The sequence below is a fragment of the Aphanizomenon flos-aquae FACHB-1287 genome (assembly GCF_014698755.1).
GTDB classification, from domain to species: Bacteria; Cyanobacteriota; Cyanobacteriia; order Cyanobacteriales; family Nostocaceae; genus Dolichospermum; species Dolichospermum flosaquae.
On the sequence record NZ_JACJTO010000034.1, the window covers coordinates 1 to 47,185 of the forward strand.

At 38.2% G+C, this 47,185-nt stretch carries 38 protein-coding genes, 2 tRNA genes and 1 pseudogene; 23 read left to right on the forward strand and 18 right to left on the reverse strand.

Annotation, left to right across the window (positions count from 1 at the left end; all coding sequences use genetic code 11):
- Positions 1 to 354: 354 nt before the first annotated feature.
- Together H6G44_RS15190 and H6G44_RS15195 are read left to right on the forward strand one after the other, a co-directional pair.
- Positions 355 to 1,488, forward strand: a complete 1,134-nt coding sequence (locus H6G44_RS15190; protein ID WP_190387414.1) for a hypothetical protein — start codon at positions 355 to 357, stop codon at positions 1,486 to 1,488.
- A 50-nt stretch (positions 1,489 to 1,538) separates the two neighbouring features.
- Positions 1,539 to 1,609: transfer RNA gene (locus tag H6G44_RS15195), tRNA-Gly, on the forward strand.
- 204 nt (positions 1,610 to 1,813) lie between these two features.
- Here the strand turns inward: H6G44_RS15195 and atpC are convergent.
- Both atpC and atpD read right to left on the reverse strand, forming a co-directional pair.
- Entirely contained in the window at positions 1,814 to 2,227 is a 414-nt protein-coding gene (atpC, locus tag H6G44_RS15200; protein ID WP_190387413.1) for an ATP synthase F1 subunit epsilon, read from the reverse strand.
- Between the two features lie 96 nt (positions 2,228 to 2,323).
- Positions 2,324 to 3,772, reverse strand: coding sequence for a F0F1 ATP synthase subunit beta (gene atpD / locus H6G44_RS15205; RefSeq protein WP_190387412.1), 1,449 nt, complete (start codon positions 3,770 to 3,772; stop codon positions 2,324 to 2,326).
- A 335-nt stretch (positions 3,773 to 4,107) separates the two neighbouring features.
- Here atpD and queG point away from each other — a divergent pair, with 335 nt between their 5' ends.
- Both queG and H6G44_RS15215 read left to right on the forward strand, forming a co-directional pair.
- Complete coding sequence (gene queG, locus H6G44_RS15210; protein WP_190387411.1) at positions 4,108 to 5,082, forward strand: tRNA epoxyqueuosine(34) reductase QueG; 975 nt, start codon at positions 4,108 to 4,110, stop codon at positions 5,080 to 5,082.
- Positions 5,057 to 5,692, forward strand: a complete 636-nt coding sequence (locus H6G44_RS15215) for an HAD-IA family hydrolase (protein WP_190387410.1) — start codon at positions 5,057 to 5,059, stop codon at positions 5,690 to 5,692. Before queG ends, H6G44_RS15215 begins: the two co-directional genes overlap by 26 nt.
- A 52-nt stretch (positions 5,693 to 5,744) precedes the next feature.
- Here H6G44_RS15215 and recA read toward each other — a convergent pair whose 3' ends face one another.
- The gene (gene recA / locus H6G44_RS15220; protein ID WP_190387409.1) at positions 5,745 to 6,821 is read right to left on the reverse strand and encodes a recombinase RecA; all 1,077 of its coding nucleotides are present in this window, start codon (positions 6,819 to 6,821) and stop codon (positions 5,745 to 5,747) included.
- A 195-nt stretch (positions 6,822 to 7,016) separates the two neighbouring features.
- Between recA and H6G44_RS15225 the strand changes: the two genes are divergently transcribed.
- Together H6G44_RS15225 and H6G44_RS15230 are read left to right on the forward strand one after the other, a co-directional pair.
- The gene (locus H6G44_RS15225) at positions 7,017 to 7,382 is read left to right on the forward strand and encodes a DUF1818 family protein (protein WP_190387408.1); all 366 of its coding nucleotides are present in this window, start codon (positions 7,017 to 7,019) and stop codon (positions 7,380 to 7,382) included.
- Between the two features lie 122 nt (positions 7,383 to 7,504).
- Positions 7,505 to 7,578, forward strand: a tRNA-Pro gene (locus tag H6G44_RS15230).
- Positions 7,579 to 7,948: 370 nt separating this feature from the next.
- On the opposite strand, the gene H6G44_RS15235 is transcribed toward H6G44_RS15230, so the two are convergent.
- Positions 7,949 to 9,517 carry an NAD(P)H-quinone oxidoreductase subunit 4 gene (locus H6G44_RS15235; protein WP_190387418.1) on the reverse strand — a complete coding sequence of 523 codons (1,569 nt, stop codon included), beginning with the start codon at positions 9,515 to 9,517 and terminating at the stop codon, positions 7,949 to 7,951.
- A gap of 238 nt (positions 9,518 to 9,755) precedes the next feature.
- Here H6G44_RS15235 and moaA point away from each other — a divergent pair, with 238 nt between their 5' ends.
- The gene (moaA, locus tag H6G44_RS15240; protein ID WP_190387417.1) at positions 9,756 to 10,742 is read left to right on the forward strand and encodes a GTP 3',8-cyclase MoaA; all 987 of its coding nucleotides are present in this window, start codon (positions 9,756 to 9,758) and stop codon (positions 10,740 to 10,742) included.
- Positions 10,743 to 10,837: 95 nt separating this feature from the next.
- On the opposite strand, the gene rpsD is transcribed toward moaA, so the two are convergent.
- Positions 10,838 to 11,446: a 30S ribosomal protein S4 gene (rpsD, locus tag H6G44_RS15245; protein ID WP_190387407.1), complete on the reverse strand. Its 609-nt coding sequence runs from the start codon at positions 11,444 to 11,446 to the stop codon at positions 10,838 to 10,840.
- 261 nt (positions 11,447 to 11,707) lie between these two features.
- Here rpsD and H6G44_RS15250 point away from each other — a divergent pair, with 261 nt between their 5' ends.
- Complete coding sequence (locus H6G44_RS15250) at positions 11,708 to 12,292, forward strand: hypothetical protein (protein ID WP_190387406.1); 585 nt, start codon at positions 11,708 to 11,710, stop codon at positions 12,290 to 12,292.
- 62 nt (positions 12,293 to 12,354) lie between these two features.
- On the opposite strand, the gene hetR is transcribed toward H6G44_RS15250, so the two are convergent.
- The 5 genes from hetR to H6G44_RS15270 form a co-directional block, all read right to left on the reverse strand.
- Positions 12,355 to 13,254, reverse strand: coding sequence for a heterocyst differentiation master regulator HetR (hetR, locus tag H6G44_RS15255; protein ID WP_190387405.1), 900 nt, complete (start codon positions 13,252 to 13,254; stop codon positions 12,355 to 12,357).
- Between the two features lie 413 nt (positions 13,255 to 13,667).
- Entirely contained in the window at positions 13,668 to 15,827 is a 2,160-nt protein-coding gene (locus H6G44_RS15260; protein ID WP_190387404.1) for a DMT family transporter, read from the reverse strand.
- 347 nt (positions 15,828 to 16,174) lie between these two features.
- Positions 16,175 to 17,416 carry an inorganic phosphate transporter gene (locus H6G44_RS15265; RefSeq protein ID WP_190387403.1) on the reverse strand — a complete coding sequence of 414 codons (1,242 nt, stop codon included), beginning with the start codon at positions 17,414 to 17,416 and terminating at the stop codon, positions 16,175 to 16,177.
- Between the two features lie 745 nt (positions 17,417 to 18,161).
- On the reverse strand, positions 18,162 to 18,395 hold the full coding sequence (gene patX / locus H6G44_RS20380) for a heterocyst-inhibiting protein PatX (protein ID WP_242031761.1): 234 nt from the start codon (positions 18,393 to 18,395) through the stop codon (positions 18,162 to 18,164).
- 105 nt (positions 18,396 to 18,500) lie between these two features.
- Positions 18,501 to 20,246 (reverse strand): FAD-dependent oxidoreductase, encoded by a 1,746-nt coding sequence (locus H6G44_RS15270; RefSeq protein ID WP_190387416.1) that lies wholly within the window; start codon positions 20,244 to 20,246, stop codon positions 18,501 to 18,503.
- 69 nt (positions 20,247 to 20,315) lie between these two features.
- On the opposite strand from H6G44_RS15270, the gene H6G44_RS15275 reads away from it, so the two are divergent.
- The 3 genes from H6G44_RS15275 (at position 20,316) to H6G44_RS15285 (ending at position 25,727) form a co-directional block, all read left to right on the forward strand.
- The gene (locus H6G44_RS15275) at positions 20,316 to 21,503 is read left to right on the forward strand and encodes a class I SAM-dependent methyltransferase (protein ID WP_190387402.1); all 1,188 of its coding nucleotides are present in this window, start codon (positions 20,316 to 20,318) and stop codon (positions 21,501 to 21,503) included.
- A gap of 337 nt (positions 21,504 to 21,840) precedes the next feature.
- Positions 21,841 to 22,719, forward strand: coding sequence for an NAD(P)-dependent oxidoreductase (locus H6G44_RS15280; RefSeq protein WP_190484373.1), 879 nt, complete (start codon positions 21,841 to 21,843; stop codon positions 22,717 to 22,719).
- Between the two features lie 524 nt (positions 22,720 to 23,243).
- Positions 23,244 to 25,727, forward strand: coding sequence for a beta strand repeat-containing protein (locus tag H6G44_RS15285; protein ID WP_190387400.1), 2,484 nt, complete (start codon positions 23,244 to 23,246; stop codon positions 25,725 to 25,727).
- A 170-nt stretch (positions 25,728 to 25,897) separates the two neighbouring features.
- Here H6G44_RS15285 and H6G44_RS15290 read toward each other — a convergent pair whose 3' ends face one another.
- A complete protein-coding gene (locus H6G44_RS15290; protein ID WP_190387399.1) occupies positions 25,898 to 29,104 on the reverse strand; it encodes a glycoside hydrolase family 15 protein in 3,207 nt (1,068 codons plus the stop codon).
- Positions 29,105 to 29,547: 443 nt separating this feature from the next.
- On the reverse strand, positions 29,548 to 31,173 hold the full coding sequence (locus H6G44_RS15295; protein WP_190387398.1) for a peptide ligase PGM1-related protein: 1,626 nt from the start codon (positions 31,171 to 31,173) through the stop codon (positions 29,548 to 29,550).
- 294 nt (positions 31,174 to 31,467) lie between these two features.
- Between H6G44_RS15295 and H6G44_RS15300 the strand changes: the two genes are divergently transcribed.
- The 6 genes from H6G44_RS15300 to H6G44_RS15325 all read left to right on the forward strand — a co-directional run bounded on the left by H6G44_RS15300 (position 31,468) and on the right by H6G44_RS15325 (position 34,889).
- Positions 31,468 to 31,725 carry a hypothetical protein gene (locus H6G44_RS15300; RefSeq protein WP_190387397.1) on the forward strand — a complete coding sequence of 86 codons (258 nt, stop codon included), beginning with the start codon at positions 31,468 to 31,470 and terminating at the stop codon, positions 31,723 to 31,725.
- A gap of 334 nt (positions 31,726 to 32,059) precedes the next feature.
- Positions 32,060 to 33,544, forward strand: a complete 1,485-nt coding sequence (locus H6G44_RS15305; RefSeq protein ID WP_190387396.1) for a site-2 protease family protein — start codon at positions 32,060 to 32,062, stop codon at positions 33,542 to 33,544.
- Positions 33,545 to 33,591: 47 nt separating this feature from the next.
- On the forward strand, positions 33,592 to 33,741 hold the full coding sequence (locus tag H6G44_RS15310; RefSeq protein ID WP_190387395.1) for a hypothetical protein: 150 nt from the start codon (positions 33,592 to 33,594) through the stop codon (positions 33,739 to 33,741).
- A gap of 18 nt (positions 33,742 to 33,759) precedes the next feature.
- Entirely contained in the window at positions 33,760 to 33,990 is a 231-nt protein-coding gene (locus H6G44_RS15315) for a type II toxin-antitoxin system HicA family toxin (RefSeq protein ID WP_190387394.1), read from the forward strand.
- Entirely contained in the window at positions 33,987 to 34,211 is a 225-nt protein-coding gene (locus H6G44_RS15320; RefSeq protein ID WP_190387393.1) for a type II toxin-antitoxin system HicB family antitoxin, read from the forward strand. The genes H6G44_RS15315 and H6G44_RS15320 overlap by 4 nt, the downstream gene beginning before the upstream one ends.
- 225 nt (positions 34,212 to 34,436) lie before the next feature.
- Positions 34,437 to 34,889: a hypothetical protein gene (locus H6G44_RS15325; RefSeq protein ID WP_242031760.1), complete on the forward strand. Its 453-nt coding sequence runs from the start codon at positions 34,437 to 34,439 to the stop codon at positions 34,887 to 34,889.
- A gap of 68 nt (positions 34,890 to 34,957) precedes the next feature.
- Here H6G44_RS15325 and H6G44_RS15330 read toward each other — a convergent pair whose 3' ends face one another.
- The 4 genes from H6G44_RS15330 to H6G44_RS15345 form a co-directional block, all read right to left on the reverse strand.
- Positions 34,958 to 35,656, reverse strand: coding sequence for a hypothetical protein (locus H6G44_RS15330; protein WP_190387392.1), 699 nt, complete (start codon positions 35,654 to 35,656; stop codon positions 34,958 to 34,960).
- 50 nt (positions 35,657 to 35,706) lie between these two features.
- Complete coding sequence (gene coaBC / locus H6G44_RS15335) at positions 35,707 to 36,924, reverse strand: bifunctional phosphopantothenoylcysteine decarboxylase/phosphopantothenate--cysteine ligase CoaBC (protein ID WP_190387391.1); 1,218 nt, start codon at positions 36,922 to 36,924, stop codon at positions 35,707 to 35,709.
- Positions 36,925 to 37,003: 79 nt separating this feature from the next.
- Complete coding sequence (gene isiD / locus H6G44_RS15340) at positions 37,004 to 37,216, reverse strand: protein IsiD (RefSeq protein ID WP_148761297.1); 213 nt, start codon at positions 37,214 to 37,216, stop codon at positions 37,004 to 37,006.
- Positions 37,217 to 37,362: 146 nt separating this feature from the next.
- On the reverse strand, positions 37,363 to 37,989 hold the full coding sequence (locus H6G44_RS15345) for an alpha/beta hydrolase (protein WP_190387390.1): 627 nt from the start codon (positions 37,987 to 37,989) through the stop codon (positions 37,363 to 37,365).
- Between the two features lie 366 nt (positions 37,990 to 38,355).
- Between H6G44_RS15345 and purH the strand changes: the two genes are divergently transcribed.
- Positions 38,356 to 39,879, forward strand: coding sequence for a bifunctional phosphoribosylaminoimidazolecarboxamide formyltransferase/IMP cyclohydrolase (gene purH / locus H6G44_RS15350; RefSeq protein WP_190387389.1), 1,524 nt, complete (start codon positions 38,356 to 38,358; stop codon positions 39,877 to 39,879).
- Between the two features lie 634 nt (positions 39,880 to 40,513).
- Here purH and H6G44_RS15355 read toward each other — a convergent pair.
- Positions 40,514 to 40,894 (reverse strand): hypothetical protein, encoded by a 381-nt coding sequence (locus H6G44_RS15355; RefSeq protein ID WP_190387388.1) that lies wholly within the window; start codon positions 40,892 to 40,894, stop codon positions 40,514 to 40,516.
- A gap of 763 nt (positions 40,895 to 41,657) precedes the next feature.
- Between H6G44_RS15355 and H6G44_RS15360 the strand changes: the two genes are divergently transcribed.
- On the forward strand, positions 41,658 to 42,134 hold the full coding sequence (locus H6G44_RS15360; protein WP_190387387.1) for a YbjN domain-containing protein: 477 nt from the start codon (positions 41,658 to 41,660) through the stop codon (positions 42,132 to 42,134).
- Positions 42,135 to 42,243: 109 nt separating this feature from the next.
- A complete protein-coding gene (locus tag H6G44_RS15365; RefSeq protein ID WP_190387386.1) occupies positions 42,244 to 42,969 on the forward strand; it encodes a lipoate--protein ligase family protein in 726 nt (241 codons plus the stop codon).
- A 78-nt stretch (positions 42,970 to 43,047) separates the two neighbouring features.
- On the opposite strand, the gene H6G44_RS15370 is transcribed toward H6G44_RS15365, so the two are convergent.
- Entirely contained in the window at positions 43,048 to 43,311 is a 264-nt protein-coding gene (locus tag H6G44_RS15370) for a hypothetical protein (protein WP_190387385.1), read from the reverse strand.
- A gap of 276 nt (positions 43,312 to 43,587) precedes the next feature.
- On the opposite strand from H6G44_RS15370, the gene H6G44_RS15375 reads away from it, so the two are divergent.
- From H6G44_RS15375 to H6G44_RS15385, 3 genes and pseudogenes are all read left to right on the forward strand, one after another.
- Positions 43,588 to 44,427, forward strand: coding sequence for a transcription factor RcaD (locus H6G44_RS15375; protein WP_190387384.1), 840 nt, complete (start codon positions 43,588 to 43,590; stop codon positions 44,425 to 44,427).
- A gap of 58 nt (positions 44,428 to 44,485) precedes the next feature.
- Positions 44,486 to 46,498: an ATP-binding protein gene (locus H6G44_RS15380; protein ID WP_190387383.1), complete on the forward strand. Its 2,013-nt coding sequence runs from the start codon at positions 44,486 to 44,488 to the stop codon at positions 46,496 to 46,498.
- Positions 46,499 to 46,529: 31 nt separating this feature from the next.
- A pseudogene (locus H6G44_RS15385) lies at positions 46,530 to 47,075 on the forward strand (ribonuclease D); the annotation flags it as partial.
- Positions 47,076 to 47,185: the final 110 nt, after the last annotated feature.

Genomic DNA, 47,185 nt, shown 5'->3' on the forward strand with positions numbered 1-47,185 from the left:
TTTGTCTTATATCAGTCGAATATGCTGCTGCCATATATATCTCAATTATTTTCTTTTTTTTCCATCTTTAAAGTTTACCATCTTTGTACCGCTTTTGATCTCAAACTGCTGTAAATGGTATCCTAATAAAATAGTAAAACAACTGCCTTGGACTCAGGGTGTTGAACAAAGAATACAGGAGTATGAGCAAATCTGCGCTATTAGCAGAAAGAAAAAAGCATAAAGAAAGAAATAAATAAAGAAATAAAGAAGAAAGAATCAGGAAATCCTTCTCTTGTTTCCTGTTCCCAGTTCCCAGTTCCCAGTTCCCAGTTCCCAGTTCCCAGTTCCCAGTTCTCTGTTACCTAATATAACATGATATCGACTATTACGAATAACCACTTACATGATAGGTTAATTATATCTCACAATTCTAGAAGACATATTGATCCTCCTGGTTTATGGATCATGGTATCTATTGGTTCACTGTCTCTTCATTTGTTAGTATTTTGGTTAGTAGGTTCATCTAATAATTTTAAACCTTGGTTTCCGCAATCTAACCAAAGTTCTGTTCCCATTGACCTGATTGAAATTCCTTCTCAACCAAAATCTAAAATTAAACCTCAACCAACAACTACAAAGATTAAAACACAATCTTATTTTTCTCCTTTACCAAAATCATTACCTGTTAAACTCGAGAATCAGGATGATGATCAGATAACTTCTGATACTAATTTACCACAGCAGGATAAAGTTCAAAAACCTGAAGTTCAAAAACCTCAAGTCCAACAACCTCAAGTCCAACAACCTCAAGTTCAAAAACCTCAAGTTCAAAAACCTCAAGTCCAAAAACCTCAAGTCCAAAAACCTGAAGTTCAAAAACCTCAAGTCCAAAAATCACCAGTTAGACAGCAATTCTATCCCACAAAACCAATAGCAGAAGTAACACCTATAATTCCAGAAAGTGAACTTCCCTGGAATAGTCGTCAAGAAATTAAACTAGGTAAGGAAAAACCCCTACCCCAAGATATTCCTACTGATTTCCCGACTCCCACAGCAAAACCCTCCACAAATCCCAACCTAGAACCATCTCCAACCGTCACTGGAGAGGGTGCTATAGCTACCATCAATCCTATACACAGAGAACAAGTTAGTGAATTAATACAACAAAGAACTCTGTCACCGGATGGTTTACCAGATGTTCTCGCTGAATACAAAGGAAGTCCAGAAAAGGAATTAGAGATTAGTGTACTTCCGACTGACAAGGATCTCAAACCAGCAAATATACTAGCTAGTTTAATAATTGATGACAATGGAAAGTTTCAACAAGCGAAAATCATAAATATTGAACCAATCGTACTCCCTAGTCAAAAAAATATTTATGAGCAAGCACTTAACCAGATATTTGCAGAAGAGAGTTTTCTTGCTGCTTACAATCAAGACGGTTCAAAACCCCAGTTGAGTAACTTATATATTCGTCTACAAATTAAAACAATAAATTCTCCATAACTACTTGCAATTTAATAAAAGGTATGTTATCTTGATTAAATCACAAACACGCGGGTGTAGTTTAGTGGTAAAACTCCAGCCTTCCAAGCTGATCATGCGGGTTCGATTCCCGCCACCCGCTTATAATCTATGGTTTTATGATTCATGATGTCTAGTTTGAATATTATCAATATTATGGCAAAATATTATCTCTTTGACTGGTAATTTACCATAGAGCCAGATATTTAATCAGGAATCTAAAATAGAAAGCTAATAAAATTAAAATATCAATAGCATGGGGTGGACAAATAGCCCACCCTCACAATTTGCAGTCGGGAAATTTGTTTTACACCAAACCACCGGCAGCTTGAAAACGAGCACGAGCGCGTTTCAACACTTTTGTCGCCTGGATTTGTGCTTGACGATCTTCTGGTTTAACTTGATTTAAGCCAGATTGTGCTTCATTAAAGGCAGTGCGGGCTTCTTCAAGTTGAATCTTGTCCCCACGTTCAGCACCATTGACTAAAATTGTCACTTCATCTTGATCAACTTCCGCAAAACCGCCTAAAAGAGCGATCGCTTGCCAACTGGCATTTTTAGTAGCACGAACACGCATTACACCTATATCCAAAGCTGTCAACATTGGAGCGTGTCCGCTGAGGATACCTAACTGACCAGTAGTGCTAGGTAAAATTACTTCATCAGCTTCAGCATCCCAAACAGTTTTGTCTGGGGAAATTACACGAACAGTTAATGTCATTTGTCAGTTGTCCTTTGTCATTTGCCTTTTGTCAATTGTCAATTGTCAGTTGTCAGTTGCATAAAAAACCACTGACTACTGACTAATGACGAATGACTAACCTTTCAACTTTTCAGCTTTCGCTTTCGCTTCGGTAATATCGCCTACTAAGTAGAAAGCTTGCTCAGGTAAAGCATCTAACTCCCCAGAAAGAATTTGTTGGAATCCTTTAATGGTGTCTTCCAACTTCACATACTTACCAGGAGAACCGGTAAATACTTCAGCCACAAAGAAAGGCTGAGACAAGAACCGTTCAACTTTCCGTGCCCGTGCCACAATTAGACGGTCTTCTTCAGACAATTCATCTAAACCCAAAATAGCGATAATATCTTGGAGTTCTTTGTAACGTTGGAGGGTGGATTGTACAGCCCGTGCAGTGCTGTAATGTTCATCACCAACAATATTAGGTTGTAACATCGTGGAAGTAGAACCCAAAGGATCAACCGCAGGATAGATACCCTTAGAAGCCAAACTACGAGACAATACTGTTGTACCGTCCAAGTGAGCAAAGGTAGTTGCTGGTGCGGGGTCAGTCAAGTCGTCCGCAGGTACATATACAGCTTGAATAGAAGTAATAGAACCTTCGGTGGTGGAGGTAATCCGTTCTTGTAAAGCACCCACGTCAGTACCCAGAGTAGGCTGATATCCTACCGCAGAAGGCATCCGACCTAGGAGCGCGGATACTTCAGAACCAGCTTGTACAAACCGGAAAATGTTATCAACAAATAGTAATACGTCCTGCTTGTTGACATCACGGAAATACTCAGCCATTGTCAAACCAGACAAACCAACCCGCATTCTGGCTCCGGGTGGCTCGTTCATTTGACCATAAACTAGAGCAATTTTGGACTCGTTGAGGTTGTCTTTATTGATAACCCCAGATTCCATCATTTCATTGTAGAGGTCATTTCCTTCGCGTGTGCGTTCACCAACACCCGCAAATACAGACACACCACCATGCTGGGTAGCGATGTTGTTGATTAATTCCATCATGATTACGGTTTTACCAACACCAGCCCCGCCGAACAGACCGATTTTACCACCGCGTTTGTAGGGAGTGAGCAAGTCAACAACTTTAATCCCAGTTTCAAACACAGAAGGTTTGGTTTCTAAATCTGTGAATTTAGGAGCGTCACGGTGAATAGGTAAAGATGCTTCTGCGTTTACGGGACCTTGCTGATCTACAGGTTCGCCTAAAACGTTAAAAATCCGTCCTAGAGTGGCCTTACCAACGGGTACTGTAATCGGAGCACCAGTATCAACTACTTCTAACCCACGAACTAACCCGTCGGTGGTACTCATCGCAACTGCGCGTACTTGGTTGTCGCCTAGAAGTTGCTGTACTTCAACGGTTAAGCTGATATTTTGTCCAGCTTCATTTGTACCTGTGATGGTTAAAGCGTTGTAGATTTGGGGTAATTTACCGCCGGGGAACTTAACGTCTACAACCGGACCAATTACTTGGGTAATGTAACCTATGTTTGTTTTTTCTGCGGTGGTGACCATGCTGCGCCTAAATTAATGAAGCTATTTTTCAGAGTTGGTCGTCAAAGACCAGAAGATCAAGTGATATCATCTTTTAGATTAGCACTTAACGACTCCACCTTTGCCTTAAATTCATTATTAAGACTAGATCCCTAATTTCTTCAACAAGTCGCAATAATTGTCTGTGAGGAAACAGGGTAAAGATTTTTACCCCTGGCTATTTTCTCAGGATAAATGGGTATTTATGATTACATAATTTCATGATCTGAATTAAGGATATCCAGATTATGTATCATGATTTGGGTGTATAATGTATTTGCCATTTCACTACTTCTTACTAAATTTTCCAGAGAAAAATGCCTGAATGTACATCAATTAGCAGCATAGTAGTGAAAGCAAAAGCCAAAGAGTTGGGATTTCACGAAGTGGGGATTACTGCTGTAGGTGATTTAGATCCGACAGAGACAGAAAAATTGCCAGCTTGGCTAAAAATGGGTTATCACGCTGACATGGAATGGATGGAAAATCCCCAGCGTCAGCAGATTAGTTTAATTATGCCAGATGTGCGATCGCTCATATCTGTAGCATTGAATTATTATACCCCCCATGAACGTCCCCACGGAAATGAATACGGAAAAATTTCCCGTTATGCCTGGGGTCGAGATTATCATAGAATTATCCACAAAAAGCTGAAAGCATTAGCTATTTGGCTAGAATCCCAAGGGAAGGAGATAAAAACCCGTTATTATGCAGATACAGGACCTGTCCAAGATAAAGTTTGGGCGCAAAAAGCTGGAATTGGTTGGATTGCTAAAAATGGAAATGTCATCACTAGGAAATATGGTTCTTGGGTATTTTTGGCAGAAATATTAACTAATATAGACCTAGAAAGCGATCGCCCATCTAGCCAACATTGTGGAACTTGTACTCGTTGTTTACAAGCTTGTCCAACAGGTGCAATTACTGCACCCTTTGTCGTAGACGCTAATCGCTGTATTGCCTATCATACAATTGAAAATCGATCCCCGGAATTACCACCAGACATAACACCTCATTTACAAGGATGGGTAGCAGGTTGCGATATTTGTCAAGATGTCTGCCCTTGGAATCAGCGATTTGCTCAAACTACTGATGTCACAGATTTTCAACCCTATCCTGGGAATTTAGCCCCCAAGCTGGTAGAATTAGCCCAAATATCAAAGGAGGAGTGGGATACACAATTCACAGCATCAGCCCTGCGGCGCATTAAACCAGAAATGTTACGACGTAATGCTCGCGCTAATCTTGACAAATCCAGGCATAATAATGACCCAGAAGATAATAATTTTTGATTTTGATGGGACGATTGCTGATACAGTAGATGCTCTTGTAACTATTGCCAATCGTTTAGCCCTGGAATTTGGATATGTTCCGATTAATTCCCAAGAACTAGTTCTCCTGAGAAATTTAACAGCCAGAGAAATTATTAAATATTCTGGTGTTTCCCTATTCAAAATTCCTTTTATGGTCAAAAAAGTAAAAGGAGAATTAAAACATAAAATCCCAGAATTAAAGCCTATTGAGGGAATTAATACCGCATTAATAGAACTCCATCATCAAGGTTATCACTTGGGAATTATTACTTCTAACTCTCAAGAAAATGTCAATGAATTTCTCAAGTGTCATAACTTAGATTATTTGTTTGACTTTATTTATTCAGGAGTCACTATTTTTGGTAAAACCACAATTATTAATAATGTCTTACGGCAAAAACATTTCCAGCCAGAATCAGTAATTTATGTGGGAGATGAAACTAGAGATATAGAATCTGCTAAAAAAGCAAATATCAAAGTGATTGCAGTTAGTTGGGGTTTTAATTCTCCCGAAGCCCTCAGCAAACAAAACCCAGATTTTTTAATTCATCATCCTCATGAATTATTAGCTGTCATGAAAAGCTCTTAACCAAAAAACTCCTGACTGGGCGCAGACCAGGCGCCCCTACTGTCTCAAGTATTTATTCCTCTTCTAAATCAATTTCTTCTTCCTCTTCTATGTCATGGGGTTGAACAACAGAATTAGCAGAAACTACAGCACCTTTATCTAATTTTTCCAAAACTTGTTCTTTAATTTTGGCCGCAAATTCTGGTTTTTCTTCTACATATTTAATCGCGTTATCTCTACCTTGGGAAATGTTTTCACCATTGTAGCTATACCAAGCACCTTTACGCAGAATAACACCAGTTTCTTCAGCTATATCTACTAAACAACCAATGGTAGAAACACCTTTACCAAAAATAATGTCAAATTCCGCAATTCTGAACGGTGGTGCAACTTTATTTTTAGCTACTTTCACTTTCACCCGATTACCAAATTCATCAGTTCCTTTTTTCAACGTTTGAATTCGGCGAATATCTAACCGCACAGAAGCATAAAACTTGAGCGCGTTACCACCCGTTGTAGTTTCTGGACTACCATAGGTGACACCGATTTTTTGCCGCAATTGGTTAATGAAAAGAACTGTACATCCAGATTTACCAATATTACCAGTAATTTTTCGTAGGGCTTGGCTCATTAACCGAGCCTGTAAACCTACGTGAACATCCCCCATATCCCCTTCAATTTCGGCCCGGGGTACTAAAGCTGCAACGGAGTCAATCACAACAATATCAACAGCCGCAGAGCGCACAAGTTGATCAACTATTTCTAATGCTGATTCACCATTATCTGGTTGAGAAACAAGCAAATTATCTATGTCTACACCCAATGCAGCGGCATAGGTAGGGTCTAATGCGTGTTCAGCATCTACAAATGCCGCTATACCACCATTTTTCTGTACTTCTGCGAGGGCATGAAGCGCGATAGTAGTTTTACCAGAACTTTCTGGTCCGTAGATTTCGATTACCCGTCCTTTCGGTAAACCACCACCCAAAGCTAAATCTAGGGTGAGTGCCCCGGTGGATATTGTTTCTACCTTCATGCGGGTAGCATCACCTAAGCGCATAATTGCTCCTTTCCCGAAGCTGCGCTCAATTTGTCCAAGTACGATATTTAACGCTTTTTGCTTGCCAGAAGTCTCAGTATTAGCTGCCATTTTTGCCTCTAAGTATAGGATTTTCCCAAATTACTGGACGGGAGTTTTAATAGAACGAATATACTATCCTAACCGGAAAGTGCGCCAATTAGGAATGTTTACAAAATTAGGTTTGCCAATATCCTCAAGCCATCGCTGAAGAATTATAGCATTTTAGATTTAAGATTGGGAAAGACTGGCTGAGAATATATTACTATGGAACAAGTAATTAAAAGTGGGACTGGTTGGCGTATAGGTTGGAATCCAAATGCACCAGAGTTTAAAGGGTTAGTCGGTACCCAAGATTGGGCAATAGAATTAACTGAAGCGGAATTAAACGAATTTTGTCGCCTTTTAAATCAGCTTGCAGATACTATGAAGCATCTAGCTACAGAATTAATGGATACAGAAAAAATTGTCTGTGAAGCCGAAAGTGATTTATTATGGATGGAGGTGGAAGGTTATCCTCACACTTATAGTCTGCGCTTTATCCTGAATACAGGACGAGGAACAGAAGGTAAATGGGAAGCTTCAGCAGTGTCCGAATTGTTGCCCGCAACAGGAATGTTAAAAGTTTTCTGAAAACCCCCTTGCTATTTTCTTTAACCTTGTGATACACTCGTCAGAGTGACTTAATGAATTTTAGATTCATAAATTTGGAATCATCCCCACTCCAAAAGTCTAAGATCTAAGGCTCACATTTACGGGGCGTAGCGCAGCTTGGTAGCGCGCCACTTTGGGGTAGTGGAGGTCGTGGGTTCGAATCCCGCCGCTCCGATTTATATAAACCTAATAACCTGCATTTGTACACACCCATTTACTATCTTTCTCGCAAATAGATTGACGCTGTTATGTATTTGTTATGCTAAAGCGAGGATTTGAGATCTGGCAAAGGGTAAATATTTGGACATAATACCATAATATGGAAACATATAAGGGTTATTGATTATATGTAACCAGCTTTATTAGGTTTTCCAAATTTAATTAGGTACAAAATTATCTGTGTTTATCTGCGTTTAATTCTCACTCCTTGTACATGAATTGGCGGGAAATTGCTATAATACTAAATCATCTTTTCTATCTCCTATTTCATCAATTACTTAATAAACAAGGGTAGGTATCAAACCCACCCCAGTTTTAATTATGAATTAATTACCAATTATCGGCGCACTCAAAGAGATATTTTGTAGTTCCTTATTTGCGGCTAAAGTTGGTACAGAATCCCGCAGTCTTGCTGTTAATTGTACAGTTGTCGCGTCATACATTTGGGTGAGTAACTTAGGATAAAAACCAATACCAATAATAGGTATCAACAAACAGGCAATGATAAAGACTTCGCGGGGTTCAGCATCTATTAAATTTTGATGAGAAACCAACTCTTCATTCTCTTGTCCGTAGAAAATCTCCCGCAACATTGATAGTAAATAAATTGGCGTTAAAATCACACCAACAGCCATTAAGAAAATGACAATAACTTTGAATGTCGGGTTATAAGCATCGCTAGTTGCAAAGCCCACAAATACCATTAATTCAGCGACAAAACCGCTCATTCCTGGTAATGCTAAAGAAGCCATTGAACAAGTTGTGAACATAGCGAAAATCTTCTGCATCTTCTTGCCAACACCACCCATTTCATCTAACATCAGGGTATGTGTGCGATCATAAGTTGCACCGACTAAAAAGAACAAACTTGCCCCAATTAATCCATGAGAAACCATTTGTAAAACTGCTCCACTTAAACCTAAATCAGTGAAAGAGGCAATCCCAATCAGCACAAAACCCATGTGGGAAATTGAAGAGTAGGCAATTTTCCGTTTTAAGTTCCTCTGGGCAAAGGACGTTAAGGCCGCATAGATGATATTTACTACCCCCAAAACCACTAATACTGGTGCAACATAAGCGTGAGCATCCGGTAGCATTTGGGCATTCATGCGAATTAAGGCATAACCACCCATTTTTAACAAAATACCTGCCAGTAACATATGTACGGGCGCTGTAGCCTCACCGTGGGCATCTGGTAGCCAGGTATGGAGGGGAATGATTGGCAACTTCACAGCATAGGCAATTAGGAAGCCAGCATAGAGTAAAAGTTGTAAATTTAGGTCAAAATCTTTCAATGCCAGCGATCGCATATCAAAAGTCACCGTACCGCCATAAAACCCCATTGTCAAGGAAGACAGCAAAATAAACAGTGAACCACCAGCAGTGTACAAAATAAACTTAGTTGCTGCATACTGACGCTTTTTACCTCCCCAAATTGATAGCAGGAAGTATATTGGTACAAGTTCCAGTTCCCACACCAGGAAAAATAACAGCATATCCTGGACAGCGAAAACCGCAATTTGACCACCATACATTGCCAAAATTAGGAAATAAAATAATTTCGGCTTCAACGTTACAGGCCAAGCTGCTAAAATCGCCAAAGTGGTAATAAACCCGGTCAAAAGAACTAGAGGCATGGACAAGCCATCAACCCCTAAAGACCAATTTAAACCCAACTGTGGCACCCAGGGATAACTCTCTACTAGTTGCAAGTCAGGATTAGAGAAATCGTATCCAGTGTAAAAAGCCCAGACTATCAGGACAAAATCTATCAACCCAACAATCAGAGAATACCAGCGCACGGTTTTTCCGTCTTTATCGGGAATGATAGGAAGTAGTAGTGATGCGGCTATAGGGAATAAAATGATCGTCGTTAACCACGGGAAATTAGCTATATTCAACATAATCAATCTGCAATTAAAATCACGTTTGGCAAAAATTCATTATCTAATAATTTCTGAATCAAGTTAAATCAACGATTACAGCTACAAGATTAAATGATCAACCTGTTAGTTGTCGATTGTCAGTTGTCAGTTGCAAAAGAATATTTCTCTCCTCTGTTCCCTGTTCATAAGTTAAGATCAAACTGTTTAATCTGTCACCCCTTTTCCTAACATGACAACTAGCGAAATTATAAACCAGGTGGACTACCTCCGCATCAGTTTAATTGATCGCTGTAACTTTCGTTGTCAATATTGTATGCCAGAAGGTTCAGAACTTGATTATATCCTTCAACAGCAATTATTAACTGACGAGGAACTGCTTACCCTCATTCAAGAAGTATTTATTCCCGTCGGTTTTACCCGCTTTCGCTTAACTGGTGGTGAACCCTTACTCCGTCCCCACATAGTCGATTTAGTCGAAAAAATTGCTCATCTTCCCCAAACCCAAGATCTGGCAATCACAACCAATGGGTTTTTACTCGCCCCCATCGCTCAAAATCTCTATAATGCAGGTTTAAGAAGAATTAATATCAGTTTAGATTCTCTAAATTCACATATATTTGAACAAATTATCGGTAATCATGGACGTGGACGTTGGCAACAAGTATGGCAAGGCATCCAAACTGCTTATAATGTAGGATTCAACCCATTAAAATTAAATGTAGTTGTAATTCCTGGCGTTAATGACCATGAAATTTTAGATCTAGCAGCTTTAACTATTGATAAACAATGGCACGTCCGATTTATTGAATTTATGCCCATTGGCAACGGAGACCTATTTAGCGATCGCGGTTGGATATCCTCATCTGATTTACGTCAAGCTATCCGTGAGCGTTGGGGCTTGACAGAATCACAAATTCGTGGTAACGGACCAGCGGATGTATTTCAAATTCCCGGGGCTCAAGGAACACTAGGATTTATTAGCCAAATGTCAGAATGTTTTTGCGATCGCTGTAACCGGATGCGTCTTAGCGCCGATGGTTGGCTACGTCCTTGTTTATTAAACGAAACAGGTCAACTAGACCTAAAAACATCCCTACGTGCTGGTATCAGTACCAATGAATTACAAACACAAGTCAGACAAATTTTAAATATCAAATCAGAAATAAACTTTAAACAACGCGACTCTGGTACTGTCGGCACATACACCCGTACCATGTCGCAGATTGGTGGTTAGTCATTAGTCAGTTGTTCGTTGTCAGTTGTTGCTTATTTAATAACCACTGACCACTGACCACTGACCACTGACCATTGACCACTGACCACTGACTATTACGCTTGACGTGAGTAGTATTCCACCACGAGTAGTTCATTAACTTGTAGCGCTACCCATTCCCGTTCAATCACACTATTCACCTTACCAGACAACTTGGTTTTATCAAACTCTAGATGACTAGGAAGATTAGCTAAACCGGGGTATTGCAAATTAGCTTCCACCAACTTCTTAGAAGCTTCTCTGTTTCTCACAGCGACTTCCTCACCAGGACGGCATTGATAGCTGGCAATATTTACTGGCCGGCCATTCACAGTTACGTGACCATGATTTACCAATTGACGGGCGGCTGGGATTGTGGGAGCCATACCCATCCGAAAAACGGTGTTATCCAGGCGCATTTCTAACAATTGCAATAACACCTGTCCGGTAGAACCAGCTACTCGTCTAGCTTTACGGACATAACGCAGCATTTGTTTTTCCGTTAAACCATAGTTCATGCGGAGTTTTTGCTTTTCCTCTAGACGGATAGCATACTCGGAACGCTTTTTACGGTTTTGGCCATGTTGTCCAGGGGGATAGGCACGTCTAGCACTCTTCCGAGTTAAGCCTGGTAATTCGCCTAAACGACGGACAATTCTGAGGCGGGGTCCTCTATATCGGGACATGAGTTTCCTTAATTTAATCCTTCTAAAATTTTATTCAGACCTACCATTATGGCATAGTTCCCAAAAGCATAGACATTTTATAGCTAAATTGTCTTTTATTACCGCTAATTTTCAGAGAAATCAACCCGTTAAATTCACTAATTTTCGGAGGATTTTTGGTGATTGCACCGACATTACCTGATAGTAGAAGATTGGAACTAGATTCTACGGTAGCATAATCTTGGTTGAATCAAAAACAATTATGTTAAAAAGCGAGAAAAAATGAGTAACTTTGGGAACAAACAAATCAATTATTCCTTCGGAGCATTTACAGCATCATTTATAACTATAGGTGGATTGCTAACCAGTAGTTTACCGACTCTGGCTGTCACCGATTCATATCGGAATGACTATCGGCTTTGTGTTGCTCAACTAGGGAGAGTCGGTGTCACAGCTAAATCAGCATCTCAAAGTTGTGCCGGATCACTCTACCCACGAGAGTTATCATCATGTGTAGTAAAAATTCACAAACTTACACAAATTACACCTGTGGATGCCCTTTCTTCCTGTGAGCAAGCCCGTCGTCCACAGGATTTAGCAACCTGTGTAGTTAGCATTAGTGAGAGTTATCAGGGATTGGAAAATTCAGCTACTTTAACATCCTGTGGTCGCAGTTTGTTACCAGTAAACTTTGCTGAGTGTGTAGTTGGTTTACATCGGGAAATTGATGATTTGACTCATACTCAGGCATTAGATACTTGTATTAATGCCAGTGAAGGATCTAGCGGTTTTGGCGCGGTGTCCACAAAGCCATTGGTTAAACCCAATGAAGAGACAAAACCAAAGTCATCAACTCCCAATAAGTAAATAGATAACTGTAGGGCTGGTGAGTATACCAACCACCCTACGCAACATAAAAATTATGTTTTCTATTCATCTTTACTACCGACAACCATTTGTAAAACCATCGGTACTCCGCCCTCTTGGTGATATTTATCACCCCAAGACCGAATAATTCCGTCTAGTTCTTCCATGGCTAAATCGATCCAATCACTGGGAATATCCAGTTCTTCAACAGCCCGCATCGTATTTGGTTTACGATCTGCCCAATATTTCATCATTCGGAAATACCGAGCCGTATCTTCTATCATCGTGTACGTACGTTCTTGATCATCAGCAGGAGAATAGAATGGACGTGTGAGAGCATAAAATGGCATTCCCCACGGAGAATCAATCCGTGTTACCGTTCCTGAATACAGCAGACGGCGCTTGATGTGTTCTGCGAAGGCTTCACTCAAGGGCATCTGGTGATTAGAAGGTAATTCTTCCTGGGATCGCTTATGCAGAAAGTCAATTAACTCCATAAATTCAAATGAGGAAACTAACTTCGCATCAGGAAGGTTGTCTGGGAGCTTTTTCTCAATTAGTTTTTTCTCTTCACTGGTTAGACTTGTACCGGGAACGCGGGACCTTCCTGGTTGCCAAGGATATTTTTCTATCCAAACATAGGGAAGTTGGATCAGATAGCGCGGTTCTTGAGAACCCAACATTTTTAGAAGCTTGCCCTCAGTTAAAGCCAGTCTTACTTCTTCAACAATGATTTTAACTCGCTTCGGCTCAAGGTGATGCAAATGCCCGGTCATTCGCAGGTTTTGTCCCTGCTCTAAATAGGTCATGTAAATTGCACACTTGGCTGCTGTTGCGGCTGCATCTAAAAATGCTCCATGCCTGTGTCCGCTTGTACGCATGGCACTGAAGGCTAGATAAAGCATGATCTGATCCATCGCACTAGGTCCAAGACGCTTGATCAGATCTATGTCGTTGGTCATATTATACAGACGGATGAATAACTTGTTTACAAGTGTGATATTCAAATCAAACTAAGAATTATACACCCACTTGGAAAAAATATTTTACATCTAAGCCTAAAGTTTTGGGTTGACTCGGAAAATTTTAGGTTTTCAATGTCCGGAGTGTAAATTGCTAGTTTTTCGCGTCAGGCTAACTAACCCTTTTACCTGGTATTAGTTAAAAACTTTAGATACTCAGGATGTTGGGACATAGGGGTATAGGGTAAGACGGAGAAACTTTAGATGATTTGCATTTCAGATCTTAACCTAAGAAAATATTATAACTTATTACTTTAGAAATATCTATATATTTTTCCCATATTTTTTTACAGGGGTCGGAATTAAAATTGACACCACGCTTTACTGTTATTATAAACCTTTTTCAACAAATCCTATTTAGATGCTTGTAGCTGATTTGGCGTTTTTCTCCAGCTAATACTAGATGCACCGACTGTGACTAAAATCACTCCTATGATTTGGGTAATATTTAGAGATTCTTGTAGCATTAAACCAGCAAAAATTACTGTTAGAATAGGGACTGTAGCTCCAATTAAGGATGAAATATGAGTACCTAATTTACGGATGCCAAAATTATTGAATAAGTAACCACACAAGGTTAAGACACCTAGTATAAACGCACTTAATACTAATTCAAGGGCATTAGATGGATTAATTGTTAAACCTAAATTACTGGGTAAGGGTATAATTAAACAGATAAAACTTAATATTAACATAGTAGTGAATTGAATTAAAGCTGAAGATACGGGATGTAGTTTAAGTTTAGTAGCACATATTCTGGTGACAACGAGATAAATTGCAAAGGCTATGCCAGCTAGAATAGCTGTAGTGCCTCCCAATGAGATATTATTCATACCTGACTGATTACCCAAAATTAACAGTTCACCGCAGAAAACCGCTGCTATTGACCCTGTCACCAATAAATTAGGACGTTCCCGAAATAGAAACCAGGACAAAAATACGCTCATTACCGGATAGATAAAAAAGAGGGCGATTGCCATTCCTGTTGTGACTTCACCAATAGCAACATAAATAAATACCTGTGATACAAATAATAAACAACCGCTAATTACTGACAAAAATAAAGCCTGTTTGGTTTTGTTCTGACTAGGATTTGCATTTGCTCGTAGTGAAGTCAATAAATCTTCTAATTCTTGCCAAATACGCGGATGTAATATAGGTGATAAAAGTAACATTAATGGTACAACCACTAATAAACGCAACATTAAAATTAAGAAAATATTACCCAAAGTCGGCAGAATTAACTGCTGCGTTGACAATTCTCCCAAGGAATTAGAAGCTGTCAGGAAAATCCCTTTAATTGCTACATTATAAAGAGACGAAACCACGGTAGACACAGAGATCAACAAAAAACCCATTTGTAATTCTGACCAGTTGGGAGATGTGCGGGATCTTAGTTGTCTGGGAGTTATTTGTAGATTGGGAGTTGTTTTGTCTTTAGAAGTGCTTTCCCGTCTTAATTTTGGGGTTGGGGGTCGTCCCGTTGATAAATTAGGAGTTAAAACAGAAGGTGGTTCAGGTGTGATATGTTCCAGGGATGGTGCAATTAATACCTGAGAATTTAAGACAGCACTAAGTTCAGGGTGTGTGTTCGTCGGTGGTAAATCTGGACTAATGAAAGAACTGGATTCCGAATTTTGATCAGTTTGTATTGCTGTCGGTAAATCTGGACTTATAAAAGAACTGGGTTCAGGGATTTTATCTGTTGGTGAAGATAATATAATCGCATTAGCGGCTGATGTAGAATCAGGATGTGGTGATCCATGATCCATTAAAGGTCTTGGTGGGGATTTTTCCGTAGAACCATTTTGAGTAGAACCATTTTGATAAATTATGGCTTCACCGCGCAGGTTATCAGCTAATTGCAAAACCGTGGGTGCGCCCTCCGTTATTACCTTGACAGAAGTAGCATCTTGATTTTTTTCTACCTGACTACGGAGACGATTGACAAATTCCGCTAATATTGCCTCCCCTTGCTGTTGTTGACTATACATCCGCGACAACTGTTGGGAAAGATCACCTTGATAGTCTTTGAGTTCTTGTAACAGCGAACTAAAAGCAATAGTTACAGAATCATCCAGGCTACTTAGCATATTAGTAACATTTTGTCCAATTTCATGAACAGCATGATTATCTAATTGAGGATTTTGCAGCGCGGACGAATCAGAAGAGTTATATTCTACGGCTTGAGTGGCTAAAGTTTTCAGAGAGGATTGCAATTGGGAAGATATGTGTTTAGCTAAAACCTCTGCTAATTGACGAATTAGTACCTGTTGCTCAGTGATTTGTCGTGATTGTTGTAAATTTTCTTTTTCCTCAATTAATCTTTGAATATCGCTAGATAAGCGGTTTTTCTCAATTTCTAGTCGTTTTACGTCTTCCTGTAACGACCTCAACAGATTTTGTTGGAGATTTTCTAAATCCTCAACTACATCCCATAAAGCATTTTCAGCAGCTCTGGATAGCTCACCTCTAATGCGTGGATTTTCTGGTCGCTTCTCAAATCGCCCCATCAGTTTCTAGCCTCTAACACCTTGATGATTAAATTGCGGCCCCGATGACCAGGGACACTACCCTAACCGACTTATATTTATTAATTTTCCTTGAGAAAGAACAGGAAACTGAAAAATTTTGCCGAAGTTATAAAATTAATTAACATAATCCCACACTAGTACCTATCATTTCTTGAGGCAATATCATGAAAGCCTTACAAATAAATACCTAACTACAAGCATCTAATCAGTGCGGAATGCTATTACCTTCTCCATAAGGAGAGATACAAACACCCTACCCCGTAAATGCCTTAATTAATTGCATACCACTAACATTGGAAAATTCTGATTAGTATTTTTATTTAAAGTTAGAAAATTGCCATTAGGCAAACAAAAATAGTAGCACTAAAGGCAGCGCTGATAGGAATTGTAATTAACCAGGCCGCAGCGATATTTTGGATAGTGGAAAATTTTATTGATTTAATATTTTGTACAACTGCAATGCCCACAACTCCACCAACAAGGGCGTGGGAAGTAGAAACAGGTAAACCTAAGCGAGAAGCCAGTAAAATAGTGATAGCTGTGGCCAATTCCGCACAAAATCCACTACTAGGTTCTAGAGGGATAATATTTTCACCAATAGTAGCAATAACTTTTTTACCCCAAGCAGCTAAACCTGCCACAATTCCCATTGCACCGAGAACCAGAATCCAGAGAGGAATCGTTAGTTGATCATTGGGGACTCTACCCTGTTGATGAATATAAGAAATTATTGCTAGGGGAGCAATGGCATTACCAACATCATTAGAACCATGGGCAAAAGCCACAAAGCAAGCGCTCAAAACCTGAAAATTGGCAAATAAACCTTGAATTGTATTTTCAATTCGACCATCTGCTAATTGTCGCCAACTAATCAAAGTCAAGCTAACTGCCGCCATTCCAGTGATAAATAGGCTGATGTCATGGGGAGGAATATGTAAATTTCCCTGTTCTGGTAAAAACTGATTCAGAGATTGAATGATTGTGGGGAGAACAATAAGTCCAAATACACTCAAGAGTAGGGTGCTTAACCAGGGAATCCATTCCTGTAACTGTAATAGGGGATGGGGTTGGTTAAAAATCCAGTGCCGAATCAGACTATACAAACTTAGGGCAATAACTCCACTGATAATCGGTGTTAAAATCCAGCCAATGGTAATTAAACCAATGGATGACCAATCTATTGCCTCTATTCCTAATGATACCCAACTAAAGCCAGCGATCGCTCCCACGACGGCATGAGATGAAGAAACGGGCAAACCTCTAGCTGTGGCAATTTGTAACCACACCCCAGAGGTGAGAAGTACCGAAATCATTCCCATAGCTAAAGTTTGTGGTGTCCCAGCGAATAAGGCTGGATTAGCTATTTTTGTGCCAAGGGTGGAAGTTACCTCTTGTCCAAATAAGACAGCACCAAGAAACTCTAACACCCCAGCAATAATGATGGCCTGTTCGAGGGTAATGGCCTGAGAACCCACCGAAGTACCCATGGCATTAGCAACATCATTTGCACCCAAATTCCAGGCGACGTAGAAGGCTAAGATGGCGACTATCGCGGTTTGTATGTCCATAAAATCAATCATTCACACCTGTTAACAGGCAAAAATTGTCATGAATGATTTATATTTTCCATTCTTTTGGCTATAAAAATTTGGGCAAGTTAGTAAAAAGGTTGAGAAACTGAATTTATCCATCACTTTAGCCAAATCTCTCTCAAGTCCCAACCGATAGCTTTTAACCATTTCCCCAAGGACAACTCCGAGTCATAGATGTGACCTGTGGTAATGGACAAATACTAAAGTTAATGAGAGAAACTTGATCTAAAGTGATGATTTGACCAAATTTAACCAAAAGATTGCTTTTTTCAATTCCGGTAATTATTCCCGCCTATTAACGCCTAAACATTAAACGAGGTAATTATGGTCGTGTATTAATGACTAAATCACCAATACACACCAAATTTTGACTAATTACCGGATTTTTTTGCTGAAATATTGAACAATTTGCCAGAAATTATGAAGTGCTGTAACTGTCTATGTGTTTGGCCGAGAAACGGAAATACTGATAGCTTGTGTGATGACCCAAAAGCCACACAACTGATCTAAGATATAGTAGTGTGACTAGCTATACCTAATACCAGGGAAAGGTAAATATTGAATAAGAGAATCAAACAAGTGTAGTGCTGTAACTGTCTATGTTGTCTTAATTCAAGAAGTCCTACGTAGGATTTAAATTATCCAGTAATCCGGTAATATCATTACTAGATTGGCAGATATCACGCCTCAACGATTCCATGGCAGAACTTAAATTGCCAGCTTATCCATTTAAGCTTCTGCGACCACTACCTCGATGAGGATTGGGCTTTTCGGGTTGATTGGGGCTGGGTTTGGATTTATCAGCCAGGTGGAAATCCTGGTCTAATAAAGATGAAAGCTGGTAATCGGACTTAGCTGTTGACAGAGCGGAAAAATGAGTCTGTACTGCTTTGCAGTTAAAAGCTAAGGAGCCACATACCAGACTCGATACTAAAAGTGAAATGGCAGCACGCATAGTAGATGTCTATTTTAGAACTCTCTACTTCACTAATACTCTACTTTTATATATCTATCCGGAAAATTCGGGAAAAAGTATTGAGGAATTGAATAAAAGTTACTTTTATAATTCTTCGAGATGCTCAATAAGTAACCAATTTCCGGAAAAATTTGGCCTCCCCCAAATCTTGAGCATTTTTGCTGGAGGAAAAGCTTGTAATTGCTGGTCTATATGCGATCGCAATGTAACAAGCTGCCAATTTTTTGTAGTTAAATTGGTTTCATTTGTAATATTAAATTGGTAATTTTGGTAATCTAGTGGGTAGAAATTGCCTGTGAAGCAGTTAAGGTCGAATTTGTTGTCTGACTTTACTGAAACACAAGGACAGTTACCATCGTCAGGATAGGCTTCTGGATGATCTAAATAATAAGTTTGCCAGTATAACCAATCGGGATGATGAGTTAATAAGTTAAACAGGGGAACAATTAGGCTAGGTGCAGTTTGGTCTGTCAATAATGCAGCTTGCAAAATTTTCACTGATAAATCTCTGGGCTGACATTGTAGCAGAATACAAAGAGAGGCTGCCATACCTGCGGCTTGACCAATTCCCATGACTACTGGTTGAAGTCTTGTACACCCGTTAGCGATATGGGAAACGGAAATGTTTTTTTCGCAAACTAAAAAACCATCTGTGGTGGTGGGAATCAGAGCGCGATAAGGGATAGTAAAGGGCGTTCCGGTCCATCTTCCACCCCAACGGATAGATTTAGATTGTAGTAAAAATTCTACACCAGGATAATGATGATCATTGGCATAGTTACCGACAGCGATAGCATCAGGAAATATTGATGCGGTTTTACTGTTCGCTAAAGGCAAAATATCCTGTTCAGAAATGGTTGTTAAGCCTACCAAACGGCGACTTTCCCGATAATAGGGATGGAGAGCAAAGGCGGAGTTAGCATGAGGAAAAAGGTTTTCTGCTAATCCGTAACGCTGACCAAACTGAGTTTGAATGAAATGGGCAAAATTCCGACTGTGCCAGTAACATTCTTGCACAAATTCCTGCTTTTTGCCATCTATATCTAGTAACCGATTGGCATTTTGGCAGTAATCGTTGCCTGCAATAGGCCAGTTAATCATAAATCTATCTGCTGGTAAGCGTCCATAGTTCAAAAATTTTTCTGGACTATAGTGATCCCAAGCTGTTGTAAACTGGGATGGATCATAATTAGGGGCTGGGGTAATTGCTGGGGCGTTACTGTCCCCAAAGTCTTGCATGACTACTACCCAAGTCGGCGCTTGTACTGGATAGGTTTGGACTAGGGAGTTAAATGTTTCTGGGGCGCTGGGTTCTCCCCATTCTGACTGTAATTCCCAACCCCAACGGTGAGGGACTTCTCCTAAGGCTAATAAGTCTCCTAATTCTGTGCCGTCCAGAATAATTTTGGCGTTGATGGTAAAATTGGCGAAGCGTACACCTGTGATACAGTCTTGGGTTCGCAATACTTCTAAAGGAATTTGTCCCGAAATCCATTGGAGATTAGGTAATTCTCGCACCCAATCGGCAAATATTTCTGCACCTATGCGCGGGTCATAACTGAAGAAACTCACCCAACTATGATCCAGTCCTCCTGGTTGTCTGCGTTGCAATTCCTGTAAAAAAGCACCCCATAACCCTGTTTGAAAGGCCTGTAATTCGTTTCCGTCTGGTGCGGATACACCGGCGGAGGTAAGCATTCCTCCTAACCAGGGAAATTCACTTACTAAGATGGTTTTTACACCTTGTCTCGCTGCTTGAATAGCGGCTGCTGTGCCGCCGGTGCCACCACCGACAACTAGGACATCGGTTGTATAGGTTTGATTCATAATATAGCGTTCTGTCTGATGTCTGAATATATCTTGGTTAAAAGTATTAGTTAACAATCAAGGGTAAATTTTATGGATTCCTATTCCCCATTATGTCAAGTTATAGCTCATCGGATTATCACCAGTCCCCAACAACGAATTACCTTTGCGGAATATATGGATATGGTGTTATATCACCCAGAATATGGTTATTATTCTAGTGATGCGGTCAAAATCGGATTTCGGGGTGGTGATTTTTTCACATCTGTCAGTTTAGGGGCTGATTTTGGGGAGTTACTGGCTAGGCAATTTTACCAAATGTGGGTGATTTTAGATCAACCTATACATTTTGATTTGGTGGAAATGGGTGCGGGACAAGGTATTTTAGCATCTCATGTCCTTAATTATATCCGGCAAGAATACCCAGATTTTTGGGCGGCTGTATCCTATATTATTGTTGAAAAATCACAAAGTTTAAAACAAGAACAACAACAACGGCTACAAGATTTTGCTGTAAATTGGTGTAACTTGGAAGAAATTCCATTGCAATCCCTAACTGGTTGCTTCTTTTCTAATGAATTGGTGGATGCTTTTCCCGTCCATCAATTTACAATAGTAGCGGGGGAATTGCGGGAAATTTATGTTACTATTCGGCCACAATTGGAGGAAATAACCGCTAAGTTACCTATATTTATTGAAGTCATAGGAGAACCATCAACACCGCAATTAGGAGAATATTTACAGTTGGTGGGGATTGATTTAAGCCAAAATACTTATGAAAATGGCTATCGCAGTGAAATTAATTTAGCAGCTTTGAATTGGTTGGGTATAGTGGCAGACTGCTTGCAACGGGGGTATGTGTTAACAATTGATTATGGCTACTCCGCTGATCGTTATTATAACCCCAGGCGATCGCAAGGAACTCTCCAGTGCTACTACCAGCATCGTCATCATGATAATCCTTATGTCAATGTTGGGCAACAAGATATCACTGCTCATGTTGACTTTACGGCTTTATCATCTTGGGGTCAACGGTGTGGACTCCAAAAGGTTGGTTGGACGCAGCAAGGTTTATTTTTAATGGCATTGGGAATAGGTGAAAGGTTAGCTGCTCTTTCTTTTCAACAGCAATCAATATCACAGTTGCTACAGCGACGGGAAGGATTACACCAATTAATTAATCCAGGGGGGCTAGGCAATTTTGGGGTTTTAATCCAAAGTCGCGGACTCACTGCACAAGAGGCCTCAAAACCACTGCTGGGATTAGTCGTACCAGGGTAGAGATCAAAGAGAAAGGTTAAAAATCTCTTTAACAATCCCGTATGAGTCTTGTTTGCACTAGCATAACAGAGATGACATTCAAATGACAAATCTACCCCAAATAATTATGACTGCTCATGATCTGTTAGTGCTAGTAACTCTACTGTCTCCTGGACTCTTACTTTCCATAATCATTATGGTGACTTTTGCCGCGGGAGGCTAGTACCGCTTCGCGGAAGTCAAAAGTCAAAAGTCAAAATTAATTGGGTATGGGTAATAAATTCTTCCAATTATCCGTACCCACTGACAACTGACTACTGACAAATAACAACTGACCACTGACTAAGGAACGTGAAACATGAAGGTGGCATTTCTGGGAACTGGATTGATGGGACTACCGATGGCTCAAAGGTTATTAGCTACTGATATAGAGTTAATTGCCTATAATCGCACCCCAGAAAAATTAGAACCGCTACGGGCAGCAGGTGTGGAAATTGTGACAAAACCACGGGAAGCCATCCGCGTTGCTGATTGTATAGTTCTAATGCTTTCTAACGCCGCAGCTATTTATCATGTATTGTTGACAGATACTTCTTGGCATACTTTATCAGGACGTAGTATCATTCAAATGGGGACAATTAATCCCTTAGAAAGCCAAGAAATCAGAGATGCAGTAGTTGCGGCTGGTGGTGAATATATAGAAGCTCCTGTCCTCGGTAGTATTCCTGAAGCTAAAACTGGCAAGTTAATTGTCATGGTAGGTGGAGAGGAGGAACAGTATCAGCGTCATTTAAAGTTGCTTCAACATTTTGGAGAAAATCCTGTATATATAGGTACTGTGGGTTCTGCCTCAAATCTTACCCTAGCACTCAATCAACTTATCGCTTCACTCACAACTAGCTTTGCTCTTAGTCTGGCTTTTATCCAGTTGCAAGGTATTGATGTGGATTTGTTTATGCAAATTCTGCGCGAAAGTAAACTTTATGCTCCCACTTTTGATCAAAATTTGCGGCGGATGTTAGATGGTAATTATACTAACGCTAATTTACCGACAAAGCAATTGATCAAGGAAATAGATTTATTTATCTCGGAAGCGAAATCCTTGGGTTTGAATCTCAGTAGTATTGAGGGTGTAAGGCAAATCTTACACGCAACTATGAAAATGTCTTATCCAGAAGATGATTATTCATCCGTATTTCCCGCAATTCGGGAATGGGGTGAGGTCAGTGGAGGGTGATAGAGGAAGACTGATGTTTCTGAACTAGGTCTTGTAGGGACGTTCTCGGAAATGTCTCTACAATATTTTTTACCCCTATCGCGTGCCCTATAGCATCGTCTTTGTATGTTACCTGATGGCTAACAACTCTATAGCATCGTCTTTGTATGTTACCTGATAGCTCAAAACTCTATAGCAAAGTTTTTCAGTGATATATATGTATTTATTGATATATCTATATTCAAAGAATATTTATCTTAAAAATAACTTTATTAATCCGTATATTTACAATTGATTTTTGAGGCTCTAGGCATTATCAAGCAAAAAAAATCGCCTTTAAGTATTGTTACGCAAGGATAAAAGAAAGTCCGACCGCAATTTTATCTAAGCACTATGTTTATTTAATTCTATTTTTTTACTAAAAAAGATACAACACTTTCTTGATAAAGTCCGCTTTTTTTCAGTAATTTAACTGGTTGACAAGAAATAAAAGTACAAATTAAGTTTATAAATATCTACCAAACTTTACAAAACAACATAAAATTATGACGAATACAGGGACATTTGATGCTTCTTTATTAACTGGTACTGCTACCATTAATGCCAATTTAGTAACTCAATCTGTAGTTATTAATACTGGGATTACTGGTTTACTACCTTTAACTCTTGGCGTTACTGGTATCGGTAACGTTATCGGTACAGCCAATAATGACACAATTACTGGAAATGATCATGATAATAATCTAGCAGGAGGTAACGGTGATGACATTTTAACCGGAAATGGTGGTAATGATACCGTTAGTGGTGGAACTGGTAATGATACTTTAATCGGTGGTACAGGTAATGATAGTCTGGACGGTGGTACTGGTAATGATACAGCCGATTATAGTGCCATAGGTCAAGCTATTACCCTAAAACAAACAGGAGTAGTTACCAAAGGTACAGCAGGAACAGACCAACTGGTTAATGTAGAGAATATTATCGGTGCTACAGGTAGAACCAACATTATTGATGCTTCCACTGCTACGGGAACTGCTACAATTAATGTCAATTTAGCGACTAAATCTCTAGTTGTTAATACTTGTGTTATTGCTTTCCCTACGTTGACTTTTGGTGTTACTAATTTTGCTACTGTTATTGGTACTGTCAATAATGACACAATTGCTGGAGATAATGGTAATAACACACTAATAGGGAATGCCGGTAATGACATTTTAACCGGCAATGGTGGTAATGATACCGTTAGTGGTGGAACTGGTAATGATACTTTAATCGGTGGTATAGGTAATGATAGTTTGGACGGTGGTACTGATAATGATACAGCCGATTATAGTGCCATAGGTCAAGCTATTACCTTGTTAACAACAGGAACTGTTACCAAAGGTGCAGCAGGAACAGACCAACTGGTTAATGTAGAGAACATTATCGGTGCTACAGGTCTAACTAACATTATTGATGCTTCCACTGCAACTGGAACTGCTACAATTAATGCCAATTTAGCGACTAAGTCTCTAGTTTTTAATACTGGTGTTAGCACTTTCCCGACTTTGACTTTTGGTGTTACTAATTTTGTTACTGTTATCGGTACAGCCAATAATGACACAATTACTGGAGATAATGGCAATAATACACTAATAGGGAATGCCGGTAATGACATTTTAACCGGCAATGGTGGTAATGATACTGTTAGTGGTGGAAATGGTAATGATACTTTAGTCGGTGGTATAGGTAATGATAGTTTGGATGGTGGTGCAAATACTGATACAGCGGATTATAGTGCCATAGGTCAAGCTATTACCCTCAAACCAACGGGAGTAGTTACCAAAGGTACAGCAGGAACAGACCAACTGGTTAATGTAGAGAACATTATCGGTGCTACAGGTCTAACCAACATTATTGATGCTTCCACTGCTACGGGAACTGCTACAATTAATGCCAATTTAGCGACTAAGTCTCTAGTTGTTAATACTGGTGTTATTGCTTTCCCTACGTTGACTTTTGGTGTTACTAATTTTGCTACTGTCATCGGTACAGCCAATAATGACACACTTACTGGAGATGATGGCAATAATACACTAATAGGAAATGGCGGTAATGACATTTTAACCGGCAATGGTGGTAATGATACCGTTAGTGGTGGAACTGGTAATGATGCAATTAACGGTGGTTTAGGAAGCGACACGGTTGATTATAGCAGTTTTACCGAAGCAATTACCCTGTTAGCGAGTGGAATCGTTAATAAAGGCTCTTTTGGCACTGATACAATTGTAGACGTAGAAACTGTAATTGGCGCTACAGGTCAATCTAACACTATTGACGCATCAACGGGAACTGCTACTACTACATCCCTCAATGTTAATCTAGGTAATAATAGCCTGATTGTTAACGGACTACCTTCACCGATTAATTCTATCACCTTAAATGTTCAGAATTTCCTAAATGTTTATGGTACTACTCAAAACGACACAATCACAGGTAATAACCTCAGTAATTTGTTAGCTGGAAATGCTGGCAATGATACTATTCAAGGTAATGATGGAGATGATGGGTTGTTTGGTGGTGATGGTAATGATAGCTTATTAGGTGGTGTTGGTCAAGATGTTCTTTTGGGTGAGTTTGGTAATGACTTTCTCTTTGGTGAAGTAGGTAATGATTTACTATTTGGAGATGATGGTAATGATCAGTTGTATGGTGGTGATGGGTTAGATGAATTATACGGGGGTATAGGCGCGGATTCTCTTTATGGAGGCAATGATAATGATGTCCTCTGGGGAGAAGATGGTAATGATATTCTCAATGGTGGTAATGGCAATGATATTTTTGTAATTGCACGAGGTTCTGCTGATATCGTTCAAGACTTCCAAGATGGATTTGACCGTATTGGCTTAGGTGGGGGTTTACTATTTAGTCAATTGACAATTTCATCTTTAGGTACTAATACTTTAATCAGAAGTAGTGGTCAAATTCTTGCTACTTTGCAAAATGTTAGTTCTACGTTGATTACTAATACTGATTTTACTGTAGTCTAAGTTAGTATCATTTTTAGGGATTTACAGCACTTTCCGGTGTTATGAGGTACATATCTAGCGGGCAAGATGCCCGCTCCACAAGAGTTTTATGATTCAATTTTGTACCTCATCTTCAGCGGAAAATGCTGTAGGACTTACGCTGATAAAGAAAAGGATGATTTGATTTACAGCTAAATATCCTGTACAAACTCTGTTAAGAACCTAAACGCCTTTAAAATATAATTAGCGCAATCTTGAGGAGAACTATTATAAAATGATGGCCATGCAGTAGCTTTATCTTCATCATAATTATCGCTTCTGTGGGGATGATTTTCTAACCACGCTAACCTCACTGCATGACCAATTAAGACATCTAAAACTATATATTCTTCAATTTGCAAGTTAGGGTTATTAGCGACGATTGTAGCTAATTCCATCAAGGCTTCTACATTGACTTGGCGATATTCTGGGGCTTCAATTTTATTCAGTAAATGTTCAACTAATAAGGCGAAATTTCTTTCTCCTGCTGTCATTTCTGAAAGCATGATTTCACTTTCTAAGCGATTTCGCCGTTCTAATTTATCGCCAATAACTAAACCTTTGCAATGCTGCATTAATAGCCAAACTTCTTTAAAAAAGTTTTTGGGTACACGATTTAATGCGCCTTCTGTTTGACGAAATCTCCGCCAACCGTCAGCGGGAATTTCTATTTCTTCACTAATTGTAGGTAGCACAACCCAAGCAATATCACTTTCTTTTTGTTTGACGTGCAATGATTCCTGTTGACGTAATAAATTACTCACGCCACTATATCCAGTTAATACTTGACGTAAACGCATTTTCACTTCAAAAGGTGATAATTGCATTAATTGTTCGTAAGCTTCATCTTGGGTAAGGACAAATTCTCTAGCAATGTCGCTAGTAATTAAAAGAATCAAATAACCAACTCTTAATGTGATAAATCCGCGAAATAATTCTGGTTCTGATTTGATTAAAACACCAAGATAAATTAAGATTTCTTGGGTTAAAACGCGATCGCGGATATCCTCACGACAGAAGTGATTAATTTTCTCGGTAATCTCATTTCCAGATATGGGAACAACTATGAGGGAGGCTTGACTGTAAGCCCTACCAACTGCAATTTGCTTACCTTGAACCAAAATGCTGGTTATCGCGTCTGATAGGCGAATATCGAGCATTTGCCGTAAACCCGCAGCCCGTCGCACCACCGCCCACAGCCCTAAATCTCCAGCTTTGGTATAAACTTCATCAAGTAAATCAGCTACGGTGACAGGATGATTAGGACCTGCATAGCCTGTATCAAATTCTAAACCCTGTAATCGAGTTAAAGTTTGCAGGAGTTCAATTTGCTCATAAATATTTTCTGATGAGCGCAGATATTCTAATAATAAATCTAAGTTAGTTTCGCATTCCATTTGAAATTCTTGGGTATGTCCCAAAGACCAACTTTTTGCTAAATGAGAAGTCAGGTAATGACAAGGAATGCTCTGATTTGCGACTGATGATTGCGATAATTCTGTATCTGACAAAAAATCAATTCTTTGAATTGCGGCTGTCAGCATTAATTGATTAAGTTTTCCTAATTTTACCTGAACTCCATGACAAATACCATCTTTGAGTTCTTGCATTAATTCTAATAATGCTTGTGAACCAGTTTCTAGCATTGTCCGAGTAATCATTAAGGTTAAAGTCGGACGACCTAAATCACTCCAATATTTTTGGATATAAGCTAGTTCGCTTCTAATTTCATCTAATAAAAAGTGATAATCAAGAGTTAAATAAAATTGCTGAGAATCTAGAAATGATGGTAAAAAGACTACTGTTTGATCTCGAATCCGAAAGAATCTTGATGTGGTTAAACTTCTCAATCTTCGCAGGGGACGGCCTGTTAAACCTAGTTGATCATTTCTACCAATTTGTGTATAAATTTGGGAAAGTTCCTCAGATTTTCTAATTTGAATTGGTGCGATTTGTGTAGGTGTTTGGGTTTCGATTCCGTATATTTCTAATTGGGTTTGTAATTGTTCATCTTCAGCTATTAAAGCAATTTGAACTAATGCACTCCGTTTTTTTCCAACGTTTAAATGTCTACCTAAAGGGTCAATATCTCCCAAGGAGATTAAACCTTCGCTTAACATTTCCCCTAAATAATATAAACTTTGCGCCCAAACTAAGGGGATATTTTCATTTGGTAATCTTAATTGAGATTGAGGATTTAATTTCTCAGTTTCTATATTTTCTGCGGGAACATAATAAATTTCTGGTAATAGTTGTAATCCGTTTTCTTCTACCAATAATGATTTTAAAAGTTGCTGATATTTTTCAACTTGTGTTTGTTCACTGCGAAATAATCCATCCAGAACTAAATAGGTGAAAAATAATGGCCATTCACATTCAATATGCTCAAATTGCTTGAGTTCACCAGGTTCATAATGTAAGCGTTCGGTGTCTTCTAAAACGGTTTGATGTCCATCTCGTAAAAATCGTTTACAACCGTATTTTCCGGCGAGTTTACTAATAATTTCATTAAATGTACGTTGTCTCAATTGCTCATCTTTGACAGCAAAAGCGGGATAACTAATAATACTTAATAGTGCAGCATCAACTTCTTTAGAACCTGATTCTCTGGGTAATAATGATTCTAAAGTAATTCTAGCTCTGGCGATTTCATCTGGTAATACATGAATTACTGATGATTGACTACCATGTACACCAAATAAGTTTAATCCATTTATGGATTCTAACGCTGCTTTAGCCATTCCTAAAGAACTGGCGTTTAATTCTGCACTACCATGATTAATTTTATTTCCCCGTTCCCAAATACCAAAATCTGGTGTCCGGTAAGCCCGTCCAATATAATAAACTAGGTTTTGAACAAAGTTTACTTCGTCTAATGTAAAAATAATTGATAATCCACTGGCGGTCATTTGTGCTAACATTAATAGAAAGATAGATGTGGCATCAAGTTGCAAATGTCCCCATTCATCATCACCGACAACTATATCACCTGTGGCTGTATTATATTTGGCGTGAAGTCCATCTAATAAGGATTGTGTATGTTTGAATATTTCAACTTTATGGGATTGTCGCATCATAGAGAATAGCAGGCCACGCATTAGTTTAATGACACTATGTTCAAGTTCATAGGTGCGGCCGTTATCATAATCTAATTTGCGATATGCTAATGCTAAACCCCAAACTGCTAAAATACTATAAACATTATCTCGCACCCAGGCATCTGTATAATCACCATGAGCAGTAATAGCGGTACTCGCTGGTAATAAGCCAGTAATGGGATTTTGACGCGCTAAAATAATTGTCTTGATTTGTTGATAGTAAAAGTCTAAGCGCGTATGTGATGTAATGGATGTGTTCATTGTGGTAATGAGAAAATTGAATCGGTCGCTGTAAGGTCAATAAATAGAAAAGTGGTACAAATTCTCCGGTGAGAGTATGTGACAATTATACTGAGGGGAATTTTTTGCGGAGAGGGTGGACTACAATTATATATACAATGTGGCTCAATTTTCTATTAATTTCCAAAAACCTAACCCCCCCCTTTTTTTCTAGCTATACCTGACCCTCCCCTAAGAGGAGCTATCGTGTAGACACAAGTTAAATTACCCCCCTTAATCCCCCCTTGGAAATGGGGGAAACCGGAAAAATTAGTTCCCTCCCCAAAGCATAGGGGAGGGTGTTTGGTGGGGTAATTTGAGGAATAATGGTGATTCGATAACTTGTGTGTACACCGTAGCCTAAGAGGAGAGAGAAAAAGACAAACGTTTGTCAATTAAAATGGTTTTATTTATTCAAATATTTTCTAACAACTATATCCATCTCTAGTAATTGGAAAATTGTAATCAGAAGATATATCATAATCATAACCTGCTTGCAGCAGTGTTTCGCTATCAATGTTAGTTTCTTGATCAAGAACTTCAATAACTTTGTTATAAATGTCTTCTGCTTCTTGGGGAGAATCACCAATACTTGTTAATCCTAATTTACCAAATTGAGAAAGACATCCCAGGAGATGAAAAACTGTACCTGTTTCTGTACCACTGTCAAAATATAGCCTATGGTGGGCAATAATATCCATTAAATCATTAGGTAATAATCCTTGATAATTGGGTTTTTGTAAATTGTCTGTGGCAATATAATATTTAGGTCTACCTTGTTGACTATAAAATAAACCAGTGGATAAATCATAGCGACCATTAGTTAATAATTTTAAGGTCATAAATGGGTGAGTTGTTCCTCCTTTGCGAAGATTAATTTCAATAGCTTGAATATCCCATATACCATTACCTTTGTCAACGGTCACAAAGTCAACTGCAAATCTTTCTAAAGCTCCTTTTTCTGCTAATTTTTTGCCAACTTTTAAACCTAATTCCTGTAATTCACAGCGGTAATTTTCATGAGCAGGAAAGCGACAACCTATATAAATTTGTCCGTCAGGTCCGCCTAAAATTTGGTCGTGGGTAGAAAGAATTTCTACTTCTCCATTAGGTGTAATTCTACCTTGAACGCTGGGAGAATGTTTAATTTCTCCTTCTATAAAAGCTTCGACAATTGCTCCTAATTCGGGAATCCGTTGAGAAAAATTTGCCCAAGTTTCTTGTAAAGATTGAAAACGTAAATTGAGGAAGCGATCGCTAATAGCTGCTACTCTTTGAATATGATCAGCTTTTCCGGGGGCAAAATCCATTATTTTTCTTAAATCTAACAGTGCATTTCCTTCTCCAGAAAACCCTTCATTTAACTTAATTACCATTCTTTGTAATGTCGGTTGACGTTCCCACAAATCAGCCGCAGCATTAGCTAAATCTGCCGAACTTTTGACCAACTCGCTACCGTCGGGAAGAGGTACATCACTTTCTTTAAAAATTTGTCTACTTCCGCTTTTTGTTCCCCAAATCTGTAAATCTGGTGCAGCAGCATATAAAGGTACACCTAGTTTTAGAGATAATTTTGCTTCCCAAAATGTAGAATTATAACATACCATAAAAGCTTTATTTAATCGCAGAGCCTTGTAAATACGTTCTAATAAACGGGGACGTTCTAATATTTTTTGACTCAAAGGTTTTAAGGAAGCATCATAGGTAGAAAGTAATAATAAACGATGACGAGCATGAGAAAAAGGAATCCCCGGAAGTAATTGTAGATAATAATCAATAATACTGGGATGAAGTGGCATTGATGTCACATAAATTAACCTAGTGCGGGGATTTCGTAACCGCATTAACGAGAAAAGTAATCTTTCTTCATAATGCTCACAGCCTTCTACCTTAAGTAATTCCCGTTGATCTATACTTAAAGAAGGAATAATTAAAATATCTGCTTCGCTATTATCAAATAACTCGCTAGTTTTCCAGCGATCGCTTAAAGTTAATTGTAACTGACGAAATTTATCAATTTCCTGGAAATCATCAATATTTACTGTAACCATATCCTCCTCCTGATATTTCTATACTACTTTCTTATTTAAAATATACCCTAAGAGAGAGTGCAGATAAAGATTGTGAATGTGTCGTTTTGTTAAATATAAAAATCTCCATCTCTTCCTTCTCCACCTCTGTGGCCTCTGTGCCTCTGTGGTTAGTTAAAAAAAAATTAAAATTCACCACACAAACAAATGCCATATTAATTAATAAAAATTTCAAACTCAAGAGAGATAAATAAATATTTAATAGCCCATAAAATCGAAGAATTTGGGAATAGCTAAATACTAAAAAAGGGAACTATGATAGATCCACAACCATTATATGATACAGAACTAGTAGATTGTGCCAGAGCAAATGCCAACCAGGGAATAGAAACCGCAGCTTATCAGTGTGGTTATGGGAATGATATTAATACATTTACCCAAGAATTACGCCAAGCTTGTGAAAAAATGAATTTACAAGTTAGAGAACTGAAAGAACTGATTACCGATCAGGATATAATCTTAAAATCCGGTACTGGACAAATTATTGCCCCAGAGACAGAATCAGAACTTTGATTTTCTCCAATGTCAGCGAATTTTTAACCATAGAAATTGTACTTTGTCAACTTTTTGGCAAAAAAATATAATTCAAAGCTTTATAACTGCGTGTAGTGTCATCACAACATAGCGCCGTTTATGCCTAAGATAAATAAACATATTTATTGATTTTATCCTCAAAAATGGTAGAATGTATAGAAAAACAGACTTGTTCTAGTACACAACGGCTGCCGTCAATCAACCATTAAAAATTTGACAAAAGCTTGTGTAATCTGCTTTTTTAATTTTTAATTTTTAATTTTTAATTCCGCAGTGCGGTACTAGCTTCCGTCTCAATAGCAAAGGTTTAGAGATGTTCAATTCATCAGAAACTCCTATCATTGCAGCCATTGTACTGATAGCGTCCGGCATTTTAGGCTGGGGCTTTTATCGCGCCAGACCTTTTGGTAAACTAGGTATATTAGCCTGGTTACAGTCCGTCGTCTTAATGACTCCCTGGCTGTTGTTCTTTGGATTATTTGCCGCTGGGATTTATATCAATATCGTTGGTATCTTGTTCCTAGTGGTAACTTCCGCTGGATTGTATATTTTCCTCGGCAGAAAATTACGGGAAGCGGGACAAGATGCTATTCTCAAGCAACGGGCAACAGATAGACTCGCGGCCCAAAGTGCAAGCGAAGGTGATAAAGACAGTTCAGTAGCAACAGAACAGCAATTAGCGCCAACGCCCATACCTGAAGCCGATTTAAGCCTAATTAGAGGTATTTTTGGGATTGATACATTTTTTGCCACAGAAACTATTCCCTACCAAGAAGGAGTAGTTTTTAAAGGTAATTTACGCGGAGAACCGGAAGCCGTTCACAACCGACTCACGAAAACCTTACAAGAACGGTTAGATGATAAATATCGGCTGTTTTTGGTAGAAAATACCGACGGTAAACCGGTAATGATTGTTCTCCCTAGCCGCACTGACCCCCAGCGGACTCAATTAGGACAAAAAGCTTTTGCTGTGATTTTGTTGATAGCAACCATTGCTACCAGCTTGGAGGTGGGGGGTATATTACAAAACTTTGATCTACTCAGTAATCCCGAACGTTTTGTAGAAGCCTTACCTATTGCTTTGGGTTTATTTGTGGTTCTCATAGCTCATGAAATCGGACATTGGTTGTTAGCACGTCGTCACCAAGTGCGGTTAAGTTGGCCGTTCTTTTTACCAGCGGTGCAAGTTGGCTCTTTTGGGGCAATTACTAGGTTTGAGTCCCTTGTCCCTAGCCGTAAAGCCTTATTTGATATTGCTTTGGCTGGACCTGCTTTCGGTGGGATTACTTCCTTATTATTACTGGTAATAGGGTTACTACTTTCCCACCCAGGAAGTTTATTTCAATTACCGAATCAGTTTTTCCAAGGTTCAATTTTAGTCGGTAGTTTAGCGCGGGTTGTCCTGGGTTCGGCTTTGCATTCCCCTGTAGTCAATATTCATCCTTTGGTGATTATTGGTTGGTTAGGATTAGTCATTACTGCTTTGAATTTAATGCCCGCTGGACAATTGGACGGGGGGAGAATTGTACAAGCGATTTATGGACGCAAAACCGCAGGTAGAACCACTTTTGCGACGATAGTTTTACTGGGTATTGTATCATTAGGTAATCCTCTGGCTATGTATTGGGCAATTGTGATTCTGTTTTTACAACGGGATTTAGAACGGCCTAGTCTCAATGAAATTACTGAACCAGATGATGCTAGAGCGGCTTTATGTCTTTTGGCTCTGTTTTTAATGATTGCTACTCTTTTACCTTTAACTCCTGCTTTAGCTGGGCGTTTGGGTATCGGTAGTTAGGAATAGAAGAATTATCTCGTTCCCATACTCTGTGTGGGAACGAATTATTGATAGAAGCAATTGCTATGCTAGGAGGTTTACCTGAACTTCCCACTTGTAGTAGTTTAGAGCCTTTAATGCCAGAAGATGGTATAGATGTAGATCAGGATGATGAAGTAAACCTCAATCCTACTACAATCAAAAGACCTAAATTTTAATCAAAATTCTCAGCAGATATGCCCAAGAAAATTAGAGAATTGAAAAGTTTATTATTACAAGCTGGGTTTGCTTATAAACCTGCCAAGGGAAGTCATAGCAAATGGATACATCCAAAATTATCACAAGCTATTATTATTGCAGGTAAAGACAGCAATGATGCTAAACTCTATTTAGAAAAGCAGGTAACGGAAGCACTGGAAGAACTAAAGAAGATCGAAGCAGACAAACAGGAGAAACCAAAAGAATGAAATATACAATAATTATTCAATGGTCTGAAGAAGATAAATGTTATGTAGTATTATTGCCTGATTTTATTAATGTAATGCAGCCTTGTACTCATGGTGAAACTTACGAAGAAGCTTTAAAAAATGGTCAGGAAGTATTAGAAATGCTGATTGAGTCATGTTTAGAAGATGGTGAACTGCTTCCCGAACCGCAAGTTTTAGGCAAGTTTTTGAAAGTCGCGTAATTTGTAAATTGATGTAGGTTGGGTTGAATAAAATGAAACCCAACATTGATTAATTACAGTTTCAATAAATAACAGTTCCTAAACAATCTTTACTGCGCTTAAAAAAATCAGCGTGTAAGCCTACGTAGGTATAGTTTTTATTTGTTACCTATAATTAAACAACGAAATGCCAATGTATTTCCAAAGAAAATAAGTTATAATGCGAAGAACACGGGAAGACAGTGGATGGAAAATATAAATATGGCAATTACAGCAGAAAAATCACTTAATTTACAAAATGGTCCAAATTGGCAATCCTTTGAAAAATTTCGCACAGAAGGTGTAAAAGCACTGGAATCAGTTAAAACTGGGACAGTTGCTACTTTAAATACTAAAACTGGACAATACCGCATTCTTGAAGAACAGGATTTTCAACATTTATTAGGTTTAGCTCGTGATGTTGATCGTTTGCGCGGAGGGATGCGTGTAATATCTAGCTCTGTGCGTGTTGTGCAAAAACATCGTGATGTTGAGAGTATTGATTTATTAATAGAAACCATTGCTATGTTAGGAGGTTTACCCGAACTTCCCACTTGTAGTAGTTTCGAGCCTTTAATGCCAGAAGATGGTATAGATGTAGATGAGGATGATGAAGTAAATCTTGATCCTAGTACAATTAAAAGACCTCTTGATTATTGAGGTTTGTTCATGAGTACAATTCTCATTCATAAATATTAGGGTTGGCATTAATAACCCTAATATTCTTTTTATAGAGATGACCTCATTTTTACTTCTTCTTCACCAGCACGAACTATAATTGAGCGAACCATTGAGCCAAAAATCCGCCATCCTACTAAACTTAAACTCGCGTGTCGTGTTGCTAATAGCAAATCATCTAATTTTATTTGTACTATTCCATCAAATAATAAGGCATTTCCAACTATATCAGATGAATCATCTGGCAAGCGTGGAAGATACATCTTTTGTGTGGAAGTAAACTTTAACAATTGCGAAAGAATTTCTTTTGCGTTGGGATCTCTACTACTAATTGGTTGAATTCGTAGTAGTGCTGCATAATTGCGTCTGCCTTTTACGAGATCACAAGTAGAACTAGCTATTGCAAACTTGCTATTTTCCCGACGATTTCCTAGAAAATAAGCTGCATTTGTACTAACAATGTCACCTTGTAAAAGTGTAAAGGAGTCCTTTTCTGGATCTGCTAAACCCTTTTCAACGACATCCTGATAATAAATTGGTTTACGAATGAGCGCCCCTTTTTCACTAAATACATCCTGGCGATATTTTGTTTGTTTCAGGTTTTTAGAAAATTGTTGAATAGTTTTAATAGCCTGATCATCATGAGAATAATTTTGTAAATATCTTTCTAGTTCTGGTAAATTTTTTGGTATGTTTGTTTCTGCTTCTGAAAGCAATTCTTTTTGACTATTATTTGTAGTTTGATTCATATTTTTATATTTACAGATTTCTAGAGTATAAAATTATTTTTTGTATTTTATCATGGACAGAGAACAAAATCAAACAAATAATGCGCCATTTCCAACTTAGAACAAGCCGGAATTTCTACCTCTCTTCCTAACCTATCTAAAAACACCGCTTGATTATTATCACTCCCAAAACCACTATCAACTTTATCAATAGGATTGGCTACAATTGCATCTAATTTCTTTCTTTGCAATTTTTCCCGCGCTGGCTTGACAATATCCCCAGTTTGTGCTGCAAAACCAATTAAATATTGATGGGGTTGTTTGCGATTTCCCAGTTCAGCGACAATATCCGGTACTGCTGCTAGAGGAAGATTTTCAGGAAGCGATCGCTTGGGCAATTTTTCGCTACTATAATCTTTAGGCTTGACATCCGCCACCGCCGCTGACATAATAATTATATCCGCACTGGGTAAATGCTTTAACATAACTCCCTGCATCTCCTCCGCCGTAATAACGGGAATAGCTTCCACTCCCAAAGGTACATCCCAACTTCCCGGACAATGTACCAATATCACCTTTGCACCTCTGTGTAGTGCAGCCTGTGCCAATGCTAAACCCATTTTACCAGTCGAAGGATTGCCAATAAATCGCACCGGATCTAAATATTCTCGCGTTCCCCCAGCACTAATTAAAACCTCTTTCCCCACTAAATCTCTCTTGCCTTGGGTGTATAATAAAGATTGAATATAAATAAATATTTCCGCAGCTTCTGCCATTCTACCAGCACCAATGCGATCGCAAGCCAACAACCCAGAACCAGTTTCCACACCATAAAATCTGTTATCTGTCAATAGCTGCTGCCAATTTCTTTGTACTGCTACCTGTTCCCACATATCTGTATTCATCGCTGGTGCTAACAACACTGGACAAGTAGAAGCGAGAACAGTATTTGTTAATAAGTTATCTGCCATACCATAAGCTAACTTAGCCAAAGTATTAGCAGTTAAAGGCGCGATAACAATTAAATCAGCCCATTCCCCCAACTCAATATGTAATGGACGAGAATAAATTGGTTGCCAAAAATTCTCATCTGTATAAGCTTGATAACGGGATAAAGTAGATAAAGTTAAAGGAGTAATAAATTTTTGGGCAGATTTAGTGAGAATAATTCGCAATTCCACCCCAGATTTAAATAGTGTAGAAACCAATTCACAAACTTTATAGGCGGCGATACCACCGCCCACACAAACAACAACCCGTTTAGATTTAGGACTTGTAAATAATGGCATTTTGGGTTAAAATCTCAATTATCTGTGATTTTAACTTCTCCTACCCAATCTAAAATCCAAAATCTAAAATTTAAAATTCTTAGGCTTCGTCGTAAGCTTCTAAATCTAAGAGGTGAATATAGGCTTCAACTAACTCTGGACGCTGAAAAGCAATTGCCCGCAGTAGATGCCAATCATTTAAACCCTCAAAAGCATTACTATAATTATCTAATTCCAGACGTGTAGCCAAATCCTGTACCTCTGTCGCTGTCATAGCAGAAATTTCTGTTTTGGAAATGCTTAGAGTTTTCATAATGCTTGCCCCTCCCTTTTGCAGCGCTTAAATTCAGCTGAGGGTGGAGTTGATTCCACCTTTACTATCTTACTCATTAACGAGCATTAAATTTGTAAAAATTCTTGTGAATTTCACCAGAATTTGAAAAATTTTTGTAACTAAAGTTAACCAATTGTGTTGACAACAAAAGTTCGTAGCACTTTCAACATTTGTAAATTAATTTCATGACCCATTTCAAATTCATGGTACTCCACTGCCACTCCTAGACCTTGTGCAACGTCCCTCGACTTAATTGCCGCTTGCAAAGGAACAACCTCATCCAGTGTCCCGTGTATAATCAATGTAGGCGGAAAATTGCCTTTATTTAGCGTTGCCACAGTAGGATGTAAATAACCACTCATTACTACCAAACCAGCCAAGGGTAAACTTAATCCTACATCTAAAGTCATTGCCCCACCTTGAGAAAATCCGCTCAAAATAGTGCGCGACAAGGGCACGCCCGTATTAGCTTCTAAAGATTGCAACCAATCTATTAACAGTTCCTTGCTTTCCGCTAATCCATCATACATATTTTCTGAGCGCAGATCATACCATGACCTACCATTATCACCATAAGGATAAGGATAAGGAGCATTTGGGAGTAGAAATTCATAATCAGGTAGGTTAACATCGGGAATTAAAGATGCAACATCTTCGGCATTTGCACCCCAACCATGTAAAGTAACAATTAAAGCCTTTGGTGTTTGTTTTGCCGGTGGAGAAACCCTAATAAAATCTAATACTGGAGTCATGGCTAATTGAGTTAAAAATTAATGCAGATACAGTATACTGTGTCCTAATCCAGTACACATTTCCAAACTTTTTTAACCCTTCTGGATGTTTTCAAAATAAAATCATATAGGTTTTCCTAGTCTAATGAAGTACAAAATTATCTGTGTTCATCTGCGTTTATCTGCGTTTATATAATTACATATAATCTTCTAGACTTTACCAATTATCACGAAATTTTGAACAAATTAGGGCAGATTCAAACAATAGCCTCCTCAATTATTTTCACCCCGGCTCTGAATCCGAATATTTTTAATTTTTAATTTTTAACCCCCTTTCGGTAGAATGTTGTTCTGTTTGCAATTTAGTCCAAAGGAATTTAGAGGATTATGGCGCGTTTAGCCCTGTTGAGTGTATCTAATAAAACTGGTGTAATTGATTTAGCCAGAAGTTTAGTTGAGGAATTTGGTTTTGATATTATCAGCAGTGGGGGAACAGCCAAAACCCTCAAAGATGCAGGAATACCAGTTACTAAAGTTTCTGATTATACAGGTTCACCAGAAATTTTAGGCGGTCGGGTCAAAACTCTTCATCCTCGCATTCATGGCGGTATTTTAGCACGGCGGGATGTAGAACAAGATATCACAGACCTGGAAAATAACCAAATTCGTCCCATTGATTTGGTAGTAGTTAATCTTTATCCATTCGCGGAAACCATTGCTAAACCGGGTGTTACCTTAGCTGACGCAGTTGAACAAATTGATATTGGCGGTCCTGGGATGTTAAGGGCTTCATCAAAAAATTACGCCCATTTAACGGTATTATGTGATCCTACCCAATATAACGAATATTTAGAAGAATTACGCCAAAATGGGGAAGCGTCCCTAGAATTTCGCCAAAAATGCGCCTTGAAAGGATTTTTGCATACTGCTAACTATGATAATGCCATTGCTGCCTATTTAGCGGGTATACAAGGATCAGAATTGACAATTTCTGGTACACAACTCCAATCTTTACGTTATGGAGAAAATCCCCACCAAACTGCTACCTGGTATCAAACAGGAAACACCCCCACAGGTTGGACAGCGGCCACCAAACTACAAGGTAAGGAACTCAGCTATAATAATCTGGTAGATTTAGAAGCTGCACGGCGGATAATTACCGAATTTACCGACAGTCCCGCAGCCACAATTATCAAACATACCAATCCCTGTGGAACTGCGGAAGCAGCCACAATTTTTGCCGCTTATCAAAAAGCCTTTAATGCTGATTCTATATCGGCTTTTGGCGGAATTGTGGCTTTAAATCGTCCCATTGATGCAGCTACAGCGACAGAATTAACAAAGACGTTTTTAGAGTGCGTAGTTGCCCCTGGTTGTGACGAAGAAGCCCAAGAGATTTTAACTAAAAAAGGTAATGTCAGAGTCTTGATTTTACCAGATTTGCTGGCCGGACCCAAAGAAATTGTCAAAGCGATCGCTGGGGGGTTTTTAGTCCAATCTGCTGATGATATCATTGCTGACCCTACTCAATGGCAAGTAGTTACAGAACGTCAACCCACACCCAGCGAGTTAGCAGAATTGCTGTTTGCTTGGAAAGTGTGCAAACACGTTAAATCTAATGCTATCGTGATTGTGAGCGATCGCACAACCTTAGGTATTGGTGCTGGACAAATGAACCGTGTCGGTTCGACAAAAATCGCTATCGAACAAGCTGGAGAAAAAGCCCAAGGAGCATTCTTAGCTAGTGACGGCTTCTTCCCCTTCGATGATACCATCAGAACCGCAGCCGCAGCCGGAATTAGTGCCATTGTCCAACCAGGAGGAAGTCTCCGCGATAAAGACTCTATTAAAGCCGCTAATGAACTCGGTTTACTCATGGTTGTCACTGGTATAAGGCACTTTTTACATTAGTCAGTTGTCGGTAGTCAGTGGTCAGTTGTTGGTGGTCAGTTGTCAGTTGTTGGTGGTTAGTTGTTTTTTACCCCTTAAAAACAATTTCCAAAATTGTTGGTTTAGGTACTTGCCATTTTAAGAAAAGAGTGATAAATTATATTTGTGTGTGAGGAGCAAGTTTAAAGAACGCCTGGGGTGGAAACACGGCCACACTCCCAGGCGTTTTTTAATGGCAAAAATTTCACTACGGGTATCATAGAACAGTAGAGATATTTCAAAAAACACCTCCACAACCGAAAAATAATAATCTCACATTTTGGCAATTTGGCAGATAACCATTTTAATTTCCAGCTTTAATGGAATATCAACAGGGTTAAAGCAAAACAAAAGCTGTTTTGATATGGGGATTGATCCCAGCACTATAGACTTATAGACCAGATGGTAAACAATAAATAGGATGTTGTTAAAGACACAAAAATGTTGCGACCTTCTAAAAGTGGCCATTGGTAATAGATTAACAACCATGGGTTAAGAAGCGCCAAGAAAATATATAGTATTTTGTTGATTTCCTAGTGAACAAAACTGTAAACGTAGAAATTAACTTGAAAATGCTGAAATTTTCAAAAAAGATGACAAGTTAATAATTTACCTATTAATCAAGAAGCATTTGAGAGATAATGGCATCAGCTTGTAATCTCTTATAAGTTAAATGTACTAGGTTAGCTTCATCCAATTGTCCACAAATGTAACAAGCTAGACTAAGAGCATCTAATAATATTAAAGTAGTAATGCCTTCTGCTGCTAAAGATAATATATAGTCAGAAACGCCATTGGCACAGGTTTTTGCTGGCATCAGGATCAGTAGTAACCGTAAACAATCTGCTGAAGCCATCATCCCATCTAACTCATGGGTACGGGTAGCTAATTGAGCAATACCCAGAACAATTTGATTAGGAGAAATACCCTCTTTCATCAGTAGAGTAAAGAAAGAGGTTAAATGACATGGTGTGCTGTGATCAAGTTGAATATTCATAGTGCTTGCTAAAATCAGTGTAACAATAATCGCAGATTTTTTGACTAATCCGGAAAAATCTCCAAAAACTTTTGGGGTTTTTTGGTTTTTTAAATAATATTCCAGAATCTTGTGATAGATGCCACCCCAAATTTTTAACTTAAGTTTTAATCAATCGTTGTCTGTTAGATAACTTCTGATTTAACTCCTATTTCCCTGTCTCTTGATGCTGTATACCAGCAAATTGTTATTTTTACATCATTTTACATCTTGTAACACTAAACTATTCAGGTTTTTGATAACTGAAATATCAAATTAGTAGTTTATGTAACCGACAGCAGGATTTTAATGATGTAAATTGAGTCAGATGGTAAAGCAAAGTGTAAATAAAACAAGAATTTAAAATGGGTGGAAGTGTACCCAGTAAGGGTTTTCGGTTTTGAGGTTCACTTGCTTGACTAGGCTTTTGTTTCTGTCTCATTAATGGGACAAAGCGGATCATAAATTTTTAACCTTTCACCTCCTGTTGATACCCAGAGAGAGTAAACCTGATTTACGTCTAATTGTTCTAGATGTAAATGCCTCAAACCGGGAAAAAATAATGACGAATTTTTAGTTATTTTTTGTCTATGGGACAATCATAGGGCTATGTTAGGGCTGTCAGTATAGCTATAATTTTCATAGATACTTTATTAATTTGGACGACGGGTAGGGTAGATTCTGGTATTTTTGGTAGCATAATAATAGGTTAAGGCAGTAACTGTATTATGAAAAGAAGATTTGTATGGCCAGCTACTTAGAAACCCAATCTCCAGACGAGTTAATAGATGAACTTCAGGATACCACAGCGCCGAATCATGTAGAAGTGATTGAAAATGTGATTAATACCCTGGCACAAGATCAAAGTGCAATGGTTAGTCATGGTGCTGAGGGTGGATATCTGTGGAAGTTCCAGTATGGTAGTGTAGAAGTATTTGTACAGTTGACGGGAACTACTGATGAAGATACTATTACGGTTTGGTCTGCTGTCTTGACGTTACCTGTTCAAAATGAAGCCCGATTAACACGATATTTATTAGAATTGAATTGTGTTAGTACCTTTGAAGCTCGTTTTGGAATTATTGATAATCAGGTAGTGGTGATTTCTACACGCACTTTAGCGGAGTTGTCTCCAGGAGAGGTTTCTCGAATCATTACTATAGTTGCAACTATCGCTGATGATAATGATGAATATCTGCAATCTGAATTTAGTAAAGTTTAGGTATTGCACTATGGTAGTGTAAATTATGTTTCATGCCACAATTTTGTGGTTTGCATACATAAGAATTGCTGTAACTATTTTAGTATTTTAGCCTGGGGGTTGACTTTTAATGCCTGAGCAGCGGGTGTGGCGACTTATTCCGATTTTAGCGGCTTCTGGCTCTGTCCAGATGGCTATAGACCGTTGGTTATTAGTGCAGCATGAGTCGGGAAATTGTCCACCAACCTTACGTTTTTATACTTGGTCTCCCCCGGCGATTTCTCTGGGTTATCATCAGGGGAAATATCCCGAATTTTGGCAAAATTTAATCTGGAAGGGGGAAAAACTGGATTTGGTGCGTCGTCCTACTGGTGGTAGAGCGGTTTTACATCAAGGTGATTTAACTTACTCTGTGGTGACTTCTGGACTACGGGGAAATACTCTGGAGGTTTATGCAAAGATTTGTGAATTTTTGATGCAAGGATGGCGATCGCTTGGTATAGAGTTGTACTATGGTCAGGCTGGACGCGGGTATATTCATAATCCTAATTGTTTTGGAACGGCTACTGGTGCAGATTTGGTTTTAGCAGATGGTTCTAAACTCATTGGTAGTGCCCAATTACGGAAAGGTGGGGCTGTTCTTCAACATGGTTCTATACGATTAAATCCAGATGTGGATTTGTTTATAAAAGTATTTAATCAGGAGTTTTTTGATCCTATTCAATTTCCAGAAAGTATTAATCAAGAAACAATTATTAAGGCTTTAATAGAGGCAGCTTGTGATTGTTTTGCTATGGAAATAGAGGTAATACCTTTGTCTGAAAATGAGTGGAATTTGATTTTATCATATTGTTGATTAGGGTCAGTTTTTGGACTACCCTAAGTTTTTTTCTCTCGCGGAGACGCAAAGGCGCGAAGAGAGGTCTGGTTTATTTTAGTTTTTGTCTTTGGTATGATGTTTACTTTTTAGATTGTTATGTTTTATTTGCAGTTCGTACCATTCGTTTAAACAGTATTCTGACCAACAAAAACAATATTGATTCCAGCAGAAATCACATAATCCTTGTTCTTTTGTTTGATTATTGTTTGCTGATTTTTGCAGTAGATAAGTGCGGGGACAATGGCTGTAATTATTCATGATTTTACTTGGTATATGGGGTAATATTTTTGGATAATCTATATCTAAAATATGATACATATAAATCTCGCTTTTTGTGGAAATTATTGACTATTTGTATAAAATATTTTCAGAAGTATATATTTTTTAATACTCAGTTCTACTTATGAATAAGGTCGAGACTAGGAATTTGAGGATACAGAGAAATAGAGAAAATAGGAGTTTGGGAGATTGTGCGTTAGTTGCGAAGGTAGACTTCTCTTTAGGGAGTAATAAAAATTTGCAACATATAATCTATGAAAATCATGTACATTGAGTTACTATGGGAGAGGTGTCAAATACAGCAAGATTACCCGCATGGATACAAATCAGTTAAAGTTTCTATTAAAGCTGTTAGGATGTGCTAATTATCGTACTGGCTTTAGTTCTAGCACTTTTGATGTTTTTAAAAGCGAGAAAAACAAAATTTGTCGAGATTTGGGGGAATTGGAATATGTGGACTATTCCCGTGAGGTTGCTACAGTGAAAATTTTACCTGCTGGTCAAGCACTATTAAAACTTGACTCTACACAGTTACCTATTGATAATAAAGAACTCAAGGTACTGGAGAAAATAGGTAAAAGTTCTGGAAAAATAGCCCCTAGTGAAATCAAAGTTTCAGCACTAAAATCTGATGAAAGAGAGGCAATTTTAACAGCTTTGAATGAACGAGGTTTAATTGCTATTGAAATTAAGATGAAAAGGCTTAAAGCTGACATTTGGTTAACAGAAAGAGGTATTGAGTTTTTGCAGGATGAATATGTTCCCAATAAAGGTAATAATCCTGTTATTAGTTTAGATTTGCTGGGTAATTATGTGCAGTTTTTACGGAAGAATTTGCGGGTTAAGTTAGAACAAGTTTCTACTTTAGTTTCTGATATTAATAGCAATATTAGTGATGAAGAAATTTTAGAGACTATCAAGAAATTAGATCGGGAATTGGGTACAGAGAATTATTTACCAATTTTCCATTTACGACAAAAATTACAACCACCTTTATTACGAGATGATTTAGATCAGGCGTTGTATAGATTACAAAAAAGTGACAAAATTGATTTTAGTACCTTACAAGAATCTAGTGCTTATACACCAGAACAAATTGACGCGGGAATTCCTCAAAATATTGGCGGACAACTGTTCTTTCTCATAGTTAATTAACAGGTTTTCCAATATTTTTCATTTTTTCATTACTTCCTCCTCTCACTCACCTATATCTATGACAGACATTAACGACATTATTAAACGCGAGGTCAACCCTTTTGACATCGAAATGAAACATCTAGAGTTTTGGGCTGACGAAGAAGACTCATTACTGATGGTTGAGTCAATTCATAAAAATGCAATCATAGAAATTGAAGAATTACTAGATTTAGTGGGTCAAGATCATCGTAGTCGTACAGTTTTACTAGAAGGTGAATCTGGTTCTGGAAAAACTTATTTACTAAGACGAATTAAACGCTCATTTAATAGCAAAGCCTTTTTTGCTTATATTCTCTGTGACTGGCCTGATAGTACCCACATTTGGCGGCATATTTTACGTCGTACTGTTGATAGTTTAATTCAAGTTCCCGAAGGGGAAAACGAATCACAGTTAATATTATGGCTAAAAAGTTTAACGGCGTTTACAAAACGCGATATAAAACAACGAATATTTAATGATAGTTTTTGGGAAGCATTACAAAGTAATCGGCAAAAATTTATCAAGCACCTCAAGGATAGTTATAAAAAAGCAAGTATTTATAATCCTGATATGTTTTTTGGAGTGCTGCATGATCTGGCAAATCCAGAATTATATGATTTAGCTTGTGAATGGCTCCGTGGTGATGATTTAAATGAAGATTCTATGAAGGAAATCAAAGTTAAAACCTGTATTGATACGGAGGATGCTGCTAAGAATATCTTGGCTAACTTTGGCAGAATTTCTACGCAAACCCAACCCATTGTTTTATGTTTTGACAATTTAGAAACTATGCCCCAATTACCGGAAGGTCTTCTGGATATACAACCATTTTTAAATGTCAATACCACAATTCATGGGAATAATTTAAAAAATTTCTTGGTGATAATTAGCGTTATTACTAATAATTGGAATCGGCATCTTGACCGAATTTTCCTAGCTGATAAAGTAGGAATACATAGAAAAACTAGGTTAAAAGATATTACACTAGAACAAGCAGAGGCACTCTGGAATTATCACTTAAAACCATTGCATCAACTAGCAAATCCCAGCCCTGAATCTCCTATTTTTCCACTAAATCGGGAAATGTTGGAGAAAAACAACCCCGGTAGTAAAACTAAACCTAGAAATGCACTAACTCTAGGTCGTGAGGAATATCAAAAATATAAACTTTCATTAGAAGATATCCTTCCTCCACCACCACCTCCAGATCCAACTCAAGCAGAATTTGAATTATTATGGCAGCACGAATATACAAAAAGTCAGGGGAAAATTACCAAGATTTCTCTGTTATCATCACCTGATTTAATTCAGATGTTGCAGCAGTCTATATCTAGTTTAAAAATGCAGGGAGTTAAGACTAAACTCTTAAGCGGAAAGTATGCTAGTTATTCCTTGAGTTATCAACATCCTACCAAGCGGGAAAAATTGGGCATAGTTTGGACAGAAGACTCAAATATGACCAGTTTTTATCATATAATGAATGCTTGTCAAACAGTCCTTCAAAAAAATCTCTGTCAAACTATGTACTTGATTCGTGGTGGGGATTTAGGAAAACCAAACATGGCTGGAAATCAACTCTATAGACAGATTTTCACTGATACTAATCATGTTCATATCAAACCAAGTTTACAGTCTATTCACTATTTGGCAACATATCAAAGTTTGGTAAATTCTGCCAAATCTCAAGAATTGGTAATTGGTGGACAAACGATTAATTTACAAAGATTAGAAACTTTAATTAATGAATATGAGATATTGAATCAATGTACTTTATTACAAGATTTGGGAATTGTTTCTAAACCAAATCCAAAGCCAAATGGTAAGGAAGGAAAAGATTTAAGACCTGTTAAAAATTTCCTATTAAATCTAGTCAAAACTCAAGCATTTATGGGAGTAACTACTTTAATTTCACAAGCAGTTAGCCAATTTCCTGATGTGAAAGAAACTGATATTCAACATTTAATTGATCTATTATGTCAAGAAAGGAAAGTTAAGATTATGAATCCAAAAGCTAAATTACCAGATCAATTAATTTGTTTAATTGCTTAAATTCACTTGTTTTTTATAAGATGATCAGCCAATGCACTACCTGACAGAAGCTTCTGAAATTTACAAGCAAATTTCCCAACTGTCCCTATCTAAAACTCTATGGATAGATACGGAAATTGCTGACTGGTATACTGATAAACCAAAATTAGCACTAATTCAGGTATTGGCTAATTATACAGACTTAACTGGTGAATCTGCTTACATTTTTGATGTTTTAGATAAACCTGATTTGGCTGTATATTTCATTAACCAAATTATGGTTAATCCGCAAATTGAAAAAGTTTTTCATAATGCTGGTTTTGATTTAAAATATTTAGGTAAGGAACTAGCCCAAAATGTCACTTGTACTTTAAAAATAGCGAGAAAAATCACCAAAGAAGTTTTAGAAACTACCAACCTAAAACTAAAAACTCTAGCTGCTGAACTCTGTCAATTTTCTCATGTAGACGCAGAAGAGGGAAGCAGTGATTGGGGAAAACGTCCCCTGACTCAAAAACAGTTAAACTATGCAGCTATGGATACTGTTTATCTCGCTGCTGTTCATTATCGCTTGCTTGAAATATCCAATCCTGATGCAGAAGTGTTGAATGTTAAGAAAAGCCTGATAAAAATAGCCAAAAATATGTTAAATTTTGGGCGAAGGATTAAAATATTTTGATTAACCATGATCATAAACTCATTTCCCAA

Excerpts from the sequence above, each read along its gene's own strand:
- H6G44_RS15190 (WP_190387414.1), top strand. The coding sequence starts at position 355 with ATGATATCGACTATTACGAATAACCACTTACATGATAGGTTAATTATA.
- atpC (WP_190387413.1), bottom strand. The coding sequence starts at position 2,227 with ATGACATTAACTGTTCGTGTAATTTCCCCAGACAAAACTGTTTGGGAT.
- atpD (WP_190387412.1), bottom strand. The coding sequence starts at position 3,772 with ATGGTCACCACCGCAGAAAAAACAAACATAGGTTACATTACCCAAGTA.
- queG (WP_190387411.1), top strand. The coding sequence starts at position 4,108 with ATGCCTGAATGTACATCAATTAGCAGCATAGTAGTGAAAGCAAAAGCC.
- H6G44_RS15215 (WP_190387410.1), top strand. The coding sequence starts at position 5,057 with ATGACCCAGAAGATAATAATTTTTGATTTTGATGGGACGATTGCTGAT.
- recA (WP_190387409.1), bottom strand. The coding sequence starts at position 6,821 with ATGGCAGCTAATACTGAGACTTCTGGCAAGCAAAAAGCGTTAAATATC.
- H6G44_RS15225 (WP_190387408.1), top strand. The coding sequence starts at position 7,017 with ATGGAACAAGTAATTAAAAGTGGGACTGGTTGGCGTATAGGTTGGAAT.
- rpsD (WP_190387407.1), bottom strand. The coding sequence starts at position 11,446 with ATGTCCCGATATAGAGGACCCCGCCTCAGAATTGTCCGTCGTTTAGGC.
- H6G44_RS15250 (WP_190387406.1), top strand. The coding sequence starts at position 11,708 with ATGAGTAACTTTGGGAACAAACAAATCAATTATTCCTTCGGAGCATTT.
- hetR (WP_190387405.1), bottom strand. The coding sequence starts at position 13,254 with ATGACCAACGACATAGATCTGATCAAGCGTCTTGGACCTAGTGCGATG.
- H6G44_RS15260 (WP_190387404.1), bottom strand. The coding sequence starts at position 15,827 with ATGGGGCGATTTGAGAAGCGACCAGAAAATCCACGCATTAGAGGTGAG.
- H6G44_RS15265 (WP_190387403.1), bottom strand. The coding sequence starts at position 17,416 with ATGGACATACAAACCGCGATAGTCGCCATCTTAGCCTTCTACGTCGCC.
- patX (WP_242031761.1), bottom strand. The coding sequence starts at position 18,395 with ATGCGTGCTGCCATTTCACTTTTAGTATCGAGTCTGGTATGTGGCTCC.
- H6G44_RS15275 (WP_190387402.1), top strand. The coding sequence starts at position 20,316 with ATGGATTCCTATTCCCCATTATGTCAAGTTATAGCTCATCGGATTATC.
- H6G44_RS15280 (WP_190484373.1), top strand. The coding sequence starts at position 21,841 with ATGAAGGTGGCATTTCTGGGAACTGGATTGATGGGACTACCGATGGCT.
- H6G44_RS15285 (WP_190387400.1), top strand. The coding sequence starts at position 23,244 with ATGACGAATACAGGGACATTTGATGCTTCTTTATTAACTGGTACTGCT.
- H6G44_RS15290 (WP_190387399.1), bottom strand. The coding sequence starts at position 29,104 with ATGAACACATCCATTACATCACATACGCGCTTAGACTTTTACTATCAA.
- H6G44_RS15295 (WP_190387398.1), bottom strand. The coding sequence starts at position 31,173 with ATGGTTACAGTAAATATTGATGATTTCCAGGAAATTGATAAATTTCGT.
- H6G44_RS15300 (WP_190387397.1), top strand. The coding sequence starts at position 31,468 with ATGATAGATCCACAACCATTATATGATACAGAACTAGTAGATTGTGCC.
- H6G44_RS15305 (WP_190387396.1), top strand. The coding sequence starts at position 32,060 with ATGTTCAATTCATCAGAAACTCCTATCATTGCAGCCATTGTACTGATA.
- H6G44_RS15315 (WP_190387394.1), top strand. The coding sequence starts at position 33,760 with ATGCCCAAGAAAATTAGAGAATTGAAAAGTTTATTATTACAAGCTGGG.
- H6G44_RS15320 (WP_190387393.1), top strand. The coding sequence starts at position 33,987 with ATGAAATATACAATAATTATTCAATGGTCTGAAGAAGATAAATGTTAT.
- H6G44_RS15325 (WP_242031760.1), top strand. The coding sequence starts at position 34,437 with ATGGAAAATATAAATATGGCAATTACAGCAGAAAAATCACTTAATTTA.
- H6G44_RS15330 (WP_190387392.1), bottom strand. The coding sequence starts at position 35,656 with ATGAATCAAACTACAAATAATAGTCAAAAAGAATTGCTTTCAGAAGCA.
- coaBC (WP_190387391.1), bottom strand. The coding sequence starts at position 36,924 with ATGCCATTATTTACAAGTCCTAAATCTAAACGGGTTGTTGTTTGTGTG.
- isiD (WP_148761297.1), bottom strand. The coding sequence starts at position 37,216 with ATGAAAACTCTAAGCATTTCCAAAACAGAAATTTCTGCTATGACAGCG.
- H6G44_RS15345 (WP_190387390.1), bottom strand. The coding sequence starts at position 37,989 with ATGACTCCAGTATTAGATTTTATTAGGGTTTCTCCACCGGCAAAACAA.
- purH (WP_190387389.1), top strand. The coding sequence starts at position 38,356 with ATGGCGCGTTTAGCCCTGTTGAGTGTATCTAATAAAACTGGTGTAATT.
- H6G44_RS15355 (WP_190387388.1), bottom strand. The coding sequence starts at position 40,894 with ATGAATATTCAACTTGATCACAGCACACCATGTCATTTAACCTCTTTC.
- H6G44_RS15360 (WP_190387387.1), top strand. The coding sequence starts at position 41,658 with ATGGCCAGCTACTTAGAAACCCAATCTCCAGACGAGTTAATAGATGAA.
- H6G44_RS15365 (WP_190387386.1), top strand. The coding sequence starts at position 42,244 with ATGCCTGAGCAGCGGGTGTGGCGACTTATTCCGATTTTAGCGGCTTCT.
- H6G44_RS15370 (WP_190387385.1), bottom strand. The coding sequence starts at position 43,311 with ATGTATCATATTTTAGATATAGATTATCCAAAAATATTACCCCATATA.
- H6G44_RS15375 (WP_190387384.1), top strand. The coding sequence starts at position 43,588 with ATGGATACAAATCAGTTAAAGTTTCTATTAAAGCTGTTAGGATGTGCT.
- H6G44_RS15380 (WP_190387383.1), top strand. The coding sequence starts at position 44,486 with ATGACAGACATTAACGACATTATTAAACGCGAGGTCAACCCTTTTGAC.